Origin of the sequence: Rhodococcus sp. I2R, from assembly GCF_020889545.1 — a bacterium.
GTDB lineage: Bacteria > Actinomycetota > Actinomycetes > Mycobacteriales > Mycobacteriaceae > Rhodococcoides.
In genome coordinates, this window is sequence record NZ_JAHUTG010000031.1 from 1 (window position 1) to 53,127 (window position 53,127).

Genomic DNA, 53,127 nt, shown 5'->3' on the forward strand with positions numbered 1-53,127 from the left:
GTCGCGTGTGAACGTTGTCCGTCGAAGCGAGAGCCGACACATCACATGAAGGACAGCCAACGGCGTCAGAGCGGAAACGAGCCAAACTCCCGCCTCAACGAACAACTCCAGTATCACTGAGTGGAAATACATAGTGGGACACGTATTTTCACTCACATGCGGCGAAGCCGCCTAGCAGCAATGCCCGTCGGTCTTGGGGACCTCCGGCGCCAGGTCGAGCATCGGATTGCCGTCGAAGAAGCCCGTGGGCTTGAGGTGCAGACTCACATGACTGACCGGCATGACCGGCCAATCCTCCGGCCGAACCACGTGGTGAGCAGCGATCGTCGGCCAGATCACCAGGTCAGCGCCGTCGATCGAACGATCCTGCGCGGTATAGGCAACAAGCCCGTCATGTCCCGGATTCTGCGCCACGTACTCGCCCGCCGCATATCGTTCACGGTCGGCATACGGAGTCGCCCACAGATGCTTGGTGGCGAAACCACCCCGCCGGGCCTGCTGTGAACCCGGCTGCGCCAGCGGCAACGCGACGGCGCCCGACGGTTCGATCTTGTAGCCGATGTGCCCACCCAGCTTGGTCTTCTTGTCGGCATTGGCGATCAACCACGTTCGCGCCTTCAACGGATCTGCGACGCGTTGCGCCTCGGACTCGGTGGTGAGCTGCCGCTTGGTCTGACGCCACGCGTTGCCGTGCGGGTTCTCCGGCCCGGCAGGCACTGCCTCGGCTTCGAGCTCGTACAGATTGTTGCGTTCACCGTCGACCTTCATGTCCAACCGGACGCTGAAGAAATGCTGGTGGTGCGGACCGTACAGACCGGGAGCGACGAGAGTGCCGAACTCCGGGATCTGGCCGGGCTCGATCGCACCGGTGGAAATGATGCCCGTCAGCTTGATCTCGAACTCGATCGAACCGTCGAGGTACAGGTGCCAGTAGAAGCCGTAGTCGTAGTTGCCGACCGTCGCGAAGAACGACACCACCAGCCGGCGGTTGCGCCGAACCTGGCCGAGGTTGTCGCGGAAATCTGTGTGCTTCCAGCCGATGCTGTAATCCTCCTCGTGCATGCAGATCGCATTCGGCAGCTCGATCGGCTGACCGTCCTGATCGTTGACATACGCATCGAAGTAGTGGATCTCACCGAGGCAATCGCAGCCCAACTGCAACGAATTCGCGAGCACACCCAACCCGTATTCACCCTCGTCGAAGACATTCTTGTTCCACTGACTGTCGCCGGGATCGCCATAGGGGACATACATCTCCGACAGCGACGCGCGATGGATGACAGGACGCTCGGTGCCGCGGTCGACGTAGTTCACCTCGTGCAGCACCAATCCCTCGCGCGGGGTGAAGCCGACGCGTAGCCGCCAGTTGGCCCACTCGACGTAATGGCCGTCGACGGTGAAGGACGGGCCGTCGGGTTGAGTGATGTCGATGGTCTTCATCGGTGCTCGCTGCTGCGTGAACTCGGGCACGTTCCCGGGGCGCTCGTAGAAGCCGGGCAGGTAGTTTCCGGGTGACTGGGGGATGGGCACTACACCGGTATCGGCGACATCGACGACCTCCATTGTGTCCATGTCAACCGTCACCACCAGGTTCTCGACGGGCCGCGCATATCCGTTCTCCTGCGCCTCGCTACGAACGAAAGTCAGTGGCCGCGCGAGGCGTCGACCACCGGGGTTGTCCTCGTCCATGGTGTGGCCGCTGGCCCACTTGTCGACCATCGCGAGGGAAAAGTCGGTGACGCCGCGCTTGATCATCGCTTCTTGCCAGCGTGGGTCGGCCTTGATGACCTCCTCGCACTGGAGGAACTCTTCGAGCGTGATGGGCGGCTGGGCGTCGGCGATCTCGGTGTAGCTGACGACGGAATCGGCGGTGAGCGAAACCACGGCCTCGAACGTGGCCTGGGCGCCGCGGTCCCGGAGCACGATGAATGCCTGACGGTCGGAAAGTGGTTGTTTCAGAGCTTCTTTCGACGGTTCGTGCAGTTCGATGTAGACGAATCGGGCCGAGGACGTGAGGTTCTGTTCGCGTTTCACGATCGCCGACGCCTGCGCGATCTCCAGCGGGCTGAGCGGCTCCAGTGGGTGGGTGGTGACGGTCGCGAACGTGTCGGTCATCGAAGCTCCTGCAATCGGTTGGGAAAAAACTCGGACGGAATTCTGCGGGTACGAAAGAAGACGACGGACCCTGCGAGGAACAACTCCAGCGCGGCGACGGCGGATGCGGCAGACATACTCGGTGTCTGGCTGACGACATGGTGGTGGCCTGAGGGGAAGGCCGAGTGCGCGAGCAACATCCCTGCGCTCGTGACAGCCACCATTACCCACGGCCGGAGTTCGTGGGATCGCCACAGGTCGACGGCGCAGAACACGCACAGCAAAGCCATTGCCGCGAGGATCGCGTCCGAGAAATCGGCGACACCCATGCGCAGATGCAGAACCGCGGAGGTCAACGCCAGCGCAGCAGCGAATCTGCTGATCCACATTGGTGCACTCCCGTCGTCGACTGTGGATTCTGACGCTATGGGTAGACCATTACTGGTTCTCGCAAATCGTGTGAGGGGTGTGTAACTGCGCAGACCCTCGTACTTCTCGAACGTCGAGTCCTCCGAGGTGCGCACGATTGCCCGGCAGAGCCATCGCGACGGAGGCTGCTGATGACAACAATACCGCCGACGGCCAGGCCCAGGACGTTGAAGGCGCTTGGAATGTGCCAGAACACTCAGTGGCCCGCGGCAGGTCCGTTCATCAGACGGACGACTTCAGCGGCGTCGAATTCGTTGGGGACTCCCCATTTCGACTCGTAGCCGTACACCTCACGCAGCGAGGTTGCCGACTCGTGTCCGTAGAGGATGTCGAGATCGTCTGCGGTGATCAAGCCGGGGTGCGCGACACCGCATGCCTCCGAAACCTTCAGTAGGTCGCGTCGCAGGGTGCGCAGGTAGTTGGTTGCACGGTCTGCCTTGTTCAGTGGATCGAGGCCGTGGGCGAGCCATTTGTCCTGTGTGGCAACACCGGCCGGGCACTTGCCCGTATGGCACTTCTGCGCCTGCACGCAGCCGATCGACATCATGACCTCACGTCCGACGTTGACCATGTCGCATCCCAGCGCAAACGCTACGACCGCGTTGTCGGGCAAGCCGAGCTTGCCGGAACCGATGAACGTCACGTGATCGGCGACTCCGCCACGTGCGAACTGCTCGTACACGCGGGCGAAGCCGACGCGGAAGGGTAGCGACACCGACTCGCTGAACAGGAACGGTGCAGCCCCGGTTCCGCCCTCTCCGCCGTCGATGGTCACGAAGTCGACGCCGCGTTCGGTGGTGCTCATCAGGTCGACCAGTTCGGACCAGAAGTCCATGTTGCCGACGGCCGATTTGATGCCGACCGGGACGCCGGTCTCGTCGGCGACCATCTCGACCCAATCCAACATCGAATCGACACTGTCGAACTCGGAGTGCCTCGACGGACTTGCGCAGTCGACCCCCTCGGGGATACCGCGAATTCTCGCGATCTCCGGAGTGACTTTCGTGCCCGGCAGCAACCCGCCGAGTCCTGGTTTTGCACCCTGGCTGAGTTTGATCTCGATGGACTTGATCGGGTTCGCCTCGACCAGATCCTTGAGGCGATGTATGTCGAATCGGCCGCCTTGGTCCCGACACCCGAAGTACGAGGTGCCGATCTGGAGTGTCAGATCGGCGCCGTGCCTGTGGTGCGGCGACAGGCCACCCTCGCCCGTGTTGTGCAGGCACCCCGCAGCCGCGGCACCCCGATTGATGGCCTCGATCGCCGCACCCGACAGCGACCCGAAACTCATCGCCGACACATTGACGACCGACGACGGGCGGAACGCACCCCGCCGCTCACGGTGCCCTCCCAGAACCTTCGCGGCTGGCACGATGTCTCCGGCCCCGATGGGTTGCGCGGTTGCCGGGGAGATGTCAGAGAACGTGCGGTGCTTGATTATCGGGTAGCCCTGCGAGAACTCGGTGTCGTTGTCGGCGCCGAATCCGAAATAGTTGTTCTGCAACTTCGCCGACGAATAGATCCACCGGCGCTGATTGCGACTGAACGGGCGCTCCTCGTCGTTCCCGCTGACGATGTACTGGCGCAGCTCAGGCCCAACTGCCTCGAGTAGGTACCGGGCATGTCCGACGACTGGGAAGTTGCGAAGTATCGCGTGACGCTTCTGTGTCAGGTCGTACGCCGCGAGACCGAGCACTCCCGCGATCGGTGCAGCGGACAGTACTCGAGCCCAGTTCGATGCCATAACCGAACACACTGCACCGACGAGGGTGGAGTGCGAAGTCGGTCAGAAAAACAATGGACGACATTTCGACGACCAACAGACTGCGGTGGGCGACCGATGACTTTTCCGTGCAGTCGGAGTCTGACCTTGCATGAGCACCTTCACAATGAATGTTCCCGGCGCAACCCTCACCTACGACGTCCATGGCGAGTTGTCACCCGATGCGGTACCTCTGGTCTTGGTCGGTTCGCCGATGGACGCCAGCGGGTTCACCACTCTCGCGTCGCAGTTCACCGATCGGACGGTGGTGACCTACGACCCTCGCAACACTGGTCGGAGCAAGCGGGAGGATCCGACGTCAGCCGTGACGACTGCGCAGCACGCAGAGGACCTCCATGCCGTGTTGCAGGCGTTGGGGCCCGTCGACATGTTCGCCTCTAGCGGCGGTGCCGTCAACGCGCTCGCCCTCGTGGCGAAGTACCCGGACGATGTCCGCGTCCTGGTGGCACATGAACCGCCCGCAGGGGGGACGCTTCCGGATCGCGACACGCTGCGGGCGGTGTGTTCGGACATCGTATCCACCTACGATTCCTCGGGCACTGGTCCGGCGATGGCCAAGTTCATCGCATTGGTGATGCACCGAGGCGAACTCGACTCCGGCTACCTCCAGCAACCGGCGCCGGACCCATCAGCGTTCGGGCTCCCGACACAGGACGACGGCACGCGCACCGACCCGTTGATCGCCAATCTACGCGGTGGCGCAGTGGATTTCGTGCCCGATGTCGACGCCCTGAGATCTGCGCCGACGACGATCGTGGTCGCCGTGGGTGAAGAATCGGGTGGGCCGTCCGAAGGTGAGATGGCAGGTCGCGCCGGCTATGCCGTTGCTGCGCTGCTGGGTATCGACGCGACGGTGTTTCCGAGCGGCCACTCCGGCTTTCTCGGAGGCGAGTTCGGTCAGACAGGGAAGCCGGTGGAGTTCGCGGCAAGACTGCGCGAGGTGCTCGCATGACCGGGCGTACCTGATCGGGTGCAGCTGACCGTGGCCAGCGTGGTCAGCTGCACCCGATTCGCTGCATGGAACCGTCCCACGCCGATGAGCGTCAATAGGGACATGCTCGATCAATGGCTGGCGCAGCATGACGGAGTGATCACCCGTGCGCAGGCACGCCACTGTGGCCTGAGCGACGATTCGATCGACCGCCTGGTCCGCTCAGATGCCTGGTGCGTGCACAACCGTGGTGTCTACTTCGTCGCGAACCGGCCGTTCACGACCGATGCCCACATTCGGTGCACAGTGTGGGGCGCAGGGATGAACGCTGTACTGAGCGGCGAGGCCGCGGCAGTCTGGCACAACGTGATTACAGATGTGCCCAGCGTCATCGAAGTCACCGTTCCTCGCGCGGGTCGAAGCCGCGCCGATGGCTGCCGACTCCGGAGACGGGACGTGCACCCCAAAGATGTCGTGCTGCGCCGTGGGCTTCGGGTGACGTCACTCGACCTGACAGTCCTTGAAGCATCCGTCGGTAAAGCGCACATCATGGATCGTGCGTTGCAGCGCCACACGAATCTGGAGGGGTTGCGACGTGCACACGCCCGAAACATGGGCCGAACTGGCGCACCGAAGGCCGAGCGTCTGCTGAAAGCGGCCGAGGGTGGCGCTCGATCAGAGGGCGAGCGCCTGCTGGTTCGTGAACTCCGGGTCCAGAAGATCCGCGGCTGGGTGGTCAACTTCAGGTGGGGCGGCTACGAGATCGACATCGCATTCCCCCACGAGATGGTGGCTGTCGAGATCGACGGATGGGCCTTCCATTCCGACGCGATGCGTTCCAGCGGGACCGGAGCAGGCAAAACGTACTGAGCCAGAGCTGGACGGTCCTCCGCTACACCTGGGCCGACCTCACCGAACGGCCGGAACACGTTGTGGCCGAAATCGTCGCAACAGTCGATCGGATCCGGTGCACCAAGCCGCGCTGACCGCGGTCGTATGCACCCGATTCGATCCCCACCACACTGACGCTCACAGGGGCTCGGTGGTTCGAAGCCTGAACTGTGGCCGCGGAGTAGTCGCAAAGAGCCAGCTACGCGGGCGGATTCTGTTGGTCGAACATGTCGCGTATCTCGCGGGAAATTGCACCGCGGTCGGCGACTGCGTAGCCGTTGTCACGTGCCCAGGCGCGGATAGTTGCGTTGGGTGGGCCTTTCTTCGCCGGTGTCGCAGTGGTCAACGGAACGGAGCCGGCGAGAGCTTCGGAGTCGCCTGCAACCCAGACTGCGGCAGCGGCGAGGTATCTATAGGTCCATTCTTCGGCGAGCTTGCGTGTCTGGGCGAAGACGATCGGCACGGAAGGGTAGCGGACCTGCAACTCCGCGAGCCCGTCTGCTGCGTCCTTCGCGGACACGAACTTCGACGACAACGCCGCCGAGTACTGGTCCTCGATGACCACCGCAGCCCGGGGGAGGGCTGCAAGGTGTGCCATCGCGTAGCGCAGCTTGCCCGAGGTCATGCTCGACAGCAGATCGGCCATCGACTTTCGCTCGACGGATGCCACGATCTTCCCGTCGACAGCGATTGCGTAGTCCCCGCACGGTAGAGCTCGCTTGGTGACGCTTGCACGTTGCTGGGTGAAGCCGTACGCGTACCTTTCGTGCGAGTCGACGATGATGTCGAGCTCGGCGATTCCGGAAGCTTTGGACCGCGATGGCGCGGTCTTGGGTCGCGATTGTGTACGCGTTCGAGGTGACTGCCAGAACACCATGTCGCGGCCGCGGGCGGTGGTGAACACGATCTGGGAGCGATTCTCTCGGGCTCGGGTGGCGATGATGTCGATGGCCGCGCCACGCCGTTCACACACCCGCAGTTCGATGCGTTCGACGATCTCGGGTTCCGCGGGCCATTCGCTGTCCGCGACGGGGTGGCAGTACACGGCGTTGGTACGTGGCCATACGTCGCGCGCCCGCAGCAGCGGTGTCCCTGACAAAGGAATCCGCAGGAGGTAGGGCAGCGAAGAGTCCGGATCGGGATTCTTGGCGATCAGTAGCTCCACCTGGCCGATCTTGCCATGGTGAGAGGCTTGTGCGTCGGAGGCACTACTCGATCAGCGCGCGGATGTCGTCGGCGGTCAGACCGCCATCGAAGGTATTTCCGTTGTCCATGACCCCGGCGATCAGCTTCGCTTTGCGCTCCTTGAGCGCCATCACCTTTTCCTCGATGGTGCCGCGGGAGACGTACCGATTGACGAACACCGTCTTCGTCTGTCCGATTCGATGCGCCCGATCGACCGCTTGCATTTCGGTCGCAGGGTTCCACCAGGGGTCGAGGACGAAGCAGTAGTCGGCTTCGGTGAGGGTCAACCCCACGCCGCCGGCCTTGAGACTGATCAGGAACACCGGCGCATCGCCTTCGCGGAACCTCTCGACTACTGCAGCCCGGTTCCTGGTATTGCCGTCGAGGTATTCGATCTCGATACCCTCGGCGCTCAGGCGGTCTCGCACGCGCCCGAGGTACCGGGTGAACTGACTGAAGACCAACGCACGATGCCCGCCCGCCGCGATCTCTGTCAGTTGCGCGACGAGTTCTTCAGTCTTCGCGCTTGGGATCTTCGCGTGCTTGTCGTCGACGAGCGTGGGGTCCAAACTCAGTTGCCGCAACAGCGTCAGTGATTTCAGGATGGTGAATCGGTTCTTGTCCAGGTTGTCGATCAGCCCCAGAATCTTCTGACGTTCGCGATTGAGTGTGGTGTCGTAGAGCTTCCGATGTCGCGGATGCAGGTCGACCTCGACGGTCTGCTCCTGCTTGGGAGGAAGGTCAGCGACGACGAGTTCCTTGGTGCGGCGCAGCACCAGGGGCTTTATCCGTCGTCGCAGTTGGTCCAGTACCGCTGTGTCACCGCCCTGTTCGATCGGCTTGCGGTAGAGGTCCGTGAACTTCTTCGGTGACGGAAACAGGCCAGGCGCAGCTATCGACAGGAGCGACCACAGCTCCATGACATTGTTCTCCATCGGTGTGCCGGTGATCGCCAGTTTGAACGGTGCGGCCAACCGTCGGGCACATTGGTACGACTTGGCTTGGTGATTCTTGACGTACTGCGCTTCGTCCAGAATGAGACCCGACCAGCCCACCGAATCGAAGTCGTCGAAGTCGAGCCGAAATATCGTGTACGACGTGATCACAATGTCCGCGCCACCCGCGAGCTCGTCGATGGTTGTTCCGCGGCGCAGCACCGTCTCGGCTGCCGTTGCGATTTTGAGTCCAGGAGTGAACCGCTGCGCTTCTCGCGCCCAGTTGTGGACGACGCTGGACGGCGCAACGATAAGAAACGGCGCGGAGATGCCCGACGTCTCCTGCACACGCGTGATCAGTGCAAGCGTCTGGATCGTCTTGCCGAGGCCCATGTCGTCGGCGAGGATTCCGCCGAGGCCATGCTCGTACAGGAAGCTGAGCCACGACAGGCCTTCGCCCTGGTAAGAGCGCAGAGTGGCGTCCAGCCCTGACGGTGCCACCGCTGGTTCGATGCCACCCAGTGCGAGGAGCCCGGACACCTGCGCGCGCCATGCTTTTGCCTGGCGGGTGACGACGCCGAGAGCGGCCAACTCCTCCCATAGCCCGGCCTGGTACCTGGTCAGCCGCAGTGGCCCGTCCGGTGCGTCTTGAAGCGAACGCGCCTCGTCGATCAATTCACGAAGCTTCGTCAACGTGGGCGAATGCAGGTCGAAGTATCGTCCGTCTGGCAGCAGTAGATGCGAATCACCGCAGGCCAGTGCGGTGATCATCGAGGACAGCGGAATTTTGGCCCCGTCCACGGTTACCACGATGCCAAGATCGAACCAGTCGTTGTCATCGCTGACTGCTCGGGTACTCAGTGACACGGCGATCTCGTCGCTGACGTCGGCGAACGAAGGAGGCTCCCCGCTGACGTCGATCTGGAGGTTCTCGATTTCTCGAAGTTGCGGCACTGAGTCCGTCAGATAGTGAGCGGCGGCCATGCCCTGAACGGTGAAGGGCGGCAGAACCGTTTTCGGTACGCGTTCGCCGCCGAGAATTGCGCGCACGGCGTCGAGTATCGCCGTTTCGGCGGAGGTGTCTCGGGTGCCGTCCTCGATCATCGGACGGTCTGCGGGGATCAGGACCTCGGACTCGTCGATTCGGTAGCTCCAATGCGCATCTGTGGTGACGTGGTGCCCTGTTGAGTAGACGACGTTCAAACGAAGTTCTGGTCCGAGAACTACCGGAGGGTGGTAGGACTCGTCCGACGAGACGACGGGCGCACCCAAGCGAAGTGCTGGGAGATACTCGCTGGCGAAGATGGATCGTTCGCTCGTCGGAATGAGCAGGGGAGTTGGAGCAGTTGCGATCGAGTGCAGTGCGGAAGGTAGGGGTGTGTCGAATCGGGCAAGGCCGAACGCTCGCAGCGATACATCCGCGGGCGCATCGGCATCCCAGTGCACGATTCCGGTGCCGTCGGGGCCGAGGAATCCGGCCTGATCCCTGCCGATCGGCGCGTTGCCGATGAAGATACGACCCACCATCGACAGTTCGGTGGAGGGGAGTGCTGTGACGTCGATGTCGAAGCGTGCAGATGGTGAGATCTTGACCTCGCCGAGGCTTTTACGGGAGTTGACCAGCGCTACCCCGTAGTCGACGGCGTCGTCGAGGAGATCCCACAGCAGGCGGCTGGATATCTCCGACAGCTGGATCGACGCTGCTCCCTGGCTGTAGTAGTACGAGTTGTGCCGTCTGGACTTGACGAGTGACAGTGCGTGGATTTCGCGCAGTACAGCTATCTGCTGGGCGGCTTCGGTGCTGTATCCGTTCGGGAGTCGATCCCAGGACAGGCCCGAGGTGACCCAGGCGCCGCGCTCGCTCAACTTCACCGGACGGGCTGACAACCGGAAGTACGGAGGATTGTCGGCGGGAGCCGACAGGGTCAGTTGAATTCCGAACTGTTGTGTTGCAGCTCCGGTGTATAGGGGGTCGACCGGCTTCCTCAACGCCGACAAGGCGTGCGACCAGTGTTGGACCACTGGTGCGGAGGACGCTGGCTGCGCTTTCCTTGATGTGTCGTGAACGGCTTGGAGCAGTACTGCGTAGACGTGTTTGCAGTTGTAGCCGACAGGGCAGGTGCACTCGCCGAAGTCCAGATCAACAGGGCGGCCGTTGTGCATCACCATGTGCAGGCCGGTCTCGTACGGCCACCGCGCGTTGCCGCTGACTGTCGCCATGAGCAGTGCCTCGTCGGTATACCAATTCAGTGCCCCGACGTTGCTCGCTCTGAAGTACTGCTCGCCCTTGGCTACAGTCGACGAGCCGAGGCGGCTCCGGATAGCCAGCAGGTTGATCCGGTCCATGGGCGGCAGGTCGTGTGTCGACGGCATGCGGACATGGTAGGGCGGGGGACCGACAGGGTCCGATCGGCGAATGGAGCCTCCGACGCCGCTGTAGCCGACTCCGACGCGGATGGAACCGCTGAGTCCCAGATTGCGTCTAATCTATCGATCGAGGTAATCGAGGGGGTCGGGTGCGCAAGGCGTTGGCGATGGTGGTTGCCGGGGTGGTTCTGCTGGTGGGGTGCGGCGGCGACGTGGAGGGCACTGCCGTCGCGCGTGAGCGGTGGGATCCGTGCAGTATTCCGGACGAAGCGATCGAGGCGACGGGGTTGGATCCGACCTATCGAGACGTGGGATGGGACGAGGGCATCGTCGTCGACGATTGGGCTTTGTGTACGTACCGTGCACCGGCGGAACGTCAGTCCTATTTCCTAAGCGTGTTTTCCTCCAATGAACATGAGGTTAGCGACGCGAGGGATGACAAAAGAAGACTGAACGGACGTGACTTGCAAATCGGTGACCGCGATGCCTTTCAGTACGAGAGCGGCGTTTCCGACGCGGTCCAAGACTGCAACATCTTTGTGGCTGTGCCTACCGGAGTCGTATGGTTCGCAGTCGACTTCGCAGGCGGAATCGAACCGCGATCAGACCCATGCGGGATCGTGCGGACTCATGCCACGGATCTGGAACACCTATTGCCGCCCCTTCCCAGGTAAGGAAATGCAATGAGCGAATCAACAACGTATTGGCAGTCTCTCGCGGATGCGGCAGATCAGGGGCATCTTTTTCTCAACGAGGCTGCTGCCAAAGCTTGTAGCGAAGCATGCAGTGTATACATCGACAAACTCATCGAGCATCAGAAGACAGCGAGGACGCTGGCCGACATAGACGGTTTCGGTGACTTCGATTCAGGCCAGGAGTTGCGTGACCTCTTTGCCGCCAAGGCGGTGGGAGGCGAGGACAACATGGTCGATGTGCTGCAGAGTCACATCGACGTGGTGAGGGAGATGCAGGTCGTCTTCAAGAAGTTCTTCGACAGTACGGACGCTGGCGACGAGGACAACGCCGCCGATATCGCGGCGCGGGGTCCCAAGTAGCTCTGACCCCGAGTCGACAACGACGAAATGGTGTCGAGCGATGACGATTTCGTTTTCTACGACGCTCCAGAAGCCTCGGATGGCGCAGTGCCGATGACTATCGACGGGGACAGCGAGCAAGGGGTGTGAGTCGACCATCGCGACTGCCGTGCTCGACGCCGGGACCACCGAGAGATCGATCGGTCAGGGTTACGACGACGGTCTCGCCGAACTCGCCGTGAGGTATGGCGTCGAGGGCGACGACTGAGGAGTGCAAGCTGCTGGCTTTTGCGAATGTAGCCCGAAACGGAACCTTTGCGCGGCAGCCAGCGTCCAACTTGGTAGTGCGGTCGGCATGATCGCGTCGGGGAAGGGCTCGATGAAGATTCCGGCAGATTTTCCGCCAGTGCTCTATTTGCCATGCGTAGACGAGACAGTGGTGGCGCAGGACGCACGGGTGCAGTTGCGGACCACTCGCGACGGGCGGTCGGCGCTGCTCGTCTACTCCGCACTTGATCGACTTCACGCCTGTATGGGTGAGACCCATCCGTGGATGGTGGTAGCGACGGAGAGTTTGACTCTGTTCTGGGAGGAGTCGCCGTTCGATCTCGTCTTGCTGGATGTGGTGGTTCCGGAGCACGAACGTACGGCGAGCCGATGAGTCTCTTCGTTGAGCCGGACGTTCTGTGGGCCGAAGCGCGGGCCCTTGCCGCTGCTTCGAACCGCGCCGACGAGCTGGCGGGATCGGTGCCGTCGAGCGTGGACGGAGGGGTCGGCACGGCGGCGATACTCGGAATCCTGTCGGTATTCGCCGAGTCCGGCGGTGAACTGGTGTCAGGGTTGCGCGGAATGAGTGATGTGCTGATCGAATGCGCAGATCGGTATGCCGATCAAGACATCGCGACTGCAGATTCGATCAACAACTCGGTGTGGGTGGAGTAAGCAATGAGCATCGACACATCCGTCGAGGGGAATCCTGAATCGGTGCGCGCCAGTGCACGATGGCTACGCGAATCATTTGCTGCGACGATCGAACAGGCAACTGATGCAATATATTCAGCGCGAAACAATGTGGACGCTGCCTGGGACGGGCCGGCGTCTCAGGCCGCAGTAGGCAAGCTGACCAACGGTGCTGAGCGCGCCGACGAGATGGCTCTGGCGGCACGAGAGTTCGCCCGCGCAGTCGATGATTTCGCCGCGGGGCTGCAGCAAGCGCAGAACGACATGGCCGATGTGCGCGCCGACGCGTCAGCCGCCGGTCTGACGCTCATCGACAACATCATCCAGGATCCTGGGTCGCAATCGGAGGCACGGGTCTCCGCGTACAACGCCATCCAGCACGCAGTCGCAGCGAATCTGCAGACCCAAGTGCTCGTCGGCGAAACGTTGAAGAACGTGTGGGCGACGATCCGGGACAAGTGGTTCTTCCTTGTTGCTGACCTCTTGAGTGGGGCTGGGAAGGCTCTGGCCCTGAAGCACTCGTCGCTGATGACAGGGCACGCCGCATTCTTGGCGCGCGAGTCCACCCGGTATCTGGATCTAGCACGGTCTGCCCCGCCCGGAACGCCGGCCTCACAGATCTACCGTGACTTCGACTGGGCGCGAACAACGGCGCAAAACGCAGAAGACTTGCTCGATACCGCGAAGAAAGTCGAATCGAACGCCGGGCGAATCGCAGGACGACTGAACGGTGGTCTCGCGGTAGCTGGGATTGCCTACGACATCCACAACGGCAAGCCGGTAGACAGGGCAATTGTGTCGGGTGGCCTGGGGTTCGGTGCGTCGGTCCTGGCTGGGGCGGCGATCGGCTCCCTCATCCCAATCCCGGGGGTTGGCACCCTAGTTGGCGCGGGGGGCGGCGCAGTTGTCGGAATCTTCACCTCAGGAGCTGTTGACACCCTTTACACAGAAGGGTTGGGTAGCGCCGGAGACGCGATCGGCGATGGTGCGGCCGCGGTAGCCGATACGGGTGCGGCGATTGGCGAACTGGCGACGGGGGTGTGGGATGCGATCTTCTGACCTGTGGCGTATCGGCAGTCCCACCTATGAGCTGTCCAAGAGGGGCTTGATCTTCCTCACCGTAGTTGCCGGCACGATGGTGTTTCTTTCCATTTTCGTTTTGGTTGGAGCCCTCATGCTCGGCAACTGGGCGTTCGTCGCATCCGTGTGCGGCTTCGCCGGGATGTGGATCACAGCGTGCATGTTCAGGTGGAGTTTTCTGCCGTCGACCACGGTAGGGGAGTCCGTACGCCGCTGCGTCGACCGGTCTACTGTGCGTCAGAACAAGTGGACCCTGGTTCTACTGTGCACCGCGGTCGTGTCGGTCGTCATCATGGCTACAGGGTTTGCGGTCGCCGTGGGCGGCTACGTCTACCACGCTCTCGGGGTAGGGACACTGTTCGTAGTCGGCTTCTTGTTCCCGGTGGCCACAGGCGCAACACGAAATGGATGGGTCTCGCTGAGCCACGAGGGTATCCGTTTCCGCGGGTGGTCCTGCGAGGCAGAGGTGCCATGGAGTGGCGTCGTCGCAGTCTCGTTGCCTCCGGCGAACGATCCAAAGGTCTTCATCAGCGTCAACACCGACATGCTCCACCGGCGCAACACGACCAATTTCGTGTGGCAGCTCGAATCGTTGAACACCGCACCCACAATCGGACTCGACTGCCGGCGCTTCGATGTCCACCCGATGGTCCTGGCGCAGTGGATACGGTTCTACATCGACTATCCGGCGGCCAGGGTCGAACTCGGGACCGAGGCCGCCGCGGAACGATTGGTGAATATCCGCCCGTGAAGCCGGCAGTTCAGCCCTCACACCAGCTCGATGACGTTCAGCCCTCCGTCGGCGTGTGAGCTGCGCAGACGCTTCTTGTCGTACTTCCCGACGCTGGTCTTGGGAACCTCGTCGATGAAGGTCCAACGCTCGGGGAGCTGCCAGTGGGCGACGCGTCCGACCAGGAACTCGCGTAGTTCATCCGCCGATACCTCGGCGCCGTCCTTCGCCACGACGGCGACCAGGGGTCGCTCGTCCCACTTCTGATCCGGCACACCGATGACAGCGGCTTCGCGTACATCAGGGTGCGCCATCACGTGGTTCTCCAGTTCGACCGAGGAGATCCACTCGCCACCGGACTTGATGATGTCCTTGGACCTGTCGGTGAGCTTCAGGTATCCGCCGGGGGAGATGGTGCCGACGTCACCGGTCCGCAGCCAACCGTCGTCGAACTTGTCCGATGCGTCGTCGCGGTAGTAACTTCCGGTGATCCAGGGACCACGTACCTCGAGTTCGCCGACGTGCTCGCCGTCCCACGGCAGTTCCTTACCTGCATCGTCGACGATTCGGGCGCGCACTGCGGCGACGAATCGTCCCTGCGTGCAACGGAGGTCGAACTCGTCCTCGGGGGAGAGTCCGGCGTCGGGACGCCCCGAGGTGCCCAGCGGGGATGTCTCGGTCATCCCCCACGCCTGGGTGATGTGCACGCCGTACTCCTCGTGGAAGGCGCGCATCAGACTCGGTGGGCATGCGCTCCCGCCTACGACCACGTCGCGCAGGCACGACAAGTCGACTGGATGCTCGGCGAGATGTGCGTGCAGTGCCTGCCAGATGGTCGGAACCGCAGCCGCAGCCGTCGGGCGCAGCGTCTCGATCATTTTCGCCAGAGGTGCCGGCTGTAAGTATTTGTCCGGCATGATGATCGACGCGCCGACCATCAGGGCCGCGTACGGCAGACCCCATGACATCGCATGAAACATCGGCACGATGGCGAGGACTTTGTCGGACTGGGCGATGGCCATGGCGTCCGTCATGCACGCCTGCATCGAGTGCAGCCAGATGGAGCGGTGCGAGTACACGACGCCCTTCGGGTCGCCCGTCGTACCGGAGGTGTAACACATTGCTGCAGCGGATGTTTCGTCGAGTTCGGGCCAGTCGAACTCCTCGGGGTTGCCCGCCAGGAGGTCCTCGTAACCCAGAACCTGGATGCCGTCCGGCGCCTGCACATCCAACAGATCGGCGCCGACGACGATCAGGTGCCGGACGGTCGTCATCGTCGGTAGCAGCGGCGTGAGGAGGGGGAGCAGGCTCGCGTCGGCGATGATCACGCGATCCTCGGCGTGCTCGGCGATATAGGTCAACTGCTCCGGAAACAGGCGGATGTTGAGTGTGTGCAGTACAGCGCCCATCGCGGGCACCGCCATGTACGCCTCCATGTGCGCCGAGTTGTTCCACATGAACGTCGCGACGCGCTGATCGTCGTCGATTCCGATGGATCGGAGCCCGTGTGCGAGTTGGGCGGCCCGCTTGCCCAGTTCACCGAAGGTCACCGTCGTCGGGCCGTTGTCGCCCCAGGTGATGATCTCGGCCGACGAATGAATGGACGTCCCGAACCGAACGAGCTGGCCGATCGACATCGGGGTGTCTTGCATGGTGCTTTTCATGTGTGTGCCACTCCTCGGGTCCGATCATTGCATGTGCCGTGCATCACATTAGCCACACTACGGAATTCTGTTTCACAGAACACTCACAGAGCACTCACAATGCGTCCCCGTAGGGTTCCCGCTCGTGAGAAGTGTGGGAGGCAAGCTTGTACGTCTCGTCGGTGCCGGTGTTGCGCTCGTGCTGGCCGTCGTGCTCGGCTCGGCCGGCTGGGTGGCGTACGAATCGTACGGTCGGGTCCATGAGGTCGCCGACGCACCGGACGCTCCGGTCGTGCTCGTCCTGGGATCGCAGGTTCGCGACGGCAAGCCGATGAAGTACCTGACCGGACGGCTCGACGCAGCAGTCGACCTGGTCGAATCGGGGCGGGCGCAGGCCATTTTGGTATCCGGTGACGCTAACGGGGCATCCGGCAACGAAATTGCCGCCATGACTGACTATCTCGTCGACGCGGGCATCGACAGCAGCATCATCGTCGGAGACGATTATGGACTCGACACCTACGATTCCTGTGTGCGAGCGGCCGAAACATTCGGCGTCACCGATGCACTGGTGGTCAGTCAAGGGTTGCACGTCTCGCGTGCGGTCGCCCTGTGCCGGGACGCGGGCATCGACGCCCACGGAGTCGACGCCGAGTGCGACTGTAACCCGATGGCTCTGGCGCGCAACTTCGGACGCGAATGGCTCGCCCGGCCCAAGGTGGTTCTGGACCTCATGTCCGGACGACCGCCTGCCGTCCAGACACCGCCCGACGACGCGCTCATCGCCGTCGGCTGAGCAATTGTCGGACAGAATCACTTGGCTCCTGGGTGACCGAATGCGCCCGGCTCCTGGGTGACCGAATGCGCCATTCGCACACTCTGAGTGACCGGGTGCGCCATTCGCTGCGGCGAAAGTGACCGAAGGTGACATTCGCTCCGGTTCGAGCCGGGCTCTGCACGGGCCGGCAATGTCGCATTTATGATCGTGGCAATGACTGACGACGGTGTATCCCTGACGATCAAGATCACGCTCGACGACGTGACGCCGCAGGTCTGGCGGCTCGTCGAAGTGCCGTCGGACATGTTGTTGCCCGAGCTCCACGACGTCATTCAGGACGTCATGGGCTGGGAGAATCGGCATCTCCATATGTTCTTCGCCGGTGAGCAGTCATTTGGTGACGGACAGCGATATGAGATGCGTTTCTCACTCGATGAAGACGACGACGGCACCGGACTGTGTGAGGACGACTTTCGCGTCGGGGATTTGCTCAGCGAGGTTGGGGACAGCCTCGGCTACGAGTACGACTTCGGGGACAGTTGGGGCCACCGACTGATTGTCGACGGGTTTGGGCAGGGCGCTACCTCCGCAATCTGCCTGGGTGGCGAGGGGGCTTGCCCACCCGAGGATTGTGGCGGGGCGCACGGCTACGGTGAGGTACGCGCGGCCATGGTCGATGTGAATCACCCTGAGCATCTGGATATCGTCGGATGGCTCGGCGACCGCGACCTCGACCGGTTCTCTGTGGCCGAGGCGAACGAGAGGATCGACGCCAGGCGAGCGCTGACTCGACTGGAGTTCACGGTACGAGACCGCGCTCCTATGCTCGCGGCGTTGTTCGAGCGGGCACCGCTGAACTATCACGTCCAGCTAGGAAAAATGCTTGCCCGCGTAGATTTCGACAACGCCGATATCGACCCCGTTGTCGCTTCGGTGGCTATGGAGAAACTGATGTGGTTTCTCACTCGCATCGGCGAGGACGGAGTGAAGCTCACGGCTGCAGGTTACCTGCCGCCGAAAGAGGTGGCCGCGATCAGGAATGAGCTCGAATGGGCTCGCGAGTGGATGGGGAACTCGAACCGCGAGGTCGACCAGCAACCCGTTCACTGGCTTCGTCACGCCGTCAAGCAACTCGGTCTGGTCAAGGTGCTGAAGGGACGACTGCTTCTGACGCGCGATGGAAAGAAGCTCGTCGACGATCCCGTCGGTTTGTGGAAGCGGGCGGCGTCGAGAATGCCAACAGGCGCTCAGGACTATGAGCTCGACGCCGGGCTTCTCCTGCTCGCGTCCGTGGCTGCGGGGGGCGATCAGAGCGATCGGAATCCGATGATGTTCGAGTCGATGCAGCTGATCGGGTGGAACGTGCCCCCGCGCGAAGCCGAGTTCATGCAGTACCTGGCTCGCCCGACCCTGGACTTCCTCGTGCTCATCGGGGCGATCCCGTCGTCGATAGGCCGAGAAGGACACGGCCCCGAGTGGGGCCGCGTGTTCGCCACGCAGTGTCTCCTCCCTGATCAGTCCTTGTAGTACACCACCTGGTGGCTGGTGGCCAGGAGTGATTCGTCGCTGCCCCAAAGCTCGGCCGACTGGTCGAAGTAGCCCCGGTTGAAGCGACGCGAGTGAGCGTGAGCGAGCACGTAGGAGTCGGCCTGCTTCGCGAGGTCCTCGGAGGTGGCGAAATAGTGGATGGTCAGCGAAATGGTGCCCGCGGGAACATATTTGCCGCGGCGCTGAAAGATGCGTGGGTAGAAGATGTCGCACATCGATGTGAGGGATGCGAAATCGAGTGCTCGTGACGGAAAGTCGCGCACCCACAGTGAAATGGTGGAGTCGGCGGACTCCTCCTCGTTCAATGCCCCAGCAGTGAAACGCATCTCGTAGTTGCGGGCCCAGGCGATGAAGTCCGGGAATCCGCCGGCCTTGACCTCGGACGGAGCAGGGACCGAAGGTGGTGAGGCCTCCGCGTCGTTCCAGGTCTCGCGACGCGTTCCGAATACCGCGGTGGCGGTAGTCGCGACCACACCGTCCTGGCTGAGTTCGAGATACCAGTGCTGGTTGCTGCGATTGGTGCGCACCGCGCGCGTGGAGATTTCGAACTCACCCTCGGTGACCGGGCCGGCGAAGTTGATCGTCAGCGACACCGGATCGCCCAGATGGTCCGGGTGCCGCTCGATCGCCCGCAAGAACGTCGCCGCCGTGAGCCCGCCGAACGGGCCGACCATGTTGTTGTACGGGGCCGAGGTGCGGCCCAGGTAGAGGCCCGGGCTCAAGGTCTCGAGCTCGAGCGCGTCGTCGAAGGGGTGTCGCGCTGTGGTGTCGGTCATTGCTCTCCCGGGCTGATCGGCGGTTCTATGCTGCGCGTCATAGTAGCCGGAACGGCGATTCAGCCCGGCAAGGGATCGAGCCGCGCCAGCGCCGACCCCGTTTGCAGGAAGTAGGTACCGTCACCGCCGTCGACGTAGGTATCCATCGAGGTCGACTCCTCGGCCAGCATGTTCGAGAACTCGGCGGACCACAGTTGCGTGCCGGTTCGGACGTCGACAGCAGAGAGCTCGCCGTTTTTGGATATGAGTACAGCGTCACCGTCGCGAGCGAGGATCGAGCCGATTCTGTCTTCGGAGGTCCACAGTTGCTCGCCCGAGTGAAGGTCGATGCCAACTGTCTGCTGCTCGCACGACGCGATGCCGATATGGTCGACCACCGCGGTCAACGTACCGACGGTTCGAGCCTCGTTCCATTCGTCCGCCGGCCGATCGAAGACGAGCAACTCGCTGCTCCACAGTTCTTCGCCGGTGGCGCGGTCGAAAGCAGTGTCGCCGAGAACAACAGGCACCGACGCGTCTGCGGGTTCGTCGACGGCGAGGTAGTGCTCGGCGGGGCCTTCGTACGTGGCCAGAACTTCACCGTCGCCCGAATAGGCAGTTGTCCCCGTGACATCGGAAGAGCTTCCATCGCAGTCGAAGTTGGTTGCAACGGCAAGGTCGCCGGCAGTTCTGTACTGCGCGATCACGCAGTCGTCGAGGACGTCGGTCGACCACAGCCCTGTTCCGGTCTGTGCGTCGAATGTGGTGAAACTTCCGGTGAGATCCAAATGCCCGGTTTCCGGGCCGACTTTCAGCTGGTCGGCGTACTGCTCCTCCCAGCTTCCCCGCACGCCGAGCGGGACGCTCCAGTCGGCGTCGTAATCCTCGAGCGTTCCGCGGTGCAGCCGCACATCGGCGTCTTCGAGACTGCCTTCGGCCAGGTAGAGACTGCCGTTCGCCACGGTGGTCGCAAAGAGATAGGGGTCGGTGTCGAAGTGCCGAGAGGTGCCCGTCTCGAGGTCGAACGTCGTCAATCCCGGTCTCTCGCCGAACGACGGTACCTGGCAGACGAGCTGGCCGTCCAGAGGTTCCTCCGCGCAGGCAGCAAGGTCGACGGCCGGCGCCCTCCAACGCACGCCGCCGGTGTCCGCGTCGATCGCCAGCATCACTGCGTTGGACGTCGTCAGGTCATCGGGGACAACTGCCAGCGTCAGGAGAAGTTCGTCGATGCGTATGGAGTTGGCGCCCCACGAGAACATCGAACCGGTGCGCGGATCGGCAAATACGGCGCCGTCGAGACCGCTCACGGATACGTCTACCGACCAGGCCACTCCCGGGGCGGCAGCGGAGGCGTCGGTGATGCGTTTGATCGTCGTCGTCCGGTCTTTTGTCAGTACGACAGCCGCCCCTGACACGGTCACGACCGCGACAACGGCGGCCACCGCCAGTTGTGTACCTGGTTTCATGGAATGTCCAACCCGGGTGTCATTGCGATCCGTTCGAGGTCGGCCGGATCCCAAGAGTTATCCGTCGTGACCGTGATTCCCAGCCCCGACGGGGTCGGAACCGAAACGGTTGTGCCACCGCCATACGGACCGCTGACGGGCACGGGCGCATCCGGATCGGGGGCATCGGGTTTCGGAGCGCCTCCAACCGATACGGTCAACGCGCCTGCGGCGCTGTTCACCACTTGACACAAGCCGTAACCCCACGAGCTCGTGCGCAACGCGCCGAGTGGCGGAGACGGAGCCAGCCCACCCGTAGCAGCCTGCTGCAGAGCGCGATTGAGCGTCTCGATGTCGTCGGGTGAGAGTTTTCTCGTCGTGTCCGTCCCGTATGGAGTGCATTCCATCGAATTCCCCGGCGTCCCGGGCGGGGGAGCGGTGGATGTATCGAGCCCTGGGTAGGTGACGATGCGGACGAGCTCGTCGACGGACAGGGGCACCGCATCCGCGTCGCCTATCGCGGAGGTGTAGGCCGACACTTGCGATCCGTCGGTCAGATAGGCGATGGCGCTGCGGGTCGAGGTGCGTTCGCCGTTGACTTCCTGCCACGTGGTGTGGATGTCGACGACCGTCCCATCGGACTGGGTGCGGCGTTCGTCGAGAGTCCCTGCGAGGCAGGGTGGTATCTCCTCCGAGAACTGCGCGACGCCGACGCTCAGGTATCCCGACCCGTCGTCCAAGCCGATCGTTCCGTAGGCGTTGGTCGAGTCGATCGTGAAATCGGCACCCTCGTACACGGGAATCGGATCGAAGTACGGAATGCGGCCGTCCTCGAATTCGAGATCGGATGGCAGCGCAGCGAGCAGAGCTTTCGACATCAGGTGGGCCTTGGGGCCGCTGAACCACGGGGCAATGGGGTTGTCGTACGACGCGAGGCCGTCACTCATGTAGCTGGAGTACACCGGTTCGACGGGTTCCTCGACGGAATCGCAACCTGGAATCTCGGTCGGGTAGGCCACCTCGGGCGTGACGAGGATGTACTCCTCCTCTTGCGGTGGAGGCGGCAGGGGTGTGGTCGTGGTGGGCTGCACCGTCAATTCGGGTTCTTCGGGTGTGGCCGTGAGACCGGCGAAAATGATGCCGGTGGCCACTATCGATACGATGACCAGTGCCGTCATCACCGCATCGTGTCGAGGTGGCGTTTCGTTCTCGACCATGACCCTCGCTCGCGTCGACCGCACCGGCGGCCGTCGCCGGGTCGTCCATTCATACCATTCGTTCTGTTAGTGAGCAGAGGCGCTCCGCGCATGTGCACGGAAATACATAGCGGGCTATGTATTTCCGCGCACATGTGGCGGAGCCGCCGTCACAGCTAGAGTGAGCGGGCCCCGCCCCTCATTCCCAGGAGTTGTTTTTCGTTGAGTTGGATTCGCCTGAACGACGTCGCCAAGGGATATGACCAGAAGGTGATGTTGCGCGAGGTGTTCTTCAAACTCGCCGACGGTGATCGAATCGGGCTCATCGGCCGCAACGGCACCGGTAAGACGACTCTGCTGCAACTACTGCTGGGTCGTGAAGCACCGGACTCCGGCACCGTCGACGTCACCGAGGGTGCGCGCATCGGTTATTTCTCACAGTTCTCCGAACTCGATGGCGATCGCAGCATCTCCGCCGAGCTGGAGTCGCTGTTCACGCAGGTCCATGCCATCGAGGCTGAGCTGGCCGAGGTCGAAGCGGCCCTCGGCGGCGATCTCGACGAGAAGCAGATGTACAAACTCGTCGATCGACAAGCCGAGCTGCTCGACGCCATGGAGAACAGCGGCGGATGGACCTACCAGCAGCGCATCGACACCGTGCTCTCGATGCTGGGGTTCAACTCCGACCGCCGCGAGCTGCCGGTGAGACGGTTGTCCGGCGGTTGGCGCAACCGTGCGGCGCTCGCCAAGATTCTCATCGAAGCGCCCGACGTGCTGCTGCTCGACGAGCCGACCAACTTCCTCGACGTCGCAGGTATCGCCTGGCTCGAGCGGTGGTTGCGCGACTTCCGGGGCGCCCTCCTTGTCGTCTCGCACGACCGGGCCTTTCTCGAGCAGGTCGTCACCAGCATCGTCGAGATCGAGAATCACCACCTGCAGACCTACGACGGCAGCTACTCCGATTACGTTCAGCAGAAACAGTTTCGACTCAAGAATCTCGAACGCGAGTTCAGCAACGAGCAGCAACTGCTGGCGTACGAGCAGGAAGCGATCAGCGACCGAAAAGAAGCGGTCAAGAACCCCACCGGGGTGTTGAAGCGCCGCCTCGCCAACATCAAGAAGAGCAAGAACCCGAGGCCGGTCGATACCGTCGTGACGGCTATCTACAGCGGACTGCATGTGCACGACAACCTGGCCGAGATAGCTGGGATCTCGAAAAGCTATGGCGAGCAGCAACTGTTCGACAACCTGTCGTTCAGCATCCACCGCGGGGACCGCATCGCCATCACCGGCCCCAACGGGTGCGGCAAGACCACGTTGGTCGACATCCTCACCGAGTCCGAGAAGCCCGACAGTGGGAAAATCAAATGGAAGACGAAGGCCCCGTCGTTCATCTACTACAACCAGGTGCTCGCCGATCTGGACCTCGACGACACCGTCACCCACTCGGTGAACGCGATGCCCGACAGTCTCGCCCTGACGGCGACGAAGAAGGAAGTCAACCGGTTCCTGACGTTGCTGCAGTTCTCCGAAATGGACCTCAAGACTCGCATCGGCGTGCTGTCCGGCGGCCAGAAGGCGCGCGTCGCACTCGCGCAATGCCTACTGTTCGGGGCCGGTGTCATCGTGCTCGACGAGCCGACCAACCACCTCGACCTGCAGAGCACTCAGGTGCTCGAGCGCGCCCTGATGGCGTTTCCCGGCGCGGTGATCATTGTCAGTCACGACCGGTTCTTCGTCGAGAAGGTCGCGTTCCGGCAGTTGTCCTTCGACGGCCACGGCAGTGTAAAGGAAATCGCCGGGGTGCAGATGTAGGCAGCTTCGCCGCATGTGCGCGGAAATACATAGTGGGACACGTATTTCCGCGCACATGCGGCGAAGCGCCTTTCAGCCTTTGGTCCCGAGACCACGCAGTAGCAGGTTGCCGATGAATGCGGCGTTGTCCTCGGGGCTGACCGAGCGTCTGGTGAAGCACCGCATCAGCAACGTATTTGTGATCCCCGCGGCGAGGTCCGCGGGCGTTCCGATGAGCGCCAACGTCCCGGCGTCCTGGCCCTGTTGGATCACCGGTCCGATGATCGCTGGGATGTTCAGCTTTTCTTTGATCGACAGCAGTCCCTCTGGTTCGCCGTAGGTATCGTGCGCGACGGCGACGAGGAGGGCATCCATGAACGCGATCTCGTCGGCCGCAAGCTGCGCGCACCGGAGCAGAAAGTTGTCGATGATCGACACTTCGTCCAGTCCGAGCAGGATGTCGTCGGCGACGCTTTCGCGCAGCGCGTCGACACGTGACTGCAGGGCCGCGACCAGAATGTGCGGCTTCGTCGGGAACAGTCTTTTCATGGCGCCTCGTGGTACGCCGGCGTTGTCGGCGATGTCGTCCATCCTGGTCATGAAATAGCCGCGTTTGCCGAGTTCGGTGCGAGCTGCCGCGATGATGGCCGCGCGAGGGTCGCGCGGTACTTCGCGCGGCACGGCGAAGGTCTCGATGGGGCCGACCATGTCGTCGAGGTGCTGGTGCATCCCGGTGGTATCGACTACCGCGCCGAGCAGCGCGAGCAGCGAATCGGAAACGAGATCTTCTGTCACCGAGGCGGGATCGAACGCACTACGGGCGCGAAACCCGTCGAGCAGAGCGTTGACCGCGACGGCAAACGTGCGCGCTGCGAACGGTCGGCGCAGCGCTGCGTTGGATCGTTCGAACACCGCTTCGTATGCCGCGAGAACCAGTTGGTCGCGTCTGTCGTAGCCGGACTTCACAGCGTGCGCGTTGCCGAAGACACGGGCCAGAAACTCCGTCGATGTCGCGGCGTCGTCGGTCAGCGCGGGGAACCACTTCTCGACCAGCGCGATCACGGTCGGACGGAGGGCCTGGGCATTGGTCGTGATCTCGGAGCCGACGGCCTGCATGATCTCGTCGGGGGAGTGCCACCGCGACGCGGTGAGCTCGGTGACCACGGCGTCGACGAACTCGCTCTTCGTCGAGAACTTTCTGAAGAACGTCGCCTGTGACGCCCCCGACTCGTTGACGATCTCCTCGCTGCGAAGTCCGCGTTCGAGAACCTGCCGGGGATTGTCGATCAACGATCGAATCCCGGCGTCGATGAATTGACCGGTCGCCGCATCCCGCTTGGTCACTGTGCCCCCCGTCGAAGCCCCCTACGAACCGCCACTGTAGCGGCAGGGTAGGACAGCTCGCAGCACACGAAGAGAGTCTTTGCTATCGCTCGAGTGCGCTGACACTCAGTCCTTGGAGTGACCCCGCGACGCACTTGCACTTGCATGGTCATTGCTCCAGCACGCACGTCCGCTCAGGCCGTGACGCCTCGACAGCAAGGATTCACATGAGTATCGCCACCAGCATGTCCGACGGGTCGGATCATCGACGGCCCCGGCGCACGGATCCCGGACTGAGTGCGCGTGAAGTCGAGGTGTTGATCGCGTGGATCACCAGAGACTCGAAGTCCGCGGTGTCGCGGGCACTGTTCATCGCGCCAGGAACGGTGAACACCCACCTCAGCCGCATTCGCACCAAGTACCACCACGCTGGACGAACCGCCCCCACCAAGGCGGCGCTGTTGGCTCGCGCAGTCCAGGACGGGCTGATCGGACTCGACGAACTATGACTGGGCCGTGATAGGCGTGTGTGATGCTCGCGGCGTGCAGGCCGATCCGCGGTGGTCGAGGTTCCGGGCGATCGGTATACCTGAAAGTGACGCAGTGTGCGACGCCGTCATCGGCCGCTGCGAGAGCCCGGTCGACATCGACCGTGCAGTATTGCGCCAGGCCGTCACGGACGCTGCCTGGGCACGATTGGCGGAGTTGACCGAAGGCCGCGTCGACGTCACCGCGCACAGCTTGTCTCAGGTGCGCACCGCCCCGAACTTCGACCACCGAATGCTGGCCGCGTATCTCACCACCCATGGCGCGGTGGGATTGGCGCTGGCCGACAAGCTTCGCTCCTACCTGGTGTACGCAGTTCCACAGCAGTTCGCCGATCGGGTGAGCAACGGCGAGTTCCGATGCCCTGATTCGGACATCGCAGACTGACGTCCGTTCTCGGGGCCCGTGTCAGCGCGCAGCCAGATACTCGGGGCGCGGTTCGCTCCCAGAGAACGGCTCCTGGAGACGATTGTCGATGCTGTTGAACACGACGAAGATGTTCGCCCGCGGAACAGGCGAGATGTTTCCCGCCGACGCATGCAGGACGTTGCAGTCGAACATCGTCATCGAGCCCGCTTGACCGGTCAGGACGTCGATGCCGCACTCGTCGACGATTGCGGTGATGTCGCGCTCGGTGGGGACGCCGAAGTCGGGTCGGGTCGAAGCCAACGATTCCTCGTAGAACGCCTCGGGTGTCGCGCCCACGCATTGGACGAATCGCCGATGGGACCCGGGACTGATCATCAACGGCCCGTTGTAGATCTCGTTGTGCGTGAGTGAAATCGACGCACTCACCGCCCGCGGCAGAGGCATCCCGTCCTCTGCGTGCCACGTCTCGAAATCCGAGTGCCAGTAGAACGCGCCACCCTGAAAACCCGGCTTGTAGTTCAACCGGCTCTGGTGAACGTACACATCGCTGCCCAGTATTTCCTGTGCGTGTCGCCGAGCACCGGACAGTTCGACGGCGGCACTCACCACAGGGCTGAGCTGGCGGATGTCGAAGATGCTGCGTACTGCGGCGGAGCCTTGCTCGCGCACGATGCGCGGATCGTGCGCGAGCAATTCATCGCTTTCGATTCGGGCGATCTCACGCAGGCAGGCGGCGACGTCTGCGGGACTCAAGGCATTGTCGAATTGTGCATATCCGGCCTCGGCGTAGCCGATCAGTTCCGGGTTGTTCACCTCGGACCAGACGACAGGGTCGACGCGGTCGACGATCGTTGGATCGTGGGCCACACGGGTTGCGTATCGGTCGTCCACTGCGACGGTCACGCTGAAACACTCCTCATTCTCGTCAGGGCTGCGTCGTCCACTCCTAACACACAGGAGGGGCCGAGCGACACCCCGTCGAGTATCGATGCAGCGCACAGCGCCGATCGCCAATCCCCCTGGACAGTCCCCTTATCGGCGTTCGACTTTTCGCGCCCGGTACGCCGCGACGGCAGTTCGGTTGCCGCAGGCGGTGCTGCAGAACCGACGCGAGCGATTGCGCGAGAGATCGAGCACGATGCCCGAGCAATCGGCCGCGCAGATGTTCAATCGTGAGAACTCGTCGGTCCTGATGACATCGATCATCGCCATCGCTGTCTCGACGGCTATGCGGTCGGCGAGCGGACGGTCGTCCTCGACTGCATGCAGGTGCCAGTCGGTATCGCCGTGCCGGACGAGTCTCGGCAGGGCGTGAGCGTCCGCCAAGATCGTGTTGACGATCTGCACGGCCGAGTCGCGGTCGCTGGTGAGCAGGCGCCGTAGCAGCGGACGGAGGCCTCGAACGGCCTCGAGTTCTGTGCGATCACCGTCGAAACGACCTGTGTAGCGATGTTCGTCGAAGAACGCCGCCAGGTCTTCCGGTGTGGTGAGGGAGTCCGGTTCCTCTGCCGAGTTGACCAGGGCTACGGCCGCGAACAACACCTCTTCGGTGTCATCGGTGAAAACCATATTGACACCTTACCCAATTCGACTCTAGTGTCATTAGCCGTGCCTACGTTGACTGATGACATCGCTGCTGGGAAGCCTTCGCGCGTCGCGTCGGGGCTCGCTCTCGCTGCGGTGTCCGCCGTATCGTTCGGCCTCTCCGGACCACTCGCGAAGAGCCTTCTCGACGCGGGCTGGACGGCCGGTGCGGCAGTGACGGCCAGAATTTTCATTGCCGGCGCCGTGCTCGTCGTGCCCGGGGTCATTGCCCTGCGGGGGCGGTGGTCTTTGCTCACCCGCAACATCAGGGTGATTGCCGCCTACGGCATCTTCGCGGTTGCCGGTTGTCAGCTGGCGTTCTTCAATGCCGTCGGGTACATGCCGGTGGGTGTGGCTTTGTTGATCGAGTTCACCTCACCGATCGTGGTAATCGGTTGGATGTGGTTTCGGCACGGACAAGTCCCGACGGTCATGACATTTTTGGGAGCGGTGGTCGCTGCGGCCGGGTTGGTTCTCGTCCTCGATCTCGTGTCCGGTGCCTCGATCGATCCGGTGGGTGTCCTCTGGGCGCTCGGTGCGATGGCCGGTGCGGCCGTGTACTGGATCATCTCGGCCGACGAGAGCAACGGCCTGCCGCCGCTCACTCTCGCTGCGGCCGGTTTGTTGGGCGGTGGCATGATTCTGGTGGTGGCGGGTGCCGTTGGCATCGTCCCGTTCGGGGTGAGCGCCACCGATGTGGTGCTCGCCGACGTGTCCGTGCCGTGGTGGCTGCCGATCCTCGGCCTCGGCGTGGTGACGGCCGCGTTGGCGTACGTGTTCGGCATCGCCGCCGGCAGGAGGCTGGGGTCCAGGCTTGCCTCGTTCGTCGGTCTCACCGAAGTGCTCGCAGCCTTGGTCTTCGCGTGGCTGCTGCTCGGTGAAGCGCCCCGATCCGTGCAGATTGCCGGCGGTGCGTTGATTCTGGCGGGAGTTGTCATCGTGAAGCTGGGGGAGCCGCGATGGGCGCCTTCGGCGCATGTGAGTGAAAATGCATAGCAGGACAAGTATTTCCGCTCACATAGGTAGGGTTCGGGGATGACTCACAACGAGCACCATCGACTGAATTACGTCGAACTGACGGTCACGGATCTGCCCGCTGCCGAGGCCTTCTACACCGCTGCGTTCGGGTGGGAGTTCAACCATTACGGCCCCGAGTACTCGGGTATCAAGGGCAGCGACGGCGATGAGGTCGGAGGCTTGGCGCGCGGCACCGAATCTCGTCCGGTGGGTGGCCCCTTTGTGTTGCTGTACTCCGAGGATCTCGACGCGTCGGTGGACGCGGTGACCGCTGCGGGTGGATCGGTCGTGAACGGACCGTACGAGTTTCCCGGCGGTCGTCGTTTCCATTTCACCGACCCGAGTGGAAACGAACTGGGAGTCTGGGCGTCGTCGTAGTGCGCGAGTTCGCTGGCAATGTGCGCGTGGTGGTTGCAGGTACCCACCACGCGCACACCGGTGTCAGCGCAGTAGGTCGTCGATCTGGCTCATGGCCTCCGTCATGCCTTCCTCCATGCCCATGTCGATCATCTTCTGCATCTGCTCTGCGCTCTCGAATTTGGACGTCGTAGTCATCCTGGTGCGCCCGCCGATGTCCTCGATGGTGACGACGGCTCTGGTGATACCCATCGAAGCGACCGGTTCCCCGTTGTCGTCTGCGAAACCGTCGTCGAACGACAGGGTCGTGGGCGCGTCGATAGATGTCAAAAGCCACCAACCACGAGCCTTTTCGCCATCGGGGCCAACCATGTAGTAGCTGGCCTTGCCGCCGGGTGTGAAGTCGAACGATTCGAAGGTTGCGGGCCACGTCGGTGGTCCCCACCACCTTTCGAGCTGACGCGGATCAGCCCATATCTGCCACACGCGTTCGATTTTCGCGTCGAACTCGGCGACGATCGTGAAGCTCAGTTCCTCGGCGTTTTGTTGTGTACTCATGACAGTCATGAGGGGTCTCCTTCGTCTTCGGCGAGAATGTCGGCGATTCGATCGACGCGCTGTCGCCAGATCGTTTCGTATTCGGCCAGCAGCTTTCGTGCTCTTTCGATGCCCAGCAGATGAATTCGCACGATCTGCTCCCGTCCGCGCTTCTCCTTCTTCACGACCGAAGCGCGCTCCAAAATCGCAACGTGCTTCTGCACTGCTGCGAAACTCATGGAGTAGTGCGCAGCAAGACCAGACACCGAGTGTTCTCCGGTGAGTACTCGCGACACGATGTCGCGTCGGGTGGTGTCCGCGAACGCCTGGAAAAGGCGGTCGAGGTCTGCGTCGCTGACTTCATCTACAACCATTTGGTTGTAGATTACGACCCGTCACGGGTGGAGTCAAGGTCCGCACAGTCACTCCTCGAGTTTTTCTCGGCCCCCGGTGATGTCCGCGTGATCGGCGGCTCTCCTTCCCAGTTCGACACCATGGCGGTCCGAGACGGAGGTTTTCGTGGAGCGAAGATTGGGATACATCTCGTCGAACACCGAGGCGACCGCTCTGTCGCGCTCGGCAAGGATCGGCACCAAGGACGAGCCGTACTGCTCTCCCGCCGAACGATCGGCACGAACCCGTGCCTCGGCAAGACGTTCTCGGATCCGCCAGGCAAAGCCGAAGAGAAACGCTCGACGGAACCCCCGGGAACGGGCCCGGGCATCGGTGCCGGCGTGCTCGAGGGCCCGCCCGGATTGGACGAGCAATGACGTATAGAGCAGTTCACACAGATCGAGGTCCACGGGCATTCCTGTGATGCTGATCAGTCCGAGCCTTCGGTAGCGCACCGCCTTTGCACCATTGTTGACGGCAACGCTGATCAACAACTGCATCTTCGCATCGGCATACGGGTTTTCGACCACGAACCGTCTGGTCACCACCATGGAATCGAGTGGCGATCCATCAGCGGCATCGACCACCGCATGGTCGATTGCGTAGCGCGTCATCAATTCTTGGGCCTTGGCGGAGAACGCGTCGGATTCCTCGGCGAAGGTCGACGATTCGGCTTTCGCGAGCAACCCGCGAATCTTGTTCAGAATTTTGGTGTCCGCTCGATGCGATGAAGGAGCCGGCCGCTCGGAGGTCCACAATGAGGGCGGAGGGGCGATGACCGCCATCGACGGCAGGAACCTGAACTGAACCAGCAGGCGGAACAACGAGAGCCAGAATCCTCGGGCATCGACTCTGGAGGCTCGGCGGTAGTGAGCGAGATCCGTACTCGGATCGATTCCGAGTTCGAGTAACTGATCTCGCCATTCCGCAGGAGCAGTGGAGAGCGCAAGGGTGTGCCGGGAATGAGATCCGAGCATGGCCTTCATCATCGCGACATTCGGCTTGGTCATTCTCCGCTTGATCACGTGAATCAATTCGACAGGCTGCCAACCACGCTCGAACGTATCGGTCAACACAGCATCTGCGTACGTGACGCAGCGGCCGTCCAATCCCATCGACGACCGGCTCGCCTCGAGCTCGACTATGTGGTCGACGAATCTCGTCAGTGCTGCGTTCGATGTCCGTGGGTCGGCCGCCAAAGCCATGCCGGATGCCATCAGCGTCTCTGTGTCGACCGCGCGATTCAATGCGTGAACGTTCATGTTTCCCCTCGTCGAGTACGGTCCGGCGTCCAGTGAGGGGGTCCTGGTTCCGGTGTCCCAGACGTTGTATCAACGGGGTCCGACACGTTCGCGAACGCACCAGCGCCTATGTGAGCGGAAATCCATAGCCTGTTATGGATTTCCGCTCACATAGGGGATCAGGCTCTGCGGCGCCGCCACGGCCGGTGCGGCTTCGGGCCGATCTCGATATCCGGCAGTCGGCCGGAGTTGAAATCGTCGACCAGCGCGAGCACCGTGCCCTGCGCGCACGACTTGTTGGTCCCGATGAATCCCGATGGACCGCGCTTGATCCACCCCGTCACGTAGGTACCGCGGAAGACATCGCCGTCGGGGGCGCGCAAGACTCGTCCGTCTCGGTTGGGGATGACACCCCGTCGCTCATCGAAGGGCACGCCCGGTAGCGCCACTCCGCGATAGCCGATCGAGGTCAGTACCAACCCCGCCTCGACGATTTCCTTCTCGCCGGTGGCGATACTGCGGACCGTGCCGTCGACATCGGTTTCGAGCGCCATTCGATCGAACTCGACGCCGGTGAGCTGTGTATCGCCCAGTACGCGGGTGGGGGAAAGCAGATACCGCAGCACGATGCGTTTGTGATCGTTGGCTTTGGCACCGTCGACGCGTCGCAGCAACCGAAGCTTCTGCGCAACGGCGTGGGGGAGATGGTCCGCTTCGGCGAGGGCGGCCGTCGCTGTATCGAGCATGATCTCGTCCCGATGCAGTGTCACGTCCACGCCCGGCGTTTCGAGAAGCCCGGCGAACTCGGGAACGGTGAAGGCCGATTGCGCGACACCGCGACGCCCGACGACGACAACTTCCTCGATGTTGGATTCGCGGAGGGCCTGCAGGACGTGAGTCGGCACATTCGTCCCGACCAGCCGCTCAGGATCGATCGTCAGGATGCGGGCGACATCGAGGGCGACGTTTCCGTTGCCGATGACAACGGCCCTCTTGTGCGACAGGTCGTACCGCCGGTGCGAGTGATCGGGGTGGCCGTTGTACCAGGCTACGAAGTCGGTGGCCGACGTCCGCCCTGGCAGGTCGGCGCCCGGAACGGCGAGTTCACGGTCCTTCGACGCCCCCACCGCGTAGATGACGGCGTGGTGATCGACGAGCAGATCCTCGTGGGTGATGTCCTTGCCGACCTCGACGCCCAGGTGGAATTCGAAACCGGGCTGCGCGGCGATCTGGTCGAACAACCGAGAGACCTGCCGCGTCTTCTCGTGGTCGGGTGCAACGCCGAGTCGCGCCAGCCCGTGAGGCTGGGGAAGGCGGTCGTAGACGTCGACGTGCACGCCCGGCTGCGTGAGCAGTTCGTCTGCGGCGTACATCGCCGATGGCCCGGACCCGACGATCGCGACTCGAAGCGGTTGACGCTCTTTGGTGACGGTGGGTGCCGGGGACACTGGGGCAAGTAGAGGTCGCGGCGGGCGTTCCTGCTTGTAGAAGTCAGCGTTGATCGTCAGGAACGGGAGCTGCGCGTCGGTCAGCTTCGCCTTCGGAACGATGGCATCGACCGGACACGCCGAAACACACGCGCCGCAGTCGACGCAGGACGTCGGGTCGATGTGCAGCATCTCCGCCGTCAGGAAGTCGGGCTCGTCGGGTGTCGGATGTATGCAGTTGACGGGACATGCGAACACGCACGACGCGTCGCTGCAACATGACTGGGTGACAACGTGGGGCATGAGACGTTCCTGACGGCGGGCGCTGCTGTGAAGAGAACTGGCGCTGTGAGTGGAGAAGGATTCAGGCGGCGAACTGGCTGGAGCTGCGATCCGGTTCGCTACGGAAGCGTGAAGCCTTGCCGTCGATACCGCACACCTTCCACATGAGCTTCGCGGCCCGGTTCATCATGCCGGTGTCGGTGGCGAGCATCCGCACGTCGCCGAAGTAGTCCTGCAGAGCATGCTGTGATGCCTCGGTGCCCCAGAAAAGGTCGTCCTTGACCTGCTTCGGGATGTCGAACTTCTGCCAGAACTTCTTCGGTGGGATCACGATGACATCGCAGAGGATGCGCATGGTGATGGGGAAGGCCAGGGACAGAAAGAAGCGGCCGATTTTCGACATCTTGGGGACCCGGCGACGCAGTAGCTGGTGTGCGAAGGAAATGTGCCGCGCCTCCTCGGCAACGTGAATGGCCATCACGCCTTCCATGATCGGATGAATCTCTTCGCCCGATCGCAGAATCGACTTCTGAATGTGGTCGATAGGCTCTTCACCGGCGAGAACACCCACGAAGAACAACTCAGGAAGAATCGTCGCGAACAGCGGAAGAATCGGCGAAACCATCCGCATGGGACGGTTCATGCCGGGGGCGTCCGGATCGACCCGGTTGACCATCTCTTGGAACATCAGCGTGTGGTTGCACTCTTCGATCGACTCGTGAGTGCAGTAGCGGGCCTCGGCCGAGCCGTTGGGAAGCGAAAAGACATACTGCATCATTCCGCGGATGAGGATGTTCTCGAACTGCAGTCCGACCTTGGCGACATTCGCCTGGCGCCACATGCCGATCGCGATCTGCTGATCCTCGGGGAGCGCCTGGTACCAGGGGTGTCCGCCGAGCGGGTCGGTCTTCGCCGGCAGGATCCAGCGGCGATCGCCCGGGGGCACCGCGTACTCGGCCGACTCCCAGTCGATATCGAGGTACGGATCGAAGTGCTTGTGCACCGATCCCTCGGACAACAGCTGCAGAGCCTCGTTGTACTGCTCGGTCTCCGCGTCGGTGTCGATCGAGCGAGCCTTGGTTGCTGACATCGAAGTCATCGCTTCTCCCTACGTGGTGCGAACATCTAGTTAATGTAACTCGAAGTATCAGCAAAGGGAAGCTACTACAAACTTCTATTTCCGATCACGTTGGACAGTCAGGGTTGCAGACTGCCTAGCGCAGGTCAGAACGATTCCGATGGGTCCTCGGCACCGAAGGGCTCTGCGAGTGTGACTCCCTCGAGTACCGCGCGACGCAGCGATGCCGGCACCTCGAGCGAGTCGTCGTTTCGCACGAGAACACCTTGTTCCTGAAGGCTGCGAATCCTGAAGTCGATCAACTGAGCAGTCCTGAGATCCTCGTCTTTCAACCCGTCGTAATTTTCCTCGGCACCACTTTCTGGGGCATTGTCCAGCGGCAAATCCTCGGTCATCGCGGCAAGAAGTGTTTGCACCGCGAACGTATTGGCCAGCGACATCGAGATGTCCACATCACCCGCAGTCAACTGATGACGAATGCTCTGCGTCAACACGCTGCGCATCACCGCTGTCGATCGCGCCGAGAAGTGGCCGGACTCGGGTCCGGGCCGAACCTGCTCGACGTCGAAGTCGAGGATGTCCGCAGCCAGAGCCGTGGCCCATCGGTCGAGCGTGATGATGCTCTGTGGCGTCGGGTCCGCATCGGCGTCCGATTCGGACAATGCATGCGCCAACGCAGGAATCTCTGTCGCCGGCCTACCCGAGCCCACCTCGTCGAGCAGGCCGTCCAGGCCGGCCATCAGCGGCAGCGCTGACAGCGCCGCCGATTCGTCTGCGTCGGAGACCTCGGGCAACTCGACGTCCTCGGGATCGAGTACGTCGGGATCGTTGTAGATGAAATCGGTCAGGTCTTCCATACAGTGGGCGAAATCCTCGTCGGTGCCCGTCCACGTGTCCGTCTCGTCGAGGAAGGTGAGAAATTCGACGAGCGTGACGATGATGTTGGTCGCTGCCGCCGCTCCGTTTTCCTCGTCGGAATCCTCGATGCGCTCAGCCGCGTCGACGATGAAGTGCGCGTCGTTCGGGGTCCACGAGGTCACCGAGAAATCCGGGTTGGCGCGGTCGACCTGGACGAGTGTGGTGCGCACGAGCCCGACAACACGTTCGGCGTGATCTGCCATCTCACGATCCGCCAGCCACTGCTCGAACTCTTCGAGCAGTCCCGTCGGGAACACATGCAGGCGGGAGCCCGACGACGGTTCCCGACGCCGCTGCCGCGCTTTCGTTTTCGCCGCGCGCTTTTGTCCCCGACTTGCCGGTCCCTTGGATCCCATGAACACGAGCGTATCGGTACAACAGTGAGACGGTTCCTCGCACGCGATGAAGTGTCGGAACGCTCGAGTAGGGTTTCAGACGTTCGCAGGGCAGACGAAGGGAATCGGTGAAGGTGCTGAGGGTTCACCGCGCGACACGCGCGAACGTGCTGGCCTCGAGCCTGGCCCGCGTCTTGGCGACGCCGCTGGCTGATCCGTTCGAAGCCGAAATCATCTCGGTACCTGCTCGGGGAGTGGAGAGGTGGTTGACGCAACGCCTGTCGATGTCACTCGGGTCCGACCGCGGCGATGGAATTGCTGCGAATATCGAATTCCCCTCGCCAACAACACTTGTAGAGCGTTCGCTGGCAGCGGTGGAGGGGGTTCCGGCGGAGGAGGACCCGTGGTCCCGCGGGCGTCTGCTGTGGACGACGCTGGCAGTCATCGACGAGTCGATGAACCAATCCTGGTGTTCCGTCATCGGGGCCCACCTCGGGCACGGCCGCGATGAGCACCGTGCTGGCCGGCGTTGGTCGACCGCGGCGCATCTGACCGATCTGTTCCGCGGATACTGCGCCGATCGCCCGTCGATGATCGCGGACTGGTCGCGCGGTGTCTACAGCGACGGGCTCGGCGGTTCGCTGCCGCAGGATCTGCGATGGCAGGCGGAGTTGTGGCGATCGGTGCGCACCCGAATCGGATCTCCCAGCCCCGCTGAACGCCTCGGCGACAGCTGCGCTGCGCTCGGGGGGAGTCCAGAACTGCTCGACCTACCCGAGCGGCTGTCCATTTTCGGTGCCACCCGCATGACAACCGACCAACTTCAGGTCGTGGCCGCGCTCGCACGACATCGCGAGGTCCACCTCTGGATCCCACATCCCAGTGCAAAGATGTGGGATCGCTTGTCGGAGCGCCCGGCTCCCGTTCGTCGGCGCGAGGACACTGCTGCCGCCACCCTCGATCATCCTTTGCTGGCGAGTCTCGCCCGAGATGTGCGCGAACTCCAGGCACGCATTCTCCGATTGGGTGCGGGCGTGCAGCAGACGGTCGAGGCCGAGGACCCCAGCCCGCCGACACTGCTGGGGCGCCTGCAATCGGATTTTTCCGAGAACAGGACGCCCACCCTGTCGACCGAATCAGACAGCAGCATCGCAGTGCACGCATGTCACGGCGCAGCGCGACAGGTCGAAGTCCTACGGGAATGCTTGCTGCACGTGTTCGACGAGGACACGTCCTTGGAACCGCGCGACGTACTCGTCATGTGCCCCGATGTCGAGACATATGCGCCGCTCGTGCGGGCCACATTCGGTCAGCGAGGGTTGGGTCACCCCGGACACGAGTTGCGGGTGCGCTTGGCTGATCGTGGGCTTCGCCGCACCAATCCTCTGCTCGACATCGTGGCGACCGTCCTCGAACTCGCCGTCGGTCGGATCACCGCCAGTCAAGTTCTCGATCTTGCAGCCTCGGCTCCGCTCCGATCCAAGTTCGGCTTCACCGAGGATGATCTGGAGCGACTGCGCGAGTGGATTCAACTCTCCGGTGCGAGGTGGGGAATCAATTCACGGCAACGGGGACGGTTCGGTTTGGGGGAGTTCGCGCAGAACACCTTCAACTTCGCGCTGGACCGCCTGTTGCTGGGTGTGGCCGCGGACGAATCCGAGCACGAGTGGCTCGATCTCGCGCTACCGCTGGACGACGTCGACGGCAACGACATCGACCTCACTGGTCGGTTGGCGGAATTTCTCGACCGGCTCGCGGTGGTTGTACGCGACTTACAGGGCCCCCAGACAACTACTCGGTGGCGAGAGGCGCTCGTGCGGGCACTCGACCTGCTGACCGCCACGAGCGAGGCGGATGCGTGGCAGCGCGGACAGGCGCTACGTGAACTCGAGGAGGCGACCAGAGGCGGGGAGGACACCGAACTTCGGTTGGCGGACGTGCGAGCGATGCTGACACATGCCCTGGCAGGGCGACCGTCGCGCGCGAACTTTCGGACAGGGGAGCTGACGGTATGCACCATGGTCCCGATGCGTTCGGTACCGCACCGTGTGGTCGTTCTTCTCGGGTTGGACGACGAGATGTTCCCTCGCACGGGCAGTGAGGACGGTGACAACGTCTCGGGCCGCGACCCCGCAGTAGGGGAGCGGGATGTGCGGAGCGAGGACAGGCAACTGCTGCTCGACGCCGTCATGTCAGCCGGTGAGAAGCTGCTGCTGTTCTATACCGGTGCGGATCCGGTGACGGGTACCGTCAAACCGCCGGCCATCCCGCTGAGCGAGCTGCTCGACGTCGTGCGCACAACCTGTGGCCGCGACATCGTCGTGCGGCATCCTTTGCAGCCCTTCGATGCTCGCAACTTTCGACCCGACGCGCCGTTGAGCTACGACCGCGCCGCGCTGGACGGTGCCAGAGCTGTCGAGCGCGAACCGGTATCGCCGCCGAGTTTCCTCGCTGCTCCGCTGCCGGAGCGCAACACCGGGGATATCGAGTTGAACGATCTGATCGCCTTCGTCGAACACCCGATGGCAGCACTGTTGAAACAGCGACTCGGCGTTCGAGTCCCGGAGATCGGTGACGATGTCTCGGACGCACTACCCGTCGAACTGGACGGCCTGCAGAAGTGGGACATCGGCGACCGCATGCTGGCCGAAAGACTTGGAGGTACCTCCCTCGCGGACTTTCGGGCCGCCGAATGGCGACGCGGCACGCTGCCACCGTTCGCGCTCGGAGAGCTTCAGTTGCAGGACATCACCAGAGCTGTGGACGCCCTGGTCGAGGTTTCGAGCGATGTCCATGCGGGCCAGGCGGATGTGCTCGATATCTCGATCGCACTGAATTCGGGTCGACGAATCACCGGCACCGTCACCGGCGTTCACGGCGGCACCATCGCGCGCACGTCGTATTCGCGTCTGGCGCCGAAACATCGCCTGGCGGCATGGGTTCGGCTACTTGCCGCCCAGGTACAGGACGGAACGCGCACGTGGCAGGCCGTCACCACCGGACGCGGCCCGGGTCGCCGGGCCGCGTGGCGTTCGGTTATCACAGCGCCGGCCGACGCCCTCGAGCAACTCGAATCGTTGGTCGGACTGCGGGACCTCGGCTTGTCCGAGGTGCTGCCGGTGGGGCCGACCGCTACGGCGACCTACGCGGACCGCCGGTTCCGTGGCGCTCCCGAGGCGGACGCGTTGGACGCCGCGGAACGGCAATGGTCCGACAAATTCGGCGACGCCACCGACCGCAGCATCGGCTACCTGTACGGAAACAACGCGTCCTTCTCGGCTGTGCTCGGTACCCCGTATCGCGCGAGCCATCCTCGATGGGGTGACGAAACGACGTTGTTCGGTGCGCTCGCACGGCAGCTGTGGACACCGCTGCTCGACGCGGAGACGGAGGGGCAACCGTGACCGCTTTCGACCTTCTCGGCCCGCTGCCGTCGGGAACGACGGTGCTCGAAGCGAGCGCGGGAACCGGAAAGACCTATGCCATCGTGGGACTCGCGACGCGCTACGTGGCCGAGGGACACGCCGACATTTCCGAGCTTCTGCTCGTCACGTTCTCTCGGGCAGCAACGCAGGAGTTGCGTGAACGCACACGCAACAGGTTCGCCGAAGTGGCGGCGGCGCTCGGGGCCGTCGACGCCTCGCACTCGTCGGATCCGTTGATCCGGCATCTGGCCGATGCCCCCACAGTCGAGGTTGCGGCCCGCCGTCTACGTCTGGTTCGCGCGCTCTCGGAATTCGACTCGGGAACGATCGCGACCACACACAGCTTCTGTCAACGCATGCTCGCGGGTCTCGGCATCGCAGGCGAACGCGAGCCCGAAACCACTCTCGTCGAGGCGGTCGACGACCTCACGAACGAGGTCGTCGACGATATCTACCTGCGGCGCTACGGCAGAGCGGATCAACCGCCGCCGATTTCGCCGGCCGACGCAGGTCAGCTCGCGCGTGAAGCGGTGCGCGATCGGCAGGCGCGACTCGTCCCCGAACCCGACGAGGACACCGAGGCTGGACACCGGGTCATTTTCGCCGCGGAAGCGCGCACCGAGGTGCGCACACGAAAGCAAGCGCGGGGCATCAGAGACTTCGACGATCTGCTGACACTGCTGCACGGAGTGCTCGTCGATCCGGCTCACGGCGATGCCGCAAGCGCCCGTATACGCGCACGCTTCCGGGTGGTTCTCGTGGACGAGTTCCAAGACACGGATCCGCTGCAGTGGGAGATTCTCGGACGAGCATTTCACGGATTTTCGACGTTGTTGCTGGTCGGCGATCCCAAACAAGCGATCTACGCCTTCCGCGGTGCAGAGGTGCTCAGCTACCTCGACGCGGTCGGACTTGCTGATCATCACCTCGAGCTCGCGACCAATTGGCGTAGCGACGCCGGCCTGTTGAGTGCACTCGAAACCCTTTACGAGGGTGCAGCACTCGGGCATGAGAATATCGTGGCCCATCGCGTCGGCTCCACCCACGCCGATTCACGTATGTCGAATGTGGCGCCGCTCCGCATTCGCTGCCTACCGCGAACCGGGGCAGGTCCACTGGGCAAGTCCGGCTTCCCTACCGTCGGGGCGTTGCGAGACAAGGTGGCCGACGACCTCGCCAACGATATCGTCGACCTACTCGAATCCGGAACCGAATTGGATCTGCCCGGTCGCGGCGGTGTCGTCGCATCCGGCGATATCGCCGTCCTGGTGCGCACCCGCGCCCAGATCGCACTGGTGCGAGCTGCGCTCGATCGAAGCGGTGTTCCCTCTGTACTGGCCGGCGGTTCGAGTGTGTTCGAGACGCCGAGCGCACTGCACTGGCTGTGGTTTCTGCAAGCGCTCGAGCAACCGCACCGCGCGGACCGTGTGCGCCTGGCCGCATTGACGCCTTTGCTCGGATGGACTGCCACCGAACTCGACGAACGAGGTGAGGATGCGCTCGCGCAGGTGAGTACGCGGCTGCGAGAGTACGGAGTTCTGTTCGCGCAGGCCGGTTTCGCAGCGGTATTCGAGAAGGTATCGACCGAGACTCGACTCGCCGCACGGCTGTTGGGTTACCGTTCCGGCGAGCGCGAGTTGACCGATCTGCGCCACCTCGCTCAGCTGCTCAACCGGGCTGCGGTGGAGTTGTCGCTCGGACCCAGCGCGCTGACGCGATGGCTCGCCGACCGCATCGACGACCCGGCGTCGGGCAGCGTGACGGATCGGAGTCGACGACTCGACAGCGACGCCGCTGCAGTGCAGATCGCAACCGTGCATGCCAGTAAGGGGCTCGAATTCCCCGTCGTATACATCCCATACGGGTGGGACGCCGCGAAGAACCCCTACCCCAGCACGCTGCTGCTGCACGACGAGGATGACAAACGTGTTCTCGATGTCGGTGGGCGCACCGGACGGGGCTATGCCGCACGCAAGGTGATCAGGGACAAGGAGGAGGCTGGGGAGGAGTTGCGCCTGCTCTATGTCGCGCTGACACGAGCGCAATGTCAGGTCGTCCTGTGGTGGGCGCCATCGTTCTCGACCGCCGCGTCACCGCTGCACCGATTGATCTTCGCGAGAACGCCGGGCGCAGCTCAACCCGAAGAGAAGGCACGAGTCCCCGACGATGCCGCGGCTGCTCGGGCATTCGAATCCTGGGCAACACCCGCCGGAAATACGATCTCCATCGAGTACGTCACTGCCGTGACTCCGCGTTTGCTCACCGACGGCGCCGACCGCGCCACAACGGAGTTGGACTCCGCGACATTTTCTCGTTCGCTCGACATGCTGTGGCGCCGAACTTCCTACTCAGCTCTGACTGCGTCTGCCCACGACGCTCCAGGAGTGAGCAGCGAACCGGAGCGGCCGGAGAAGGACGACGAGCCGGAGGAGGCGCCTCCGATCGAGGACGAGTTGGACGGGATCGCGTCACCGATGAACGGGCTACCTGCGGGGGCAGCGTTCGGAACGCTCGTACACGAGGTGCTCGAACATCTCGACACATCAGCCGAGGACCTCGAGGCGGAGCTGCTCGCCAAGTGTGCCGATGGGATAGAAGAACGCCTCGCTGACATCGAGCCGCAGGTATTGGCCGACGCACTACTGCCGGTGCTGCGCACGCCACTCGGTTTCGGGACACTCGCGGAGGTGTCGCCAGTCGATCGTCTCGCCGAACTGGACTTCGAGCTGCCCCTGGCCGGTGGTGAGCGGCCGATCGGGGAGACAGTCACGTTGCGCGGTATCGCGGACCTGATGCGCCGCCACCTGCCTGTCGGCGATGTACTGCGTCCGTACGCGGACCAGCTCGACCATCTCGAGACACAGCCGCTTCGCGGGTACCTCACCGGCAGCATCGACTCTGTGATCCGTGTCCACGACGGTGGACCGCGTTACGTCATAGTCGATTACAAGACCAACAGGCTCTCCAGAGGTGATCTCACCGTCATGCATTTCACCCGCGAACGGATGGCCAAGGAGATGCTTCGATCGCACTACCCGTTGCAGGCGTTGCTGTATGCAGTTGCCCTGCATCGTTATCTGCGGTGGCGTCAGGCCGACTACGATCCGGAGCGGCATCTCGGCGGAGTGCAGTATCACTTCGTGCGCGGCATGGTCGGCCCCGAGACCCCGACGGGGTGCGGTGTGTTCGATTGGCATCCGCCGGCGGCGCTGATCGCAGACGTCTCCGACCTACTCGCGGGAATCGAGGCGTCGTGATCGATGCGCAACTCGTGCAGCGAGCTCGCGGGCGGCTCCGCGCATTCAACGAAGCGGGAATTCTCGCGGCCGCCGATGTCCACGTTGCCCTCAGGCTCGGAGTGCTCGGCGGAGACGACTCCGAGGACGTGCTGCTTGCTGCCGCGCTCGCTGTCCGAGCGGTCAGATCTGGATCGGTGTGCCTCGATCTGCGCCGGCTGCGCGAGGTTACGGTCGACGAGGAATCCGATGTCGACGTCGATGCGCTACCGTGGCCCGAATTGGGTGAGGTTCTCTCTGCTCTGCGGGCCAGCCCGCTGGTCACCGGTGGAGATCGCGGTCCCCTCAAACCCCTTCGACTGGTCGACACAGACGAGGGCGAGCTGCTGTATCTCGACCGATACTATTTGCAGGAGAAGATGATTCGGAACGTCCTCGACAGCCGCGAACTCACGGCCCCGCACGTGGACACCGAACAGGTCACGACGCTGCTGAACCAGCTGTTCGTCGATGACTCGGGCAATCCAGCGGTGGCCCCGGACCGCCAACGCGTGGCCGCGGCATTGGCGGCGACACAGTGGACGGCAGTGATCGCCGGCGGACCGGGCACGGGAAAGACACACACCGTCGCGCGCATACTGGCACTGTTCGTGCATCAGATGGGACCCTCGATCCGCATCGGACTGGCGGCGCCCACCGGCAAAGCAGCTGCGCGGCTACAGGAATCGGTCACCGAGCAATCCGCCGAGCTCGGACTTCCCGACGGCATCACCGCGATGACCGTGCACCGACTGCTCGGGTGGCAACGCGGCAGCAAGAGTCGGTTTCGGCACAACGCGTCGAACCGGCTTCCGTACGACGTCATCGTCGTCGACGAGACATCGATGGTGTCGTTGACCATGATGTGCCGACTGCTCGAGGCTGTTCGCGCGGACACTCGGTTGATACTCGTCGGCGACCCGGATCAGCTGACATCGGTCGACGCCGGGGCGGTTCTCGCGGATCTCGTGGCCCGACCTGTCCGTGGCACCGCGAACCCTGTCCTCGCCGAACTCATCACCACCGACCTGCACGCGCTGGACGACCCGAACGAAGCCGCACTGTCCGAGCGCGAACGTACGCGACTGGCAGGCGGGGTAGTGCGTCTGAGCCGGGGCAGACGGTTCGGGGGCGCTATCGCCGAACTGGCGATCGCGGTTCGCGACGGGCATGCCGATCGCGTCATGGACCTGCTGCACGGTGATCACCGCGAACTGTCTTTCCATGCACCGTCGGACCTCGACTCCCTTCGCACCGATATCGTCGCGACAGCGCAGCAGGTGACGGCGGCCGCACAAGCGGGACGCGCGGCCGAGGCCCTCGCCGGCCTGGAATCACACCGGTTGCTGTGCGCGCACCGACAGGGCCCGTTCGGGGTACAGGACTGGGCGCGACGGGCCATGGAATGGGTCGCCGAGGCGTCGGGCAGCCCGCTCGATCCGGCCCACTGGTACGCGGGCCAACCTCTGCTGCTCACTGCCAACGACCACGAAGCCCGGATCTACAACGGTGATACCGGCGTTGTCATCGATACCGGCGACGGCGCTCTCATGGCCGCGTTCCAGCGCGGCCATGAGCCCTTACTGGTGCACCCGACCGTGCTGTCGTCGGTACAGACTGTGTACGCCATGACTATCCACCGCAGTCAGGGAAGCCAGTACGACACGGTATCGGTGATGCTCCCGGCAGAGGCCTCGTCACTGCTCACGCGTGAACTTCTCTATACGGCCATCACGCGTGCTCGACGCCACGTTCGCATCATCGGAACGGAGGAGTCGGTACGGGCCGGCGTCGGCCGCCAGGTGCTACGAGCCAGTGGACTTCGCCGGACGATCCTGAGCTGACGACAATCGCGGGGTGACCGACGCTCGGTGCAGACTGTTCGCGGTGTCCGTCCACGACCGTCCCTGGCGTCTCCAGACGCGAGATGCGGCCTGATCCGCGGACCGTTCCGCTCGCGCGAAGCAGCTTCTCGCATGCTCGTGCGCCGACTCGTACAACTCGTGCAGGTCAGCCTCACCGCACACCGCGCGCACGGTCGTCGAGTCGACGCGGGCCCCCAACACCTCGCAAAAGGCATGGAGCGAGCGCAGCGGCACCGGTAGCGCTGCGATATCTCGGGAGTCGGTTCGCGGCTCGTCGTCGTACGACAGGGCGGCCGGCCCGCTCGAGTCCGAGCCCATGTCGACGGCCCATGCATTCAGAAAGGATGGGTGCGGCACGTTCCACACTTCACGGAACGTCGCCACGGCGGTGGTTGCGAACAGGGCTGCTTCGTCTCGAACGCCGTCGAGCGCAAAGTCCATGACGGTTCCGTCTGCGGTGGGTTTTCCAGGTTCCGACCAGCCCAGGCCGTGCAGCCTACGGTCGGCAGACTCGATGTCCGGGCTACTCGGGTAGAGGTACGAGGGCAGGGATGCAACGCCGATCAGCTGATCGACGTCCACGGCAACCAAGTCGACGTATGGCCGTTGGCCTCGCTGACCCGGCGTTGCCTGCGCGGACGTGATCGTGACGTACGATCCCGCCGGCATCGAGGCGACGTAGCTCGCGAGGTTCCCCTCGAAACGAGACCACGCGCGCGCGAGGACTACATCGAAGCCGCCTTGCCGTCCTGCACTCACACGCGCTCCTTCGTCGATCACGACCGTGTACTCGGAAGTTCTGCAGATCGAAAGATAGCGGGTGGGTCCGACAAAGTTGGTGAGGCACACGCGCCACGTCGCCGAGATTGCGAGGCCACCAAGCGCTGACCAGCTCCTATCGTCGGATCAGTAGACGTCGCGCAGATAGCGCTTGGAGCTCTTGAGCTCGGCTACGTAATCCTCGGCTTGTCCGTCGGTCAGTCCGCCATGCTCGACGACGATCTCGCGCAAAGCTGAGTCGACATCCTTCCCCATGTCCATACCGCCGCAGACATAGAAATGAGCACCCTCCTCGAGCCAGCTGTAGAGCTCCTTGCCGTCTTCTCGCATTCGGTGTTGGACGTAGATCTTCTCGGACTGATCACGGGAAAATGCAAGGTCGAGGCGGGTGAGTATCCCCGCATGCGAGAAGGACCGCAGTTCGTCCTCGTAGATGAAGTCGCTGCCGCGATGGTGGTCGCCGAAGAACAACCAGTTGCGCCCCGAAGCTCCACGTGCGCGGCGATCGTGCAGGAACGCGCGGAAGGGAGCGACTCCGGTTCCAGGCCCGACCATGATGACCGGCGCGGCATCGTCCGTCGGGAGTCGGAAAGACTTGTTCGCTGTCAGGAACACCCCTGCCGTCTCGCCCTCGGTCAACCGATCGGCGAGAAAAGTGGAACACACTCCGCCTCGATCTCGCTCCGCCGAGCGATACCGAACACTGGCGACCGTCAGATCAACCGTGCCCTGATGGGTGAGAGGCGACGAGGAGATCGAGTAGACGCGGTGCTGTAGCGGACGTAGCAGTCCCAGTAGCTCGACGGGATCCAACGCAAGCGAGCCGTCGATAGCCAACACGTCGAGAACATCTTTACCCCAAGCCCAGGCGTGGAGCGTCGCACGGTCGTCGGCCTCGAGGACGCTTCTGAGCTCGGCATCGCCGGTCCGAGCAGCGACGGCCTCGATGAGGTCCACCGAAGGTACCCCGATTTCGTACGAATGCGTCAACAACTCGTCGAGGCGGTTCTGCGAGTTCTTGACGGTGATCGTGGTGTCCGGCCCGACGCCCAACCTGCCGATCAGCGCGTCGACCAACTCTGGGTTATTGACCGGTTTGACGCCCAGCCCGTCGCCCGCCTGGTATTCGATACCGCTGTCGCCGAGCGACAAGGAATAGTGCCTGACCTCCTTGTCGGATTCCGGACCGGACAGCAGATTGTTGGCCAGCACGATTGCGCGATAGGGGTTCTTTCGGTTCCACGGTGACCGGGTGGACGCTGCCTTGACGGGCTTGACCGGCACGTCAGAGGCGGAATCGGCGCCATCGGCCGTTCGAGTTGTCTCCTGCGCCTGCTCTCGCGTAATGATGTTGCATCCCGCCTTGCCTACGTCGAAGATGGTTTCCGCCGATGCCATGACCGCGAAGTATAAGCGCTCCGCCTGGCTGCCCTGGTTCACATCGACGCACTGGTATTGCGCGCTGACGATCTTCGGTAGTGGTCACAGAAAAAACACTCAGTCGCGCAGAAGTTGTACAAACCTCGAGCGGGCGGGTAGTAGATCCAGTGAATACAACGTGTGTTCGACGTACATTTGGCCCCCGGTTGTTTACCGTTCGATCTGTTCACCGGTTGGGGGAGCGGGCTGTGGAAGCGATTCAAATCGTGGTGATCGCACTGGTGGCGGTGGCATCGTGCGCCATTGTCGCCGGGTTCGTTGCCATGCTCGTCAGCAGCGAACGACGAGCACTCGGCCGAGATGACGAGTACGGAATAGCTCCGGGCTGGTACCCCGACGCGCAGGACAAGACACTGCTGCGCTACTTCGACGGACGTATTCCGACGCGGGAGACAGCTCGACGCGAACTGACGTGATCAGGTTGAGACAGGCGGTCAACGACGTTGTCGTCGAGATCGCTTCGATGGGGGCTGTGAGGACAGGTGGTAGTACAGGGCGCTGTCGGTGTCCTCGACCACCACCTGCACGACATCCCCGACCTCGAGGTAATCGTCGACCGCGATGCGGTCCTTCGCGCCGATCACAGCTTTGACCGAGCGCGCCGGAATCAAGCCACGTCGTCCGTCCGGACCGACGGCCAGCGCGTACCGTGGCCCGGTTCGCGTGACTCTGGCCGAAATGATCTCCGAATCCCGCGGGACCGGGCTCGGATCGGCGGCGACATTGTTCGATACCGCGGTCTGCGAGTCCAGTTGCGCCGCGAGATCGTCCGCCATCGCATCGACCTGCAGGAGCAGCTCCGCCATCTGCCGGGCGTACTCGTCGTGCGCCTTCGTCGGCTTCAGCGCCTCACCTGGCTTGTACATGTCCTCGTGGGTCAGCTCACCCCACGCATCCTGCAACCTGGTCTTGACCTGAACCTCGACCTTGACGTCGAGATCGCCCTGATGCGTCGCGACCCGAACCAGCAGTATAGCGTGATACGCCCGATAGCCGCTGGGCTTGGGGTACGCAACGTAATCCATCGGATCCTTGGCGAACCTGACCGAGCATTCCGGATCGCGGCAGGCCCGCTCCAGCGCATCGACGAATGCGTGCTGGTCGCGCGGGCTCTTGCACAGCACCTTGATGCCGATGAGGTCGCCGAGTGCGTCGACGACATCGTCGATGGTCTTCGGCTCCGGGATGCGGCCCTCGGACACCTTGCGCTTGATCTTGTCCGCAGCGCGTACGGGGTCCTTGAGGCGCGCTGTCTGCGCGGTGAGACGGTCGCGGTCGACGTTGTCGAGGATCTCGTCCGCGATGGTTTCGAGAAAATTCTGGGCAGTTACCAACGCGGCCAGCCACGCACGTCTGCGTTGTGCGTAGGCCTCGTCGACGAGATCGTCGATGCTGGTCGCCGATGTCACCGGTCGTGCCTCCGATCGAAAACTCCGCCTGGTTCTTTGCCACCGAAGGCTAGCGCAGCGGCATCGACAGAGGTGTGGCACGTTTGCCTCGCTCAACCACCGCGCACCTGTCGGTGTCCGGGATTATCGCGTGCAATCATGACGGCCACGGTTGCAGACGGCGACGCATTCGTTTCGCAGTTCGACGCGTATCGGCGGGAGCTTCTCGCTCACTGCTATCGCATGACGGGGTCCATCCACGACGCGGAGGATCTCGTTCAAGAGACGTACATTCGTGCGTGGCGCGGCTACGGCAAGTTCGAGGGCCGCTCGTCGATGCGGACTTGGTTGTACCGCATTGCTACCAACACATGCCTGACCGCGCTGGAGAACAAGTCCAAGCGGCCGCTGCCCACCGGACTCGGTGCGCCGAGTTCGGATCCCTCCGACGAACTCGTCGAACGGCAGGAGATCCCGTGGCTAGAACCTATTGCCGATTCCGAGCTGGCCGACTCCGCTGACCCTGCCGCCATCGTCGTCAGTCGTGAATCGATTCGACTGGCGTTCGTCGCCGCACTGCAGCACCTCTCCTCCCGGCAGCGGGCCGCGCTCCTGATGCGTGAAGTGTTGCAGTGGAAGGCCTCCGAAGTGGCCGAAGCGCTGGCCACGACCACCACCGCTGTCAACAGTCTTCTCCAGAGGGCGCGAGCGCAACTGGATGAGGTCATGCCGTCGGAAGCTGACGTTGTCGAACCGATGGCTGCCGAAACGAAGGAGCTCTTGCGTAACTACGTCGACTGCTTCGAGCGCTACGACATCGATCAGTTGGTGCAGTTGTTCACACAGGACGCGATTTGGGAAATGCCTCCGTTCGAGGGTTGGTACCGGGGCGGCGAGAACATCGGAATGCTCATTCGGGGAAATTGCCCTGCCAGCCAGGCCGACGACATGCGCATGGTGGCAACTTCGGCGAACGGTCAGCCTGCGTTCGGTTTGTACATGCGAAACGAGGCTGGAGTGCACGTGGCATTCCAACTGCACGTAGTGAATGCCACCACGCGGGGTGTATCGCATGTGGCGTGCTTCTTCGACCTTCGTCTGTTCGAGCGGTTCGGATTGCCGGACCGGCTCTAGCGCGCATTCGCAGCAACGCGGGTTCTCCTGTTGCGGATCGGCGGGTGCTGGTGTGACCTGTCGATGGCCTCGGGTAGGTAGACACCGCTGCGTCGGAGAATTCATCGCCGAGCGTCGCCCGCTGAGACGACAAGACCCCGAAGTCGACTCAGGTCGATTTCGGGGTCTTGCGGCAAATCCAAGGAGGGGGTGTGACTTTCCTAGCGGGTTGCCGATGCGATTCGTGCAAGCATGCGAGAGATGACGGAGCCGTCGGATCCGAGGCTGTCGAACGTGGCCGTCGTCGTCTCACCGGTGTCACCTGTGGCGGCAGCCAGCGTGCGTGCAAGTTCGCTTCGACGCTCGATAGCGCCGAGAATGTCGGAGTCCAGAGCAACGATCTGCTCGTGAAGCTGGTCGAGCTGTACATCCTGCGTGTCTGCTTCGTCGGCGCTGATGGCGAGCGAATCGATCTGCAAAGTCACGTCGTCTCCTTTTGTTCGCGTCCTGAGGAGTGAGTCGTTTCGCTTCTCAGAACTGTTACACGGTCGCTCTGTGTGTCAACGCTGTGTCGTGGCTACTACCAACATGCCCACTCCGAGGGCCTGGGCCAACCACATCTAGGTGTGATGCTGCCAACAATTGTGATCGAACCGTTGCGTGCTCGAAACCTGCAATTGACCGGTTTCGGCGATCATCGCACCTCATCCCACACTTGTACTTCGGAGCCGAGGCGATTGCGTACTGCTCGAGCAGCGAAAGATTGTCAGGTGCACGTCCGGGGTAGTCCATGCGTGTTGCCCAGGTCGGGGGTTACCCTCGCTCGCGGTCCTGCCACAGGCTCGGCGTGATTCTGGAACAGTGGACGGTGAGATACGGCCGAGGAGCTGGCATGCCTGATCAGATCGAAATCGGTAGTGAACGCGAGCGCGTCGAAGGGCGTGTGCGCCGGTGGTGCGATCGCGCTCGTCTGGATGGGCGACGGCCACTGCTGTCCGACGCCGCCGCGATCGCCATCGCGGCAGGCAGGATCGACGACACCACGCACACGGTGCTGGCGGCGAGGCGTCGCGTGGGCAAGTCGATGCCGTCGATCGGTGGGTACAGCACCGTTCGTGTCTTGACTGACGAACGGCAGCGGTGGTTGGCCAAGGACACGAGAAACAAGCCTGGCTCGGCCCTCGTCTACAAACTGAGAGCTGCGGAACTGGGCAAGCGTCTCGACCAGTTGCGCACGGCATTCGTGGTCTCGCCCAAGCACTATGCGAACGGTGTTCGCGCGGTGCGCCGCGAACGGCGGGAGGGGTTGCACTTGGAACTCGATCAGCGCGACGCACTCTTCGACGCACTGGCTCATACTCCGGTGCCGAGGCAACGTACAGCGAATATCGTCGAGCGCGCAGGACTGTCGATTCTCGACACCGCCGCCGACCGCGTCGCCGAAGCCTCGAGAAGCACGCGATTCGAAGAACTAGGAAATCGTGCGTCGACCCTGATGTTGGATCTCGCCGATCAAAGGGACGACGCGTTCGGTGACCGCTACGAGACGATCCTTTTCGTTGCCGGCTCGTCGGTCGATCGGGTTCATGCATCGCCTGCGTGGCGGTCCGAGCATTTCCTGGTGCAGCGGACCCAACTCGATCTCACCGACGAACTGACCCAGGTTGCCGTCGATGTGAATTCCCTGCGCGCTATCGACTACGAACTCGATCGGGTTGCCGCGATGATGTTCGACGCTGCCACCCGTGCACAGGTGGCAAGTCGACGTGCTGCATTGGATTCGGTATGGACGCAGCTGATCGACCGCGTTGCAGCGCTCGTGCGTGTGGACGAACTCGTCCATCGTGCGGAGGGAGAGCTCCGCACGATGGACGTCATGCACAAGGCACACAGCCTCGACGACAGGATCGACGCACTTGTAGCGCGGGCAGGCAATCGTGAAATATCCGCCGACAACACAAATTTCGTCGGTGACCAGCTGCGACATCAGTAGCGATCGCAGCAGAAGGCGCCTTGGCCGCACACTCGACCGGCAAGGTGCTCCCGTGGACTCCAGTGGCGCTTCATGCGTTGTCGAGGAAGCCGACGGTGCGCAGCGCGAGTTGGAGTGCACAGACGACGCGGTCCCACGGCAGCGCTTCGATCTCGCCCTCCTCGACAGCCCCAGGTTCTCCACGAAGTCGTGCGTCGCGGGCGTAGTCGCGCCACGCGGTCGCCTGCTCTGCGCAGAACTTCTCGTAGCGGACGATGGCGTCACGGTCGGCGCCGCACACCGCAACGATGTCTGTGGGGTCCAGGCCGCCACCGGACTCGGCGTCGACCTCGAGCAGTCGCATGAGCTGCGGCGGAACATCGTCTTCTCCGTCGATGTGAATCGATTCCTCCCACGCTGAGGGGTCGTCCGGTGCCGCGACGGTCCCTCCGACGTTCTCAGCGAACGAATCGTCGACTCCGGAAACGAAGGTCGACAATCGTTGGAGTCCGTTGATCACATGCTGCGGTATGAACGGGCACGCGTCTACGGTGATCGTCGCGTGTATCCGATCTTCGACCAGGAGAAGTTTGACCTGCGGGTACTGCCTGTTCAGATCCGCCACAACCTCTGCGGCGCGGGTTCGCCCTGCGATCCGCTCCACTACACAGGCGTGCAGCCGAATCTCCTCGACGCTCGCGACGTGCACGTAGACGGTGGCCGTATCGATAGTCAGACAGAAGCCATCGCGCGAATGCGCCTTCTCGACAACCTCGAAGGAGTTCTGCAGGAGGCAATCGACTGCTGCCACGAGCTCCGTGCTATCTGCGGCAACGCGAGGCGTCACGAAATCACCTGCCGACATATGCGTTTCGACTCCGGGTGACCTCGCGTCTCCACAAGTGAGAAAAGACGGATGCGGAACATCCCAGATACCTCGCACCGCCCCCACGATGGTCGCCGCGAATCGATCCACCCAGGCGACTGGTTCTTCGAGGGTATGGATCGATTCGGCAGCCGAACTACGCCACGGTGCGGGCGCAGACTGCAGACCGGAAGCCGCGCACATCATAGTTCCGTTGCTCGTCGTAGTGAGAATCATCGTCTGAGCCGTCGAGCCCTCCGGCACGAATGAGGGGTGAAGCGAAAAGCCGGTATCGGCTGGGTTGGTGGCGAGGCGATCCGCGAGCTGACGGGTGAACCGCCGCCAGTCTTCGTCGGTTGCCTCGTCGATACCTGGAACGTCCTTGTCCGGACCATCGAAATTCGACATATTTCTCCCCGATTCCCCTGCACTCCCGAATGCGAACGAGAGGAAAGCTAGCGTGGGGCACCGACAGAGTGGTCGGCTACGACTGGTGCGGTCGAATGACGCATGCCGGCACCAGCAACTCCGCAGAGGTCAGTGACCCGTGATGGCCGATCAGCGTCGCAGCTATCGACTCTGCACGGCTTCGAACAACCGCGGATCCATCGTTGGCAAGTGCGAGCAGATCACCGATCCTTCCGCTCGCCGCCGACGACACCGTCGGCCCGAACCAGCCGCGCGAAATCGCCTCATCTTTGGTGACGATCGTGAAGTGGCTTCCGAGGGCTCGTTGCCAGGACGACTGCACGTCGTGAACGGCACCGTCATCGGTGTAGAGGAAACGCATTCGCGGCTCGCCCCCGAGCAACCGCACTCCCTCTCTGAGTTCCGGAAGCATGTCGTAGTCGAACCGTCGTTTCACCTCCACCATGCTGTGGTCCGAAACGACTATCAGAGCTCCATCGTGCGGCAGTTCCGAGGCGATCGTGCTTGCAATGTGGTCGACGTTGCGGAGTTCGAGCCGCCAGGCCGGCGAGTTCGGGCCGCGGACGTGGCCGATCAGGTCCAGGTCGCCGTAGTAGGAGTAGATCAGTGTGGGGCCGTCAGCTGCCAAACCGCTGATGGTTTCAGTAGCGAGGTCTGCCGCCGACCAGGACTGTTGGAAGGCAGCGCCGCGCAGACACGCACGGGTGAGACCAGACCCATTCTGAATCGCAGGCCCGACGTGCATCATGCGAACCCCAGCGTCGCGTGCACGTTCGAATGCGGTCGGAATCGGCTGAAATTGTTCCGGAACCAGTTCCTCGGGTAGGTCATGCGGATTGGCCGAGCTCTGCAGCTTCCACTGCAGACTGTTCATCAGGCCAGGATGTCCGGGTATCGAGACCTGGTAGCCGACGACTCCGTGTTGGCCGGGAGGCAAGCCCGTTCCGACAGAACTGAGGCTCGTCGCTGTGGTAGTGGGGAAGCCTGCAGTAATCGCCGCCCTGTGCAGATTCAGAAACGGAGCCTCTTGCGGGTGTGCGGCGAGTTGTTCGGCACCGAGCCCGTCCACCATGAGAAGGCAGACCCGCCGAACCCCGTCCAGATCGAATCCGAGTCGGTCGGTCTCCGCGTCCACCCCGAGGCGAGCAAGCAAGGACGGAACAACATCGGCCAGTGATCCGGAGCCATAGCGTGGAGAAAGCAGCATGGCTTCACCGTAGGGGGCGAACACGAACGGCGCATAGGCCGTTGTTAACTATCGCGACGCGATGACCAGGCGATTTGCGGAAGAGTTCTTCTTGGCGTAACTTTTGTCGAGTCAGAGCGACACGGACACCGACCCAAGCCGCAAGGCGCGGGACACGAGGTTGGACGAAGATCGATCTGTCAGCCCCGACGGAGACGCGAGAGCGTGGATCTCGGGCACCGAGCATCAAGCCCCGGAAGCGTAGCGAACAGCTGCGGCGATGGTGTGTGCGTGTTCTTTGAGAACTCAACAGTGTGTCGATGAATGTCAGTGCCGAATGTTTTTGGTGCTCATGCCTTTTGGGGTGTGGGTGTGACATCTTCTTGCTTCATGCCTTTGTGGTG

At 63.0% G+C, this 53,127-nt stretch carries 45 protein-coding genes; 21 read left to right on the top strand and 24 right to left on the bottom strand.

Annotated elements, in window-relative coordinates:
• Window positions 1–171 precede the first annotated feature (171 nt).
• From KVY23_RS22450 to KVY23_RS22460, 3 genes are all read right to left on the bottom strand, one after another.
• A complete protein-coding gene (locus tag KVY23_RS22450) occupies window positions 172–2,115 on the bottom strand; it encodes a primary-amine oxidase (RefSeq protein ID WP_230558242.1) in 1,944 nt (647 codons plus the stop codon).
• A complete protein-coding gene (locus KVY23_RS22455; RefSeq protein ID WP_230558243.1) occupies window positions 2,112–2,483 on the bottom strand; it encodes a hypothetical protein in 372 nt (123 codons plus the stop codon). The genes KVY23_RS22450 and KVY23_RS22455 overlap by 4 nt, the downstream gene beginning before the upstream one ends.
• Window positions 2,484–2,719: 236 nt before the next feature.
• The gene (locus KVY23_RS22460) at window positions 2,720–4,267 is read right to left on the bottom strand and encodes an FMN-binding glutamate synthase family protein (RefSeq protein ID WP_230558244.1); all 1,548 of its coding nucleotides are present in this window, start codon (window positions 4,265–4,267) and stop codon (window positions 2,720–2,722) included.
• A gap of 130 nt (window positions 4,268–4,397) precedes the next feature.
• Here KVY23_RS22460 and KVY23_RS22465 point away from each other — a divergent pair, with 130 nt between their 5' ends.
• Window positions 4,398–5,258 (top strand): alpha/beta fold hydrolase, encoded by an 861-nt coding sequence (locus KVY23_RS22465; RefSeq protein WP_230558245.1) that lies wholly within the window; start codon window positions 4,398–4,400, stop codon window positions 5,256–5,258.
• An 84-nt stretch (window positions 5,259–5,342) separates the two neighbouring features.
• Window positions 5,343–6,107, top strand: coding sequence for a type IV toxin-antitoxin system AbiEi family antitoxin domain-containing protein (locus tag KVY23_RS22470; RefSeq protein ID WP_308071113.1), 765 nt, complete (start codon window positions 5,343–5,345; stop codon window positions 6,105–6,107).
• Window positions 6,108–6,327: 220 nt separating this feature from the next.
• Here the strand turns inward: KVY23_RS22470 and KVY23_RS22475 are convergent, their stop codons facing one another.
• Window positions 6,328–7,293, bottom strand: coding sequence for a histone-like nucleoid-structuring protein Lsr2 (locus KVY23_RS22475; protein ID WP_230558246.1), 966 nt, complete (start codon window positions 7,291–7,293; stop codon window positions 6,328–6,330).
• 43 nt (window positions 7,294–7,336) lie between these two features.
• Window positions 7,337–10,621 (bottom strand): DEAD/DEAH box helicase, encoded by a 3,285-nt coding sequence (locus KVY23_RS22480; RefSeq protein WP_230558247.1) that lies wholly within the window; start codon window positions 10,619–10,621, stop codon window positions 7,337–7,339.
• A 161-nt stretch (window positions 10,622–10,782) separates the two neighbouring features.
• Between KVY23_RS22480 and KVY23_RS22485 the strand changes: the two genes are divergently transcribed.
• The 6 genes from KVY23_RS22485 to KVY23_RS22515 all read left to right on the top strand — a co-directional run bounded on the left by KVY23_RS22485 (window position 10,783) and on the right by KVY23_RS22515 (window position 14,440).
• Window positions 10,783–11,289 carry a DUF3558 domain-containing protein gene (locus KVY23_RS22485; protein ID WP_230558278.1) on the top strand — a complete coding sequence of 169 codons (507 nt, stop codon included), beginning with the start codon at window positions 10,783–10,785 and terminating at the stop codon, window positions 11,287–11,289.
• Window positions 11,290–11,298: 9 nt separating this feature from the next.
• The gene (locus KVY23_RS22490) at window positions 11,299–11,670 is read left to right on the top strand and encodes a hypothetical protein (protein WP_230558248.1); all 372 of its coding nucleotides are present in this window, start codon (window positions 11,299–11,301) and stop codon (window positions 11,668–11,670) included.
• Between the two features lie 358 nt (window positions 11,671–12,028).
• Window positions 12,029–12,310, top strand: a complete 282-nt coding sequence (locus KVY23_RS22500; protein WP_230558249.1) for an SAV_915 family protein — start codon at window positions 12,029–12,031, stop codon at window positions 12,308–12,310.
• A complete protein-coding gene (locus tag KVY23_RS22505) occupies window positions 12,307–12,591 on the top strand; it encodes a hypothetical protein (RefSeq protein WP_230558250.1) in 285 nt (94 codons plus the stop codon). The genes KVY23_RS22500 and KVY23_RS22505 overlap by 4 nt, the downstream gene beginning before the upstream one ends.
• A gap of 3 nt (window positions 12,592–12,594) precedes the next feature.
• Window positions 12,595–13,668 (top strand): hypothetical protein, encoded by a 1,074-nt coding sequence (locus tag KVY23_RS22510; RefSeq protein ID WP_230558251.1) that lies wholly within the window; start codon window positions 12,595–12,597, stop codon window positions 13,666–13,668.
• On the top strand, window positions 13,655–14,440 hold the full coding sequence (locus tag KVY23_RS22515) for a hypothetical protein (protein WP_230558252.1): 786 nt from the start codon (window positions 13,655–13,657) through the stop codon (window positions 14,438–14,440). Before KVY23_RS22510 ends, KVY23_RS22515 begins: the two co-directional genes overlap by 14 nt.
• Before the next feature lie 17 nt (window positions 14,441–14,457).
• On the opposite strand, the gene KVY23_RS22520 is transcribed toward KVY23_RS22515, so the two are convergent.
• Complete coding sequence (locus KVY23_RS22520) at window positions 14,458–16,083, bottom strand: long-chain fatty acid--CoA ligase (protein ID WP_230558253.1); 1,626 nt, start codon at window positions 16,081–16,083, stop codon at window positions 14,458–14,460.
• 124 nt (window positions 16,084–16,207) lie between these two features.
• Here KVY23_RS22520 and KVY23_RS22525 point away from each other — a divergent pair, with 124 nt between their 5' ends.
• The gene (locus KVY23_RS22525) at window positions 16,208–16,858 is read left to right on the top strand and encodes a vancomycin high temperature exclusion protein (RefSeq protein WP_374108758.1); all 651 of its coding nucleotides are present in this window, start codon (window positions 16,208–16,210) and stop codon (window positions 16,856–16,858) included.
• A gap of 195 nt (window positions 16,859–17,053) precedes the next feature.
• Complete coding sequence (locus KVY23_RS22530) at window positions 17,054–18,367, top strand: plasmid pRiA4b ORF-3 family protein (RefSeq protein ID WP_230558254.1); 1,314 nt, start codon at window positions 17,054–17,056, stop codon at window positions 18,365–18,367.
• On the opposite strand, the gene KVY23_RS22535 is transcribed toward KVY23_RS22530, so the two are convergent.
• Genes KVY23_RS22535 through KVY23_RS22545 form a run of 3 tightly spaced genes read right to left on the bottom strand, consistent with a single transcriptional unit; the run spans window position 18,355 to window position 21,805 of the window.
• Window positions 18,355–19,164, bottom strand: a complete 810-nt coding sequence (locus KVY23_RS22535) for an acyl-CoA thioesterase II (protein ID WP_230558255.1) — start codon at window positions 19,162–19,164, stop codon at window positions 18,355–18,357. The two genes, KVY23_RS22530 and KVY23_RS22535, sit on opposite strands and share 13 nt — an antisense overlap.
• Window positions 19,165–19,223: 59 nt before the next feature.
• Window positions 19,224–20,609 carry a PQQ-binding-like beta-propeller repeat protein gene (locus KVY23_RS22540; protein WP_230558256.1) on the bottom strand — a complete coding sequence of 462 codons (1,386 nt, stop codon included), beginning with the start codon at window positions 20,607–20,609 and terminating at the stop codon, window positions 19,224–19,226.
• Window positions 20,606–21,805, bottom strand: a complete 1,200-nt coding sequence (locus KVY23_RS22545) for a hypothetical protein (RefSeq protein WP_230558257.1) — start codon at window positions 21,803–21,805, stop codon at window positions 20,606–20,608. The genes KVY23_RS22540 and KVY23_RS22545 overlap by 4 nt, the downstream gene beginning before the upstream one ends.
• A gap of 201 nt (window positions 21,806–22,006) precedes the next feature.
• Between KVY23_RS22545 and KVY23_RS22550 the strand changes: the two genes are divergently transcribed.
• Window positions 22,007–23,599 carry an ABC-F family ATP-binding cassette domain-containing protein gene (locus KVY23_RS22550; RefSeq protein ID WP_230558258.1) on the top strand — a complete coding sequence of 531 codons (1,593 nt, stop codon included), beginning with the start codon at window positions 22,007–22,009 and terminating at the stop codon, window positions 23,597–23,599.
• A 72-nt stretch (window positions 23,600–23,671) separates the two neighbouring features.
• On the opposite strand, the gene KVY23_RS22555 is transcribed toward KVY23_RS22550, so the two are convergent.
• Window positions 23,672–24,922: a TetR/AcrR family transcriptional regulator gene (locus KVY23_RS22555; protein ID WP_230558259.1), complete on the bottom strand. Its 1,251-nt coding sequence runs from the start codon at window positions 24,920–24,922 to the stop codon at window positions 23,672–23,674.
• Window positions 24,923–25,128: 206 nt separating this feature from the next.
• On the opposite strand from KVY23_RS22555, the gene KVY23_RS22560 reads away from it, so the two are divergent.
• Together KVY23_RS22560 and KVY23_RS22565 are read left to right on the top strand one after the other, a co-directional pair.
• Window positions 25,129–25,410: a LuxR C-terminal-related transcriptional regulator gene (locus KVY23_RS22560; RefSeq protein WP_075839896.1), complete on the top strand. Its 282-nt coding sequence runs from the start codon at window positions 25,129–25,131 to the stop codon at window positions 25,408–25,410.
• 94 nt (window positions 25,411–25,504) lie between these two features.
• A complete protein-coding gene (locus KVY23_RS22565) occupies window positions 25,505–25,834 on the top strand; it encodes a hypothetical protein (RefSeq protein WP_139318202.1) in 330 nt (109 codons plus the stop codon).
• A 21-nt stretch (window positions 25,835–25,855) separates the two neighbouring features.
• Here the strand turns inward: KVY23_RS22565 and KVY23_RS22570 are convergent, their stop codons facing one another.
• Window positions 25,856–26,719, bottom strand: coding sequence for a phytanoyl-CoA dioxygenase family protein (locus tag KVY23_RS22570; RefSeq protein WP_230558260.1), 864 nt, complete (start codon window positions 26,717–26,719; stop codon window positions 25,856–25,858).
• Between the two features lie 129 nt (window positions 26,720–26,848).
• A complete protein-coding gene (locus tag KVY23_RS22575) occupies window positions 26,849–27,385 on the bottom strand; it encodes an ABATE domain-containing protein (protein WP_230558261.1) in 537 nt (178 codons plus the stop codon).
• 39 nt (window positions 27,386–27,424) lie between these two features.
• On the opposite strand from KVY23_RS22575, the gene KVY23_RS22580 reads away from it, so the two are divergent.
• A complete protein-coding gene (locus tag KVY23_RS22580) occupies window positions 27,425–28,396 on the top strand; it encodes a DMT family transporter (RefSeq protein WP_230558262.1) in 972 nt (323 codons plus the stop codon).
• Between the two features lie 39 nt (window positions 28,397–28,435).
• Window positions 28,436–28,795, top strand: coding sequence for a VOC family protein (locus KVY23_RS22585; protein WP_230558263.1), 360 nt, complete (start codon window positions 28,436–28,438; stop codon window positions 28,793–28,795).
• 63 nt (window positions 28,796–28,858) lie between these two features.
• Here KVY23_RS22585 and KVY23_RS22590 read toward each other — a convergent pair whose 3' ends face one another.
• From KVY23_RS22590 to KVY23_RS22615, 6 genes are all read right to left on the bottom strand, one after another.
• Complete coding sequence (locus KVY23_RS22590; protein WP_230558264.1) at window positions 28,859–29,341, bottom strand: SRPBCC domain-containing protein; 483 nt, start codon at window positions 29,339–29,341, stop codon at window positions 28,859–28,861.
• Window positions 29,338–29,685: a helix-turn-helix transcriptional regulator gene (locus KVY23_RS22595; protein WP_206510447.1), complete on the bottom strand. Its 348-nt coding sequence runs from the start codon at window positions 29,683–29,685 to the stop codon at window positions 29,338–29,340. The genes KVY23_RS22590 and KVY23_RS22595 overlap by 4 nt, the downstream gene beginning before the upstream one ends.
• A 48-nt stretch (window positions 29,686–29,733) precedes the next feature.
• Window positions 29,734–30,966, bottom strand: a complete 1,233-nt coding sequence (locus KVY23_RS22600) for a DUF2786 domain-containing protein (protein ID WP_230558265.1) — start codon at window positions 30,964–30,966, stop codon at window positions 29,734–29,736.
• 158 nt (window positions 30,967–31,124) lie between these two features.
• Window positions 31,125–32,675, bottom strand: a complete 1,551-nt coding sequence (locus KVY23_RS22605) for an FAD-dependent oxidoreductase (protein ID WP_230558266.1) — start codon at window positions 32,673–32,675, stop codon at window positions 31,125–31,127.
• A 61-nt stretch (window positions 32,676–32,736) separates the two neighbouring features.
• Window positions 32,737–33,753, bottom strand: a complete 1,017-nt coding sequence (locus tag KVY23_RS22610; protein WP_374108759.1) for a diiron oxygenase — start codon at window positions 33,751–33,753, stop codon at window positions 32,737–32,739.
• A 125-nt stretch (window positions 33,754–33,878) separates the two neighbouring features.
• A complete protein-coding gene (locus KVY23_RS22615) occupies window positions 33,879–35,006 on the bottom strand; it encodes a hypothetical protein (protein WP_230558267.1) in 1,128 nt (375 codons plus the stop codon).
• A gap of 113 nt (window positions 35,007–35,119) precedes the next feature.
• On the opposite strand from KVY23_RS22615, the gene recC reads away from it, so the two are divergent.
• Genes recC through recD form a run of 3 tightly spaced genes read left to right on the top strand, consistent with a single transcriptional unit; the run spans window position 35,120 to window position 43,529 of the window.
• The gene (gene recC, locus KVY23_RS22620; RefSeq protein WP_230558280.1) at window positions 35,120–38,389 is read left to right on the top strand and encodes an exodeoxyribonuclease V subunit gamma; all 3,270 of its coding nucleotides are present in this window, start codon (window positions 35,120–35,122) and stop codon (window positions 38,387–38,389) included.
• Window positions 38,347–41,667: a UvrD-helicase domain-containing protein gene (locus tag KVY23_RS22625; protein ID WP_230558268.1), complete on the top strand. Its 3,321-nt coding sequence runs from the start codon at window positions 38,347–38,349 to the stop codon at window positions 41,665–41,667. The genes recC and KVY23_RS22625 overlap by 43 nt, the downstream gene beginning before the upstream one ends.
• Window positions 41,664–43,529: an exodeoxyribonuclease V subunit alpha gene (recD, locus tag KVY23_RS22630; protein ID WP_230558269.1), complete on the top strand. Its 1,866-nt coding sequence runs from the start codon at window positions 41,664–41,666 to the stop codon at window positions 43,527–43,529. The genes KVY23_RS22625 and recD overlap by 4 nt, the downstream gene beginning before the upstream one ends.
• On the opposite strand, the gene KVY23_RS22635 is transcribed toward recD, so the two are convergent.
• Window positions 43,491–44,309 carry a hypothetical protein gene (locus tag KVY23_RS22635; protein ID WP_230558270.1) on the bottom strand — a complete coding sequence of 273 codons (819 nt, stop codon included), beginning with the start codon at window positions 44,307–44,309 and terminating at the stop codon, window positions 43,491–43,493. The two genes, recD and KVY23_RS22635, sit on opposite strands and share 39 nt — an antisense overlap.
• Window positions 44,310–44,456: 147 nt before the next feature.
• Window positions 44,457–45,728 carry a sulfite reductase flavoprotein subunit alpha gene (locus KVY23_RS22640; RefSeq protein WP_230558271.1) on the bottom strand — a complete coding sequence of 424 codons (1,272 nt, stop codon included), beginning with the start codon at window positions 45,726–45,728 and terminating at the stop codon, window positions 44,457–44,459.
• Between the two features lie 230 nt (window positions 45,729–45,958).
• On the opposite strand from KVY23_RS22640, the gene KVY23_RS22645 reads away from it, so the two are divergent.
• Window positions 45,959–46,186, top strand: coding sequence for a DUF2510 domain-containing protein (locus KVY23_RS22645; protein WP_075839905.1), 228 nt, complete (start codon window positions 45,959–45,961; stop codon window positions 46,184–46,186).
• An 18-nt stretch (window positions 46,187–46,204) separates the two neighbouring features.
• Here the strand turns inward: KVY23_RS22645 and KVY23_RS22650 are convergent, their stop codons facing one another.
• Complete coding sequence (locus tag KVY23_RS22650) at window positions 46,205–47,179, bottom strand: GTP pyrophosphokinase family protein (RefSeq protein WP_230558272.1); 975 nt, start codon at window positions 47,177–47,179, stop codon at window positions 46,205–46,207.
• 138 nt (window positions 47,180–47,317) lie between these two features.
• On the opposite strand from KVY23_RS22650, the gene KVY23_RS22655 reads away from it, so the two are divergent.
• Window positions 47,318–48,292, top strand: coding sequence for a sigma-70 family RNA polymerase sigma factor (locus tag KVY23_RS22655; RefSeq protein WP_230558273.1), 975 nt, complete (start codon window positions 47,318–47,320; stop codon window positions 48,290–48,292).
• Window positions 48,293–48,492: 200 nt separating this feature from the next.
• Here KVY23_RS22655 and KVY23_RS22660 read toward each other — a convergent pair whose 3' ends face one another.
• Complete coding sequence (locus KVY23_RS22660) at window positions 48,493–48,756, bottom strand: hypothetical protein (RefSeq protein ID WP_230558274.1); 264 nt, start codon at window positions 48,754–48,756, stop codon at window positions 48,493–48,495.
• Window positions 48,757–49,163: 407 nt separating this feature from the next.
• Between KVY23_RS22660 and KVY23_RS22665 the strand changes: the two genes are divergently transcribed.
• Window positions 49,164–50,264 carry a hypothetical protein gene (locus tag KVY23_RS22665; RefSeq protein ID WP_230558275.1) on the top strand — a complete coding sequence of 367 codons (1,101 nt, stop codon included), beginning with the start codon at window positions 49,164–49,166 and terminating at the stop codon, window positions 50,262–50,264.
• A 70-nt stretch (window positions 50,265–50,334) separates the two neighbouring features.
• Here KVY23_RS22665 and KVY23_RS22670 read toward each other — a convergent pair whose 3' ends face one another.
• Window positions 50,335–51,516, bottom strand: coding sequence for a hypothetical protein (locus tag KVY23_RS22670; protein ID WP_230558276.1), 1,182 nt, complete (start codon window positions 51,514–51,516; stop codon window positions 50,335–50,337).
• A 76-nt stretch (window positions 51,517–51,592) separates the two neighbouring features.
• Window positions 51,593–52,744 (bottom strand): alkaline phosphatase family protein, encoded by a 1,152-nt coding sequence (locus KVY23_RS22675; protein ID WP_230558277.1) that lies wholly within the window; start codon window positions 52,742–52,744, stop codon window positions 51,593–51,595.
• Window positions 52,745–53,127: the final 383 nt, after the last annotated feature.

Excerpts from the sequence above, each read along its gene's own strand:
- KVY23_RS22585 (WP_230558263.1), top strand. The coding sequence starts at position 28,436 with ATGACTCACAACGAGCACCATCGACTGAATTACGTCGAACTGACGGTC.
- KVY23_RS22655 (WP_230558273.1), top strand. The coding sequence starts at position 47,318 with ATGACGGCCACGGTTGCAGACGGCGACGCATTCGTTTCGCAGTTCGAC.
- KVY23_RS22595 (WP_206510447.1), bottom strand. The coding sequence starts at position 29,685 with ATGGTTGTAGATGAAGTCAGCGACGCAGACCTCGACCGCCTTTTCCAG.
- KVY23_RS22670 (WP_230558276.1), bottom strand. The coding sequence starts at position 51,516 with ATGTCGAATTTCGATGGTCCGGACAAGGACGTTCCAGGTATCGACGAG.
- KVY23_RS22500 (WP_230558249.1), top strand. The coding sequence starts at position 12,029 with ATGAAGATTCCGGCAGATTTTCCGCCAGTGCTCTATTTGCCATGCGTA.
- KVY23_RS22505 (WP_230558250.1), top strand. The coding sequence starts at position 12,307 with ATGAGTCTCTTCGTTGAGCCGGACGTTCTGTGGGCCGAAGCGCGGGCC.
- KVY23_RS22520 (WP_230558253.1), bottom strand. The coding sequence starts at position 16,083 with ATGAAAAGCACCATGCAAGACACCCCGATGTCGATCGGCCAGCTCGTT.
- KVY23_RS22530 (WP_230558254.1), top strand. The coding sequence starts at position 17,054 with ATGACTGACGACGGTGTATCCCTGACGATCAAGATCACGCTCGACGAC.
- KVY23_RS22510 (WP_230558251.1), top strand. The coding sequence starts at position 12,595 with ATGAGCATCGACACATCCGTCGAGGGGAATCCTGAATCGGTGCGCGCC.
- KVY23_RS22490 (WP_230558248.1), top strand. The coding sequence starts at position 11,299 with ATGAGCGAATCAACAACGTATTGGCAGTCTCTCGCGGATGCGGCAGAT.
- KVY23_RS22675 (WP_230558277.1), bottom strand. The coding sequence starts at position 52,744 with ATGCTGCTTTCTCCACGCTATGGCTCCGGATCACTGGCCGATGTTGTT.
- KVY23_RS22450 (WP_230558242.1), bottom strand. The coding sequence starts at position 2,115 with ATGACCGACACGTTCGCGACCGTCACCACCCACCCACTGGAGCCGCTC.
- KVY23_RS22540 (WP_230558256.1), bottom strand. The coding sequence starts at position 20,609 with ATGAAACCAGGTACACAACTGGCGGTGGCCGCCGTTGTCGCGGTCGTG.
- KVY23_RS22575 (WP_230558261.1), bottom strand. The coding sequence starts at position 27,385 with ATGGTTTTCACCGATGACACCGAAGAGGTGTTGTTCGCGGCCGTAGCC.
- KVY23_RS22590 (WP_230558264.1), bottom strand. The coding sequence starts at position 29,341 with ATGACTGTCATGAGTACACAACAAAACGCCGAGGAACTGAGCTTCACG.
- KVY23_RS22455 (WP_230558243.1), bottom strand. The coding sequence starts at position 2,483 with ATGTGGATCAGCAGATTCGCTGCTGCGCTGGCGTTGACCTCCGCGGTT.
- KVY23_RS22665 (WP_230558275.1), top strand. The coding sequence starts at position 49,164 with ATGCCTGATCAGATCGAAATCGGTAGTGAACGCGAGCGCGTCGAAGGG.
- KVY23_RS22460 (WP_230558244.1), bottom strand. The coding sequence starts at position 4,267 with ATGGCATCGAACTGGGCTCGAGTACTGTCCGCTGCACCGATCGCGGGA.
- KVY23_RS22615 (WP_230558267.1), bottom strand. The coding sequence starts at position 35,006 with ATGGGATCCAAGGGACCGGCAAGTCGGGGACAAAAGCGCGCGGCGAAA.
- KVY23_RS22470 (WP_308071113.1), top strand. The coding sequence starts at position 5,343 with ATGAGCGTCAATAGGGACATGCTCGATCAATGGCTGGCGCAGCATGAC.
- KVY23_RS22560 (WP_075839896.1), top strand. The coding sequence starts at position 25,129 with ATGAGTATCGCCACCAGCATGTCCGACGGGTCGGATCATCGACGGCCC.
- KVY23_RS22480 (WP_230558247.1), bottom strand. The coding sequence starts at position 10,621 with ATGCCGTCGACACACGACCTGCCGCCCATGGACCGGATCAACCTGCTG.
- KVY23_RS22600 (WP_230558265.1), bottom strand. The coding sequence starts at position 30,966 with ATGAACGTTCACGCATTGAATCGCGCGGTCGACACAGAGACGCTGATG.
- KVY23_RS22640 (WP_230558271.1), bottom strand. The coding sequence starts at position 45,728 with ATGGCATCGGCGGAAACCATCTTCGACGTAGGCAAGGCGGGATGCAAC.
- KVY23_RS22515 (WP_230558252.1), top strand. The coding sequence starts at position 13,655 with ATGCGATCTTCTGACCTGTGGCGTATCGGCAGTCCCACCTATGAGCTG.
- KVY23_RS22535 (WP_230558255.1), bottom strand. The coding sequence starts at position 19,164 with ATGACCGACACCACAGCGCGACACCCCTTCGACGACGCGCTCGAGCTC.
- KVY23_RS22485 (WP_230558278.1), top strand. The coding sequence starts at position 10,783 with ATGGTGGTTGCCGGGGTGGTTCTGCTGGTGGGGTGCGGCGGCGACGTG.
- KVY23_RS22610 (WP_374108759.1), bottom strand. The coding sequence starts at position 33,753 with ATGACTTCGATGTCAGCAACCAAGGCTCGCTCGATCGACACCGACGCG.
- KVY23_RS22465 (WP_230558245.1), top strand. The coding sequence starts at position 4,398 with ATGAGCACCTTCACAATGAATGTTCCCGGCGCAACCCTCACCTACGAC.
- KVY23_RS22545 (WP_230558257.1), bottom strand. The coding sequence starts at position 21,805 with ATGGTCGAGAACGAAACGCCACCTCGACACGATGCGGTGATGACGGCA.
- KVY23_RS22605 (WP_230558266.1), bottom strand. The coding sequence starts at position 32,675 with ATGCCCCACGTTGTCACCCAGTCATGTTGCAGCGACGCGTCGTGCGTG.